The sequence below is a fragment of the Ensifer sp. ENS11 genome (genome assembly GCF_014851895.1).
Taxonomy (GTDB): Bacteria; Pseudomonadota; Alphaproteobacteria; order Rhizobiales; family Rhizobiaceae; genus Ensifer; species Ensifer canadensis.
Window position 1 is genome coordinate 1 of the sequence record NZ_JACVAN010000028.1, and the last position, 56,724, is coordinate 56,724.

50 protein-coding genes, 9 pseudogenes and 1 riboswitch (1 of these 60 only partly in view) are annotated in these 56,724 nt (G+C 57.2%); of the genes and pseudogenes, 32 read left to right on the forward strand and 27 right to left on the reverse strand.

The annotated features are described in order from the left end of the window. The 4 genes and pseudogenes from IB264_RS30920 to IB264_RS30935 all read right to left on the reverse strand — a co-directional run. Positions 1 to 562: UPF0149 family protein (locus tag IB264_RS30920; protein ID WP_192434862.1), on the reverse strand; the 562-nt coding region annotated here is incomplete at its 3' end. Beyond that, positions 559 to 2,126 (reverse strand): annotated as a pseudogene (locus IB264_RS30925) (IS66 family transposase). The pseudogene IB264_RS30925 and the gene IB264_RS30920, both read right to left, overlap by 4 nt. Positions 2,127 to 2,175: 49 nt before the next feature. Further along, positions 2,176 to 2,574: an IS66 family insertion sequence element accessory protein TnpB gene (gene tnpB, locus IB264_RS30930; protein WP_192434865.1), complete on the reverse strand. Its 399-nt coding sequence runs from the start codon at positions 2,572 to 2,574 to the stop codon at positions 2,176 to 2,178. Next, on the reverse strand, positions 2,525 to 2,995 hold the full coding sequence (locus IB264_RS30935; RefSeq protein ID WP_192434867.1) for a transposase: 471 nt from the start codon (positions 2,993 to 2,995) through the stop codon (positions 2,525 to 2,527). Before IB264_RS30935 ends, tnpB (IB264_RS30930) begins: the two co-directional genes overlap by 50 nt. Before the next feature lie 50 nt (positions 2,996 to 3,045). Between IB264_RS30935 and IB264_RS30940 the strand changes: the two are divergent. After that, a pseudogene (locus IB264_RS30940) lies at positions 3,046 to 4,150 on the forward strand (IS3 family transposase). A 159-nt stretch (positions 4,151 to 4,309) separates the two neighbouring features. Here IB264_RS30940 and IB264_RS30945 read toward each other — a convergent pair. The 3 genes from IB264_RS30945 to IB264_RS30955 form a co-directional block, all read right to left on the reverse strand. Further along, on the reverse strand, positions 4,310 to 5,152 hold the full coding sequence (locus tag IB264_RS30945) for an ABC transporter permease (protein WP_192434869.1): 843 nt from the start codon (positions 5,150 to 5,152) through the stop codon (positions 4,310 to 4,312). 196 nt (positions 5,153 to 5,348) lie between these two features. Beyond that, complete coding sequence (locus tag IB264_RS30950; RefSeq protein WP_192434871.1) at positions 5,349 to 6,020, reverse strand: cytidylyltransferase domain-containing protein; 672 nt, start codon at positions 6,018 to 6,020, stop codon at positions 5,349 to 5,351. 13 nt (positions 6,021 to 6,033) lie between these two features. After that, positions 6,034 to 8,061: a hypothetical protein gene (locus IB264_RS30955; protein ID WP_192434873.1), complete on the reverse strand. Its 2,028-nt coding sequence runs from the start codon at positions 8,059 to 8,061 to the stop codon at positions 6,034 to 6,036. 618 nt (positions 8,062 to 8,679) lie between these two features. Next, a riboswitch (TPP riboswitch) is annotated at positions 8,680 to 8,782 on the forward strand. Between the two features lie 141 nt (positions 8,783 to 8,923). Here IB264_RS30955 and IB264_RS30960 point away from each other — a divergent pair. The 14 genes and pseudogenes from IB264_RS30960 to IB264_RS31025 all read left to right on the forward strand — a co-directional run bounded on the left by IB264_RS30960 (position 8,924) and on the right by IB264_RS31025 (position 20,007). Next, the gene (locus tag IB264_RS30960) at positions 8,924 to 9,667 is read left to right on the forward strand and encodes an ABC transporter permease (protein WP_192434874.1); all 744 of its coding nucleotides are present in this window, start codon (positions 8,924 to 8,926) and stop codon (positions 9,665 to 9,667) included. A gap of 37 nt (positions 9,668 to 9,704) precedes the next feature. Continuing rightward, positions 9,705 to 10,649, forward strand: coding sequence for an ABC transporter substrate-binding protein (locus tag IB264_RS30965; RefSeq protein ID WP_192434945.1), 945 nt, complete (start codon positions 9,705 to 9,707; stop codon positions 10,647 to 10,649). After that, complete coding sequence (locus IB264_RS30970; protein ID WP_192434875.1) at positions 10,646 to 11,386, forward strand: hydroxyethylthiazole kinase; 741 nt, start codon at positions 10,646 to 10,648, stop codon at positions 11,384 to 11,386. The genes IB264_RS30965 and IB264_RS30970 overlap by 4 nt, the downstream gene beginning before the upstream one ends. Next, a complete protein-coding gene (gene thiE / locus IB264_RS30975) occupies positions 11,373 to 12,035 on the forward strand; it encodes a thiamine phosphate synthase (protein ID WP_192434876.1) in 663 nt (220 codons plus the stop codon). The genes IB264_RS30970 and thiE overlap by 14 nt, the downstream gene beginning before the upstream one ends. Further along, positions 12,032 to 12,841: a bifunctional hydroxymethylpyrimidine kinase/phosphomethylpyrimidine kinase gene (thiD, locus tag IB264_RS30980; protein WP_192434877.1), complete on the forward strand. Its 810-nt coding sequence runs from the start codon at positions 12,032 to 12,034 to the stop codon at positions 12,839 to 12,841. Before thiE ends, thiD begins: the two co-directional genes overlap by 4 nt. Further along, complete coding sequence (locus IB264_RS30985) at positions 12,831 to 14,720, forward strand: TRAP transporter large permease (protein WP_192434879.1); 1,890 nt, start codon at positions 12,831 to 12,833, stop codon at positions 14,718 to 14,720. The genes thiD and IB264_RS30985 overlap by 11 nt, the downstream gene beginning before the upstream one ends. A gap of 21 nt (positions 14,721 to 14,741) precedes the next feature. After that, positions 14,742 to 15,743 (forward strand): TRAP transporter substrate-binding protein, encoded by a 1,002-nt coding sequence (locus IB264_RS30990; protein WP_192434881.1) that lies wholly within the window; start codon positions 14,742 to 14,744, stop codon positions 15,741 to 15,743. Between the two features lie 188 nt (positions 15,744 to 15,931). Then, positions 15,932 to 16,398: pseudogene (locus IB264_RS30995) on the forward strand (transposase); the annotation flags it as partial. Between the two features lie 116 nt (positions 16,399 to 16,514). Next, positions 16,515 to 16,829, forward strand: a complete 315-nt coding sequence (locus IB264_RS31000; RefSeq protein ID WP_192434883.1) for a transposase — start codon at positions 16,515 to 16,517, stop codon at positions 16,827 to 16,829. Next, entirely contained in the window at positions 16,826 to 17,173 is a 348-nt protein-coding gene (tnpB, locus tag IB264_RS31005) for an IS66 family insertion sequence element accessory protein TnpB (protein WP_171521380.1), read from the forward strand. The genes IB264_RS31000 and tnpB (IB264_RS31005) overlap by 4 nt, the downstream gene beginning before the upstream one ends. Before the next feature lie 73 nt (positions 17,174 to 17,246). Continuing rightward, on the forward strand, positions 17,247 to 18,812 hold the full coding sequence (locus tag IB264_RS31010) for an IS66 family transposase (RefSeq protein WP_192434885.1): 1,566 nt from the start codon (positions 17,247 to 17,249) through the stop codon (positions 18,810 to 18,812). Continuing rightward, positions 18,812 to 19,117 (forward strand): hypothetical protein, encoded by a 306-nt coding sequence (locus IB264_RS34925; RefSeq protein ID WP_234908105.1) that lies wholly within the window; start codon positions 18,812 to 18,814, stop codon positions 19,115 to 19,117. Before IB264_RS31010 ends, IB264_RS34925 begins: the two co-directional genes overlap by 1 nt. A gap of 7 nt (positions 19,118 to 19,124) precedes the next feature. After that, positions 19,125 to 19,767: pseudogene (locus tag IB264_RS34930) on the forward strand (transposase); the annotation flags it as partial. Between the two features lie 36 nt (positions 19,768 to 19,803). Next, positions 19,804 to 20,007, forward strand: a complete 204-nt coding sequence (locus IB264_RS31025; RefSeq protein WP_375154990.1) for a transposase — start codon at positions 19,804 to 19,806, stop codon at positions 20,005 to 20,007. An 8-nt stretch (positions 20,008 to 20,015) separates the two neighbouring features. Here IB264_RS31025 and IB264_RS31030 read toward each other — a convergent pair whose 3' ends face one another. Both IB264_RS31030 and IB264_RS31035 read right to left on the reverse strand, forming a co-directional pair. Next, positions 20,016 to 20,663 (reverse strand): class I SAM-dependent methyltransferase, encoded by a 648-nt coding sequence (locus tag IB264_RS31030; RefSeq protein ID WP_192434889.1) that lies wholly within the window; start codon positions 20,661 to 20,663, stop codon positions 20,016 to 20,018. A gap of 75 nt (positions 20,664 to 20,738) precedes the next feature. After that, on the reverse strand, positions 20,739 to 21,791 hold the full coding sequence (locus IB264_RS31035; protein ID WP_192434891.1) for a hypothetical protein: 1,053 nt from the start codon (positions 21,789 to 21,791) through the stop codon (positions 20,739 to 20,741). 418 nt (positions 21,792 to 22,209) lie between these two features. Between IB264_RS31035 and IB264_RS31040 the strand changes: the two genes are divergently transcribed. The 3 genes and pseudogenes from IB264_RS31040 to IB264_RS31050 all read left to right on the forward strand — a co-directional run. Further along, entirely contained in the window at positions 22,210 to 22,962 is a 753-nt protein-coding gene (locus tag IB264_RS31040; protein ID WP_192434893.1) for a methyltransferase, read from the forward strand. A 606-nt stretch (positions 22,963 to 23,568) separates the two neighbouring features. Beyond that, a protein-coding gene (locus IB264_RS31045; protein WP_192434895.1) for an IS630 family transposase occupies positions 23,569 to 24,629 on the forward strand; the annotation gives its coding sequence in 2 pieces (ribosomal slippage) (positions 23,569 to 24,061 and positions 24,061 to 24,629; 1,062 coding nt in all). A 48-nt stretch (positions 24,630 to 24,677) separates the two neighbouring features. Then, positions 24,678 to 24,893 (forward strand): annotated as a pseudogene (locus IB264_RS31050) (transposase); the annotation flags it as partial. 604 nt (positions 24,894 to 25,497) lie between these two features. Here IB264_RS31050 and IB264_RS31055 read toward each other — a convergent pair. Further along, entirely contained in the window at positions 25,498 to 27,528 is a 2,031-nt protein-coding gene (locus IB264_RS31055; protein WP_246811859.1) for an HAD-IIIC family phosphatase, read from the reverse strand. A gap of 452 nt (positions 27,529 to 27,980) precedes the next feature. Here IB264_RS31055 and IB264_RS31060 point away from each other — a divergent pair. After that, positions 27,981 to 28,463 (forward strand): annotated as a pseudogene (locus tag IB264_RS31060) (transposase). After that, a pseudogene (tnpB, locus tag IB264_RS31065) lies at positions 28,460 to 28,687 on the forward strand (IS66 family insertion sequence element accessory protein TnpB); the annotation flags it as partial. The pseudogenes IB264_RS31060 and tnpB (IB264_RS31065), both read left to right, overlap by 4 nt. A 298-nt stretch (positions 28,688 to 28,985) precedes the next feature. Here the strand turns inward: tnpB (IB264_RS31065) and IB264_RS31070 are convergent. Beyond that, entirely contained in the window at positions 28,986 to 30,104 is a 1,119-nt protein-coding gene (locus IB264_RS31070) for a class I SAM-dependent methyltransferase (protein WP_192434901.1), read from the reverse strand. A 426-nt stretch (positions 30,105 to 30,530) separates the two neighbouring features. Between IB264_RS31070 and IB264_RS31075 the strand changes: the two genes are divergently transcribed. Beyond that, positions 30,531 to 31,460, forward strand: coding sequence for a nucleotidyltransferase and HEPN domain-containing protein (locus IB264_RS31075; protein WP_192434903.1), 930 nt, complete (start codon positions 30,531 to 30,533; stop codon positions 31,458 to 31,460). A 78-nt stretch (positions 31,461 to 31,538) separates the two neighbouring features. Here the strand turns inward: IB264_RS31075 and IB264_RS31080 are convergent. The 4 genes and pseudogenes from IB264_RS31080 to IB264_RS31095 all read right to left on the reverse strand — a co-directional run. Continuing rightward, positions 31,539 to 31,772: pseudogene (locus IB264_RS31080) on the reverse strand (transposase); the annotation flags it as partial. Positions 31,773 to 31,802: 30 nt separating this feature from the next. Next, on the reverse strand, positions 31,803 to 33,335 hold the full coding sequence (locus IB264_RS31085; protein WP_192434905.1) for an FAD-dependent oxidoreductase: 1,533 nt from the start codon (positions 33,333 to 33,335) through the stop codon (positions 31,803 to 31,805). 293 nt (positions 33,336 to 33,628) lie between these two features. Beyond that, complete coding sequence (locus IB264_RS31090; RefSeq protein ID WP_192434907.1) at positions 33,629 to 34,060, reverse strand: Rrf2 family transcriptional regulator; 432 nt, start codon at positions 34,058 to 34,060, stop codon at positions 33,629 to 33,631. Between the two features lie 49 nt (positions 34,061 to 34,109). Continuing rightward, the gene (locus IB264_RS31095) at positions 34,110 to 34,574 is read right to left on the reverse strand and encodes a group III truncated hemoglobin (RefSeq protein ID WP_192434909.1); all 465 of its coding nucleotides are present in this window, start codon (positions 34,572 to 34,574) and stop codon (positions 34,110 to 34,112) included. Positions 34,575 to 34,728: 154 nt separating this feature from the next. Between IB264_RS31095 and IB264_RS31100 the strand changes: the two genes are divergently transcribed. The 3 genes from IB264_RS31100 to IB264_RS31110 all read left to right on the forward strand — a co-directional run bounded on the left by IB264_RS31100 (position 34,729) and on the right by IB264_RS31110 (position 37,434). Then, on the forward strand, positions 34,729 to 35,001 hold the full coding sequence (locus IB264_RS31100) for a DUF6522 family protein (RefSeq protein ID WP_192434911.1): 273 nt from the start codon (positions 34,729 to 34,731) through the stop codon (positions 34,999 to 35,001). Positions 35,002 to 35,996: 995 nt separating this feature from the next. After that, the gene (locus IB264_RS31105) at positions 35,997 to 36,764 is read left to right on the forward strand and encodes an ABC transporter ATP-binding protein (protein WP_192434913.1); all 768 of its coding nucleotides are present in this window, start codon (positions 35,997 to 35,999) and stop codon (positions 36,762 to 36,764) included. A gap of 307 nt (positions 36,765 to 37,071) precedes the next feature. Next, the gene (locus tag IB264_RS31110) at positions 37,072 to 37,434 is read left to right on the forward strand and encodes a YcgJ family protein (RefSeq protein WP_203530028.1); all 363 of its coding nucleotides are present in this window, start codon (positions 37,072 to 37,074) and stop codon (positions 37,432 to 37,434) included. Between the two features lie 475 nt (positions 37,435 to 37,909). Here the strand turns inward: IB264_RS31110 and IB264_RS31115 are convergent, their stop codons facing one another. Both IB264_RS31115 and IB264_RS31120 read right to left on the reverse strand, forming a co-directional pair. After that, positions 37,910 to 38,320, reverse strand: coding sequence for a pseudoazurin (locus IB264_RS31115; RefSeq protein ID WP_246811861.1), 411 nt, complete (start codon positions 38,318 to 38,320; stop codon positions 37,910 to 37,912). Between the two features lie 145 nt (positions 38,321 to 38,465). Then, positions 38,466 to 39,170 carry a methyl-accepting chemotaxis protein gene (locus tag IB264_RS31120; protein WP_192434949.1) on the reverse strand — a complete coding sequence of 235 codons (705 nt, stop codon included), beginning with the start codon at positions 39,168 to 39,170 and terminating at the stop codon, positions 38,466 to 38,468. Positions 39,171 to 39,349: 179 nt separating this feature from the next. Between IB264_RS31120 and IB264_RS31125 the strand changes: the two genes are divergently transcribed. The 7 genes from IB264_RS31125 (at position 39,350) to IB264_RS31155 (ending at position 47,753) form a co-directional block, all read left to right on the forward strand. Beyond that, complete coding sequence (locus IB264_RS31125; RefSeq protein WP_192434917.1) at positions 39,350 to 39,874, forward strand: YcnI family protein; 525 nt, start codon at positions 39,350 to 39,352, stop codon at positions 39,872 to 39,874. Between the two features lie 22 nt (positions 39,875 to 39,896). Continuing rightward, positions 39,897 to 41,510 carry a copper resistance protein CopC gene (locus IB264_RS31130; protein WP_192434919.1) on the forward strand — a complete coding sequence of 538 codons (1,614 nt, stop codon included), beginning with the start codon at positions 39,897 to 39,899 and terminating at the stop codon, positions 41,508 to 41,510. 120 nt (positions 41,511 to 41,630) lie between these two features. Then, positions 41,631 to 42,170: a cytochrome c oxidase subunit 3 gene (locus IB264_RS31135; RefSeq protein ID WP_192434921.1), complete on the forward strand. Its 540-nt coding sequence runs from the start codon at positions 41,631 to 41,633 to the stop codon at positions 42,168 to 42,170. A 3-nt stretch (positions 42,171 to 42,173) separates the two neighbouring features. Continuing rightward, the gene (locus IB264_RS31140; RefSeq protein ID WP_051509235.1) at positions 42,174 to 42,458 is read left to right on the forward strand and encodes a cytochrome C oxidase subunit IV family protein; all 285 of its coding nucleotides are present in this window, start codon (positions 42,174 to 42,176) and stop codon (positions 42,456 to 42,458) included. Positions 42,459 to 43,005: 547 nt separating this feature from the next. Further along, positions 43,006 to 44,199, forward strand: a complete 1,194-nt coding sequence (locus tag IB264_RS31145) for a cytochrome P450 (protein WP_246811856.1) — start codon at positions 43,006 to 43,008, stop codon at positions 44,197 to 44,199. Between the two features lie 289 nt (positions 44,200 to 44,488). Further along, complete coding sequence (locus tag IB264_RS31150) at positions 44,489 to 45,712, forward strand: NnrS family protein (protein WP_192434923.1); 1,224 nt, start codon at positions 44,489 to 44,491, stop codon at positions 45,710 to 45,712. Between the two features lie 325 nt (positions 45,713 to 46,037). Continuing rightward, a complete protein-coding gene (locus IB264_RS31155; protein ID WP_192434925.1) occupies positions 46,038 to 47,753 on the forward strand; it encodes a GMC oxidoreductase in 1,716 nt (571 codons plus the stop codon). 433 nt (positions 47,754 to 48,186) lie between these two features. On the opposite strand, the gene IB264_RS31160 is transcribed toward IB264_RS31155, so the two are convergent. The 5 genes from IB264_RS31160 to ugpB form a co-directional block, all read right to left on the reverse strand. After that, positions 48,187 to 48,621 (reverse strand): hemerythrin domain-containing protein, encoded by a 435-nt coding sequence (locus tag IB264_RS31160; protein WP_192434927.1) that lies wholly within the window; start codon positions 48,619 to 48,621, stop codon positions 48,187 to 48,189. Positions 48,622 to 49,398: 777 nt separating this feature from the next. Further along, the gene (locus tag IB264_RS31165; RefSeq protein WP_057210625.1) at positions 49,399 to 50,451 is read right to left on the reverse strand and encodes a sn-glycerol-3-phosphate import ATP-binding protein UgpC; all 1,053 of its coding nucleotides are present in this window, start codon (positions 50,449 to 50,451) and stop codon (positions 49,399 to 49,401) included. Further along, entirely contained in the window at positions 50,451 to 51,299 is an 849-nt protein-coding gene (ugpE, locus tag IB264_RS31170) for a sn-glycerol-3-phosphate ABC transporter permease UgpE (RefSeq protein ID WP_025428914.1), read from the reverse strand. Before ugpE ends, IB264_RS31165 begins: the two co-directional genes overlap by 1 nt. 9 nt (positions 51,300 to 51,308) lie before the next feature. Beyond that, the gene (gene ugpA / locus IB264_RS31175) at positions 51,309 to 52,190 is read right to left on the reverse strand and encodes a sn-glycerol-3-phosphate ABC transporter permease UgpA (protein ID WP_057220613.1); all 882 of its coding nucleotides are present in this window, start codon (positions 52,188 to 52,190) and stop codon (positions 51,309 to 51,311) included. A gap of 72 nt (positions 52,191 to 52,262) precedes the next feature. Continuing rightward, positions 52,263 to 53,570, reverse strand: a complete 1,308-nt coding sequence (ugpB, locus tag IB264_RS31180) for a sn-glycerol-3-phosphate ABC transporter substrate-binding protein UgpB (protein ID WP_057210627.1) — start codon at positions 53,568 to 53,570, stop codon at positions 52,263 to 52,265. A 589-nt stretch (positions 53,571 to 54,159) separates the two neighbouring features. Between ugpB and repC the strand changes: the two are divergent. Then, positions 54,160 to 54,360 (forward strand): annotated as a pseudogene (gene repC, locus IB264_RS34935) (replication initiation protein RepC); the annotation flags it as partial. 41 nt (positions 54,361 to 54,401) lie between these two features. On the opposite strand, the gene IB264_RS34940 reads toward repC, so the two are convergent. From IB264_RS34940 to IB264_RS31205, 5 genes are all read right to left on the reverse strand, one after another. Next, positions 54,402 to 54,650 carry a hypothetical protein gene (locus IB264_RS34940; protein ID WP_156613018.1) on the reverse strand — a complete coding sequence of 83 codons (249 nt, stop codon included), beginning with the start codon at positions 54,648 to 54,650 and terminating at the stop codon, positions 54,402 to 54,404. Then, the gene (locus IB264_RS34945; protein ID WP_025428910.1) at positions 54,626 to 54,958 is read right to left on the reverse strand and encodes a hypothetical protein; all 333 of its coding nucleotides are present in this window, start codon (positions 54,956 to 54,958) and stop codon (positions 54,626 to 54,628) included. The genes IB264_RS34940 and IB264_RS34945 overlap by 25 nt, the downstream gene beginning before the upstream one ends. Positions 54,959 to 55,081: 123 nt before the next feature. After that, positions 55,082 to 55,351 (reverse strand): hypothetical protein, encoded by a 270-nt coding sequence (locus IB264_RS31195; protein WP_025428909.1) that lies wholly within the window; start codon positions 55,349 to 55,351, stop codon positions 55,082 to 55,084. 215 nt (positions 55,352 to 55,566) lie between these two features. Then, the gene (locus tag IB264_RS31200) at positions 55,567 to 56,184 is read right to left on the reverse strand and encodes a thiamine phosphate synthase (RefSeq protein WP_025428908.1); all 618 of its coding nucleotides are present in this window, start codon (positions 56,182 to 56,184) and stop codon (positions 55,567 to 55,569) included. Then, positions 56,181 to 56,724, reverse strand: partial view of a thiazole synthase gene (locus IB264_RS31205; protein WP_192434929.1) — the 3' portion only. The gene runs 230 nt beyond the window's last position; the window shows 544 of its 774 coding nt (coding positions 231-774); the start codon falls outside the window, past its right edge; it ends in the stop codon at positions 56,181 to 56,183. Before IB264_RS31205 ends, IB264_RS31200 begins: the two co-directional genes overlap by 4 nt.

Sequence of the window (56,724 nt, forward strand, 5' to 3'; positions counted from 1 at the left end):
GCTGGCAGTGCGCGTAAATACCCTCGACCGCGAACGGAAGCGTACGCCAGGCATCTCTGAGAATGGCCTCGGGAGGCTTGGGGAATGCTGTCGAGATCATTTGGATCAGCTCAGGCTTTGTGCAGTGAAGAAGAATAGCCATGATCGGATCGCCGGTCTGCTTTTGAGCGAATAGCGGTGCCCATTCCCCGAGATTTAAGCTGATGGCTCCGAAGAATCCGTCGGCCCAGTCGCCAGCAAGCACTTCGCCCTCGTCAGTCCGCATTAACACTGGCGCATAGCGGCCGGGCGCCGTCAGCTGGTGGGCTATGAGGTTATAATGATCGACGATCGTATCGATCACCGCCTGGATCTTGCTGCCGATGAAGGCCTTCTTTTCGTGATCGCCAATGACATGGATCATCCAGTCATTGGGCAACAGGAAGACCGGTCCAGCCGCCAGGCCGGTCAGGAAGCCATTCATCATCGAGACGTCGCGGCAAGGAGGTGCCGGCTCGACCTTTTCGAACCAGGCCTCCAGTTGCTCCAAGGTTAAAGGTTTCGCACGCCTGGGCCGCTTCACGCAGCTACCGCCATGTTCATATCGGGATGTTCTTTCTTCCATTGCCATGGAAGGCAACGCTCAAGGGAGGTCGATTTTATCTCGCCCGACACGATGCGTTCAAGCACGTCGTTGAGCCAGGTATAGGGATCGAGGCCGTTCAACTTGGCTGTCGTCAGCAAGGAGCCTAAAATGGACCAGGTTTCGGCGCCGCCATCACTGCCAGCAAACAGACTGTTGACGCGTCCAAGCGCAATACCTCTCAGCGCTCCACGGTGTTGGAATCGACCTCAAGCCTACCGTCCTCCAGGAACAGCGTTAGGCCAGACCAAAGACCCAGAGTGTACTTGATGGCAGATGCGACAGGGTCCTTGGCGGATATGTCCGTGATCGTATCCATCAGAAGCGCTTTCAGGTCAGCCATCAAGCCTTTGGTTTTCGCCTGACGAACAGACAGGCGATGCTCGGCGCTCGTGCCGCGGATTTTAGCTTCAATCGCATAGATTTCGGCCAGGCGCTCGATCACCGTTTTGGCCAGCTCCGATTTGTATTTCTTATACACATCGACGAACTTGCGGCGCGCATGGGCCAGACAATAGGCAAGTGTAATCCGTCCGGACTTACGACCGGGTCGGGTCAAACTCTTATAAGCTTTATACGCATCGACTTGCAGAAGCCCACTGTAGCTGGCCAGTTGCGACTGGATTTCTGCCTTGCCCCGACCTTGGGCAAACACATAGGCAACCGCAGGATACGCAGGACCGTTCCATGGGCGATCGTCCACCGCATGCGCCCAGAATTGACAGATCTTGGCGCGTTTCCTGCCCTTTTTCAGGACAGGCATCCGGGTCTCGTCCACAAACACCCGGCTATGGCTGTGAATGTAAGCTAAAAGCTTGTCGTAGAGTGTTTTCAGCCACCAGGCTGACCGTTTCACCCAACCGCAAAGCGTTGATGTGTCTAAACGGACGCCTTGTCCTTTCAGCATCTGGACCTGGCGGTTGAGTGGCAGGTACCAGGCATATCGCCATACGACCACATTGCTGATCATGGCCGTCGTCGCCAGGCCGCCATCGAACAACCGCGGTTTCGCTTTGGCCTGAACAACGCCGGTTTCACAAGCCCGGCAGGCATACTTCGGTCGCACCGTGCGCAGAACATAAAGCGTGGCCGGCCGTGACGCGAGGGCCTCGCTTTCTTCTTCACCAATGCGATGGAGTTGCCCCTGGCAGCAGGCACATTCCAACGATGATGGCTCAATGACCTCAACGACGCGTTCAAGATGTTCAGGGAGGGCACCGAGGTTGCGGCGAGGTTGAGATTTGGAGCTTGCTTGACGCGGCGCCTTGGCGGGCTTTGGCTCATCGGTGGTCGCATCCACCGCAACGTCAAGCTCCGCGTCCCCTAGATCGAGACGGATCTGCCCTTCGAGAACCGCAATGCACTTTTCGGACTTCTGCCCAAAAGGTTGCGCGTTGGCAGCCTTCAACATGCCCTTCAGACGCTCGATTTCAGCGTCTCTTTCCAGGACCATACCGACCAGAATGTCTGGGTCCCGAGGCAGGTGTTGGCCACGGTTGAGCATGGCAAACACTAGCCAAAAGTCGCGGAATTGTCCATGGATTACAATAAGATCACGCTATTTTTGTAGGGCGCTTCACGGGCCTTTGCTCTACTTTTGTCCAGTCCAGACCATCTAACAAAAGCGCCATTTCGCTGGCGCTGAGATGAACGGCCCCGTCACGAACGGCAGGCCAGGTAAAGTGACGATCTTCCAAAACCTTGGTCACCAACACCATGCCACTGCCGTCCCAAGCCACCATCTTCAAACGATCATTGCGCTTACTGCGGAAGATATACACGTCGCCCGAATAAGGGTTCGCGCCAAGCGTGGTTGATACCAGCGCTGCCAGACCATTTATGCCTTTCCTAAAATCGACCGGCTTGGAAGCAATCAGGATCCGTAAATCGTTCGAAGCGTGATCAAGCCGAACCCCGCAGCGCGCTGAACACCGTCCGCAACGCCTGCTCATCAACGCCGCCGTCGATAACGACACAAGCGCCGTTAATCTCAACGCGAACGGTCAGCGACCTCCCGAGACATGGTTGAGGCTGTTCGTCACCAAGTTTCACGACCGGCACGAAACGCATCTCCTGCTCATCCGATGCGCTCTCGCGGGCGCAGCGACGCCAATAGTGCAACAAGCCTTGACTGACGCCGTATTGACGCGCAACGGCAGAGATATTGGCCCCGGGCACAAAACTCGCCGCTGTGATCTTCGCCTTGTCCTCCGGGCTCCATCGACGGCGGCGATCCTCGCCGATGATGACTTCGACACGACGTGACGTCGATCGAGCCCGCTCTGCATTACCTTGCGCATAGTGCTGATGACTGTCATCAGCACTATGCGGCACAACTTGCTCGTCGCTCTCGATTGGCACCAGATCCATCATTCCCACCTCTCAATCTCGAAAGATCGGAATTATGCGCGAACTGAAATTCAATGAAATGTGGGGCGCTCGCAACGCTTACGTTCATTCTGAAGCAGGGTGATGAAGGGGTGACGGTCGCAGAGATCTGCCGCAAGGCGGGGATCAGCCAGGCGACCTACTTCAATTGGAAAAAGAAATATGCCGGTTTGTTGCCGCCGGAGATGAGGAAGCTGAAGCAGCTCGAGGACGAGAATGCGCGATTGAAGAAGATCGTTGCCGACCTGACGCTGGACCGCGAGATGCTGCAGGATGTCATTCGGCGAAAGCTTTAAGGCCTGCTCGGAAGCGGGAGGTGGTGAAGGGTATGTGCCGGGATTGGACGATCTCGATCCGGCGTGCTTGCGGTGCACTCGACTTTGATCGGTCGACCTACCATTACACCTCCCGTCGTGCCGATCAGGCCGGTCTGGAACGTCGTATTCGGGAGATTTGCGAGACGCGCGTGCGCTACGGCTACCGCCGTGTGCATGTGCTGCTGGAACGCGAAGGTTGGGGCACCAACATCAAGCGAACCTATCGCATTTACAGAGACTTGGGCTTGCAGTTGCGCAACAAGACGCCGAAGCGCAGGGTCAAGGCAAAGCTTCGGGAAGATCGGCAGATGGCGATCGGTCCGAATGACGTGTGGGCGATGGACTTCGTGCACGATCAGCTCGCGACCGGAAAGAAACAAAGAAACTGCGGGTTCTGACGGTGGTCGACACCTTCTCACGCTACGTGCCAGTGCTTGATCCGCATCACAGCTATCGCGGTGAAGACGTGGTGCAAACGCTGGAACGGGTATGCCGCCAGGTTGGCTATCCGAAGACGATCCGTGTCGATCAAGGTACGGAATTTGTGTCCCGCGATCTCGACCTTTGGGCTTATGCCAAGGGCGTGATCTTGGACTTCTCACGGCCGGGTAAACCCACGGACAATGCTTTTATCGAAGCCTTCAACGGCCGCTTCCGAGCGGAGTGCCTGAACCAGCATTGGTTCCTGACCCTTGCGGACGCCCGCGAAAAGATGGAGGATTGGCGCAGAGACTACAATGAGTTTCGGCCCCATGGTGCGATCGGCAACAAGGTACCGATCTCACTGATGAATCAGGGAAGCGCCGCCAGCCCGCTTCCCTGAGATAGGCCGGAAAACTCTACCCTCCGCTGGTCCAGAAACTTGGGGCGGTTCAATAAGTGGAAAATTCCACCTCCAAATGGTCTAACTCAACGGGAGCGCGTCAGATTCAAACGGCGCTTCCGGTACGGCGCCTCTAAGGGGCTGTTTTCGGTAGAGACATCAGTTGCTCAGCATTGTTTGCTTTAGATAGCGCTCCATCAATAGACCCACAGCCACGCTTCCGAAACCCCACATCAATAGGTACGTCTTGTCGAGGTCTTCCGCAGGATATCCCAGGTAGTAAGCACTGCGCATCCATTCGACAGCATGGAAAACGGGATTGAAGGAACAATAATACACCACCTGTTCTGGGAAACCGTGCAGGTAGATGGGGGCCCCTGAGCTGAGATACACGACAATCATCGAGAGGGCGTACCCCATCGGGAACATCGGCAACATCGCGGAAATTACACTAACCACGATCCCCACGCCGATCGACAGCACTATCGTACTCAGTAGGGCGAGAAGGGCGGTATCAGGGGACCTGGGTATCGGATCGGAACCGATAGAAAGCAGGATTACATATATGACGAACATCGAGACCATAATCCCGATGAACTCCAGAAACGACCTGGCTAAAACGATATCGAGCAGATGGACTGCTGGGAAGGATAGCATGCTTTTGTTGGCTACGACCGAAACCGACATGTACCGCGATATGTAGGTGAACGTTAGAGCCGGAAACAGACCGGTCGCGAAGAACAATGCCATATCGTCTCCGAATATGGCTTCGCGTCCTGTGACTCTGTAGATGCCTAGCAACATAGCAATGTGAGCCACTGGCAACAACGGGACGATCAGGAAACCCAATCCGTGATTAAAGTATCGGCTCCTGATATCACGCATGACTACCGCGTGCATGACGTTAAGTTGCCTTTGCAAGGCTACGTTAATGCTAACCTTCCCCACAGGTTGTGCCATCGGCCGTCGATGGCTTGTCGTCTCAACGTCGATATTTGGCATTCTTTAACCTCTCTAGGATTTGAGAAACCCTTTGGCCGGCCCCTTACATAGAACCTAGATCGTCAATCCAGGGCGGCCCCCAGAAATGGCCGTCCTCCGCCTAGCGCGCAATGAAGCGCATTTCACGCCTCCGAACGCATCAAAGATCGCTGTGGGATTTTCCGTACCGTGCTTGCTCTAGATCGGACGGAGAATATTAATCCACGCGTCGAGATTTTTCCATGATGCATTCCGCTAGGGCAAGGTCATCCATAGTATTGACGTCAAATGATATCATTCCTGAAAGTTCAAAGAAATAAGGACTGAGTCCGTAAAAGTAACTATTCTCGACCATATTCATTCGAGGTTGAACGAATATGGCGCCGTCTTGAAAGAAAATAGGTTCCAACGTGGATGCAAGTTGATGCGGTCTCTTCAACGGCTCGAAATTCAACGGTTTCTTATTTGCCGTCCAAATATGGCTTTGGAGCCGAGTAACAGACATCAACGAGTCGTACCCGTCGGCGCTAGCCGTCGCGAACGCTGACAAAGCACGAGCGTAGTCTGACGCCTCCACAAACGGGTTGGTGCAATGCGCCCAAAGCACAATGTCGCCCGAAACGCGAGATACGAGGTCTTCAATCATTTCATTCGCGGAGCAACGGGACTCATCGCAGAAATAAGGTTCGCGGTTGAGGTATTCGGCGCCGTTACGCTGCGTTATTTGACGAATATCATCGGAGTCGCTCCCAACGATGATTTGATCAATCAAGTTACAACTTGCAAGCTGCTTTATCTTTCTTTCGATGAGTGACATTCCACCCAGCATACGTAAATTCTTCGCATGCACTCGCCGGGAGACGCCTTTCGCTGGAATTATCGCGACCACGCTTTTATTTCCGTTAATCATACGAAATCCCAAGAGATTGGAGACAGAATCCGAGCAAACGGGTATCCCCATTCAAGCCAATTGCAGCCGGACACAGGACTTCCGATACCTCAAACTCAAGGATGGTGAAATTATCCTCTCCGTCAAGCTGGCCGGCCACGTCAAGATCGACAGTTTGGAAATCCTTATCAGTCCAATCTACCGTGAGCAACGCACCCGATAGCGTCCGCACGCTCACGTTCTGATGTTCGAGTAGCTTTCTGCCGGTTAAGGACAATCGCCTTACGTTTTCGCGTGCGGCCGGCAAAAGAATAGAGGCCTTGACTTTGCTCGACCAAGTTCCCGATTCATCGGCGGAATGAAATCCGTCGACAGTTGTTTTTATGCCCGAACGCCAGGGTGTGAAGTACAACGGGAAGCCATCGCTCGAAGTCAGCGCCGGTCGCTCATTTGGTTCCGACAGAGAAATGGGCCAAACAAATCTTCCCTCTCCTGCCGTACTAATCGCTCGGAGTGCGTTCATGAAGGGGTCGCGTTCGATAGAGTAACGGCTCAGCCGCTCAGAGGCCTCTTGAAAATAGGTCATCTCATCAACCCAAAAGCTACAAATCTCGGGAAGCGCTTCGGATTGAACATTCGCCAGCGTGGATTCAAAAAGTAGGAATGCCTGCGCAAGCCACCTTTCACGGTCACTCATAACGGGAATCTCTGAGCCTGACAGAAGGGAGAAGTACTCCTCCCGGGTGTGGCATGGCCGAGAAAATCCGCAGCGCGAATAAGGTGCGGCACCGGCGAGAATGCAAGGGATTCCCGCCGCTGAAGCTTCGATACCAATCGTTCCCCGGACGGTAATTATAAGATCTGACATCGAAAAACACTCCACAGCGCCTTGGCTAGCATCAGCAAAGTGTATGTTACTTACCTCAGCATATTGTTCCCGTAGCTGGTCAATTAGCCCAGTGCGGTCATAGACCTTATCAAGCGGATGTGGGCGGATTATCCAGTTCTTTGATTCATCGCACGCTGCGAAAGACAAGGTCTCCCTCAGCCACTCCGAGTGATCACGGAAAACTTGAGCGTCAGAGCATGGGATATCGGAAAAAGTATGCGCAAAGACAGATACGATTGGCTTCCCGTCACGCCAGGGGTATCTGTTCGCAAAGTAACGTTTCAAGAGAGGTCTAGCGCCAGCTGCTGATAGCGATGTCGGGATAGTGCTCCATCCTTTGGTTGGTACTGCAAGCGTTGAGTGCCCGTATGCCCACGGACTGTTTTTTAACGCTTCTTTCGACGCTTCAAAAGCCGCTGCATTCGCTCGCGCTTTTGTTGCCCCAAACGGCTCGTCGGCAGAAGGCGCTAACCGCCAGACAGAAACAGTTCGGCCAGTGAAAAAGTTGTAGATTGGGATCGCTCTCAACGTAGCATGATGACATGCAAGTCGCCATGGATTGTAATCCATGTGCCCAGCAACTACGGCAACAACATTTTCAGTATTGAAGAACGTCGATAAATACTCATCGACGTATTTGGCCTCTAGCGTAGCTTCAAAGATCTCACGGCCGAACCCTTCGCATGAAGGAATGAGACCAGCCCGTAAGGCGCTTTCATAAGCACATGTCAGGATATGCGCTCTAGATTTGTCAACGTCGTTTATGAAATGTCGGGCCTCATTATCATCTTGTAGCATGTCTTCTATGATTGTGAATGCTTTTCGAAAAGTACCGCCGAATTCTCTCTCAAAGTCGTCTTTGGAAAGATATATAACCTCGTGGACGCCGTGAGCCCTAGCAATCTCCCGAATAGCGCTGATGTTCAATTTCGGGCATGATTGCGCAACGACGGAAGTATTTAAACAAAAGCCGACAATCTTGCACTTTTTCTCAAGTTGTAAACCTTTTGCTATCAGGAGAGAATACAATAAATACTCTATCCAATCGTGAGTTAGGTCTATCAGTATGACGCCATCATTCGTTATTTCGGGAAACGCTTCCCATTGACGAGCTGTGACATCGAGAAACGTTTTATACCAAGTGGCATTCATATCTGCTATCATAAACCTACAACCGGCGTCCCGAGGCCCTCTAATATATCTCAGCGAAATCAGATCATTGCAATTCTGTGTCTTACTTAAGACTAACCGGAGATGCCGCTGATTTGGACTGATTTCATCCGAGCAGATTATGCCCGACGGGAGAGCCGCCGCGCAAGCGACCTACTGGTTGCGGAACGCAGTTAATTGCAGTTTTTCTAGCGGCGGTCGTTTGTGGACATATTTCTGTGGAAATAGGACCGTTGGGCAGAGCTCGCGCAACGCACCTAAAGAGGATAAATTCTTCGGGCGCATTACGGGTCGCTTTGCTTGGACTTCTCGGAGTAACCTTTGGCGCCGACGCGCACGTCATGGCGGTCTGAATAGCCTCCGCAGGTGTAAGGCACGTCGCTGGCGGCTGTCCGGGTCTTAAGCGTCGACGTAGCCACTCTCCACGAATTCTTGGCTGTCTTTGGAATTCGAGCTGCAGCGGTTGTCAACGTTCACCTCAATGTGTGCGCCGTTTGAGCGGGATTCGTAGTTAAGTCGGCAATTCTGGAATCTTCGCCTTTTCTAGGCAGAATCGTCGAAGTCGCGTTGACAGTCACCTGGGATTCTTTCATAAAATCAGACCATTCCGAGGGGAGCACAATGCAGTGCTGAGATGGCGGTGAGCCGGACCCTTGAACCTGATCCGGGTCATGCCGGCGTAGGAACGGGAAAAGAGCCGCTTTCGGCAAACTAATCGCGTCTTCGCTTTCACCTGGGTCTCCGTGATATTTTGTCTGGAGATCGATCGATGCTGTCTTTTGCCAAGTTGCCGCCGGATGGAGGGTTTGCATTTTGTCCGGGTTGCTGCGTCGGCTGACCGGCGATGGGCTTGGCTTTCACATTTGTTCGTAGCCTTGCTGTGCTTGCTGTCCTCTGGCAAGGGGCGGTCGTCGTCTTTGCGCCGCCGCGCTATCTGTTACCAACGCCGATCGAGGTACTGGCCGTCTTTGCGCGGCAGCCGGGATTTCTGCTTGAGCAGAGCTTGGTGACGATCGCGGAAATGCTGGCCGGGCTCGCGGTCGGCACGGCGTTCGGCGTTGCGACGGCTATCGGGCTGGCGGCTTTTCCGCGGCTTGGAAAGCTCGCCTGGCCCTTCGTGCTCGTCCTCCAGGCCTTTCCCGTTTTCGTCATCGCACCTTTGCTGGTGCTGTGGTTCGGCTTCGGCATGGCCTCGAAGATCGTGATGGCGGCGATCATCATCTTCTTTCCCGTCGTTTCCGCTTTCTCGGACGGCCTACGCCGTACCGACGCGCAGATCCTCGATGCCGTCGCGCTGACCCAGGCGAGCCACTGGCAGGCGCTAAGGCTCGTGCGACTGCCTCTGGCGTTGCCGGGGCTCGTTACCGGCCTGCGCGTTGCGGCTCCCTTGGCGCCGCTCGGCGCTGTCGTCGGCGAATGGGTTGGCGCCTCGGCCGGGCTCGGTTTTGTTATCGTCCAGGCAAATGCCCGCATGCAGACCGATGTCGTCTTCGCTGCGATGGCCATTCTTGCCGTACTTGTCGTCGCCCTCAGGCTGCTCGTCGATGAGGCAACCCGTCCATTCGCGCACTGGGCGCGGGAAACCTGAATTTCTGAGATCAATTGGGAGAGTTCATAACATCATGATCCGTAAATCTCTGCTTTCCGCCAGCCTCGCACTCGGCGTCGTCTTTTCGGCCGGCTCAGCAACTGCCGCTGAAAAGCTGACAGTGATGCTGGAGTGGTTCGTCAATCCCGACCACGCGCCGATCGTTGTCGCCAATGAACTCGGTCTGTTCGAAAATGCGGGGCTCGAGGTCCAACTCGTACCACCCGCCGACCCATCAAGTGTACCGCGACTGGTCGCAGCCGGGCAGGCGGATATCGGCGTGCACTACCAGCCGAACCTTTATCTCGATCAAGCCGCAGGCCTGCCGCTTGTTCGCATTGGCACTCTGGTCGAGACGCCGCTCAACACCGTCACCGTCCTTGACGTCGGTCCGATCCGCAGCCTTGCCGATCTGAAGGGCAAGAAGATCGGCTTTTCCGTGTCCGGTTTCGAGGATGCGATGCTCGGCCGAATGCTCGCCTCGGCCGGTCTCAAGAAAGAAGACGTCGAGCTCGTCAACGTCAACTTCGCCCTGTCTCCGTCGCTGATCGCCGGTAAGGTCGATGCAACGATCGGCGGCTTCCGGAATTTTGAACTGACGCAGATGCGGATTGAGGGACATGAGGGCCGGTCCTTCTTTCCCGAAGAGCATGGCGTGCCTGTCTATGACGAACTTGTCTTCGTCGCCGATAAGGCAAAACTTGCCGACAAGCGCTTGCGGCCCTTCCTCGCCGCAGTGGAGCGGGGTGCGATCTTCCTCACCAACCATCCGGATGAAGCCTGGAAGCTGTTCATCAGGGCCTATCCGAATCTTGACGACGAACTCAACCGTAGCGCATTCACGGACACGCTGCCGCGGTTCGCCAAAAGGCCGGCGGCGCTCGATCGTGGTCGATACGAGCGGTTTGGGGCGTTTCTCGCCGAAAGTGGCTTGATCGGTAAGGCACCTGCTGTCGACGATATCGCGGTGGAAATTCGATGACGGGCACGTCGGGCTTCGTCGAAAATGCTGCTGCATCGCTGGCGCTTGTGCGGGAGCAGCGCCCGCGGGTGCATTGCCTGATGAACACGGTGGTGCAGAAGTTTGTAGCCGATGGGTTAGCAGCGCTGGGTGCGATCCCCTCGATGACATCGACACCGGAGGAGGTCGAGGCTTTTGCCCGCCGCGCCGATGCGCTCGTCGTCAATCTCGGTACGCTTGATGAAGAGCGCCGGAGGGCGATCCGTTTGGCAGCGGCGGTTGCGCGCGATGCCGACAAGCCGTGGATCGTCGATCCCGTGCATTGCGACTATTCGCCGTCGCGGCTTGTCTTCGCCCGGGAACTCATCGCAGCTGGCCCTTCCGTTGTTCGCGGCAACGCAAGCGAGATGGATATCGTCGGTAACGCCAATGGCGCGCTGAGGATCAAGACCGGGGCAGTCGATGAACTCACACTGGATCTACATACGATCCGGGTTGAGAACGGCCACCCCCTCATGGCGCAGGTCACGGGTACCGGGTGCCTCTCCGGCGCCTTGATCGCAGCTTTCATGGCGGTCGAGCCGGAACGCCTGAAGGCCGCCACGGGTGCACTGCTGACGAGCGGCATCGCCGCCGAAATCGCTGGGGAGCGTTCGAGTGGGCCCGGTACCTTCGAAGCTCTCTTCCGTGATGCGCTCGCAGCGCTGCGCCCCGAAGATATCATTGTCAATGCCAGGATTTCCCATGCCGAAAGTTGATTATCGCCTCAATGCCCTCGTCGATGCCCGCCTTGGCGACAAGGCGAGTTTGGCTGATCTGGCACGCATCGCCGCGCTCAATGGTGCGACGCTGATCCAGTATCGCGACAAGACGAGCTCGACACGGGAAATGATCGAACAGGCGCGGGCGATCGCCGCTGCTCTTGCAGTCACCGGTGTGCCCTTCGTCGTCAATGACCGCATCGATGTGGCGCTCGCAGCCGGTGCTGATGGTGTTCATCTCGGCCGGGATGATATGGATGCGGCAACAGCGCGCTCGATCATGGGCGATACCGCGATTATCGGTTTGACGGTCAAGAACGAAGCGGACGCTGAGACGGCGATTGCCTCGCCGATCGACTATGCTTGCATCGGCGGGGTCTATGAGACGCTGTCGAAGCACAACCCCGATCCGCCTGTTGGCCTCGAAGGGTTCGCCACACTTCGTGCCGCGCTTCTGGCGGCCAAGCCGGACCTGCCGGTCGGCGCCATTGCCGGCATCAGTGCGCAGCGCGCCGCGGAAGTCATTGCCGCCGGAGCCGATGGTGTTGCAGTCATCTCCACAATCTTCGCCGCTGTGGATCCAGCGGCGGCCACGCGCGAGTTGCGCGCTTGTGTCGAGAAGGCTCTGGCGGAGTCTTCGCGATGACCGCCATTGCTGTCACCATTGCGGGCTCGGATTCCGGCGGCGGGGCTGGGATCCAGGCAGACCTGAAGACGTTTTCGGCTCTCGGCGCCTATGGCGCGAGCGTTATCACTGCGATCACGGCGCAGAACACCAGGGGTGTAACGGCAGTCGAGGATATCTCCCCGGCAATTGTGGAAGCACAGATCAATGCGGTGTTTTCGGATCTCGCCGTTGGCGCGGTAAAGATCGGCATGGTGTCCCGCGGAGAGACGATCGCGATCATTGCCGACGGACTTCGCCGATACGGAAAGATGGCAGTGCTCGATCCTGTGATGGTCGCCACATCCGGTGACCCGCTGCTACGCCCCGATGCGATTGCTACTTTGACCGAGCAGTTGGTGCCACTGGCGCTGATCGCCACGCCCAACCTGCCGGAGGCGGCATTGCTGACCGGGCGCGCGATCGCGACGGATGAGGTGGAGATGGCCCGGCAGGCGGAGATCATTCTGAAGGCCGGCGCGCGTTCGGTGCTGATCAAGGGCGGGCATGGGCATGGCCCCGAAGCGACGGATATCTTCTTCGATGGAGGAGACCCCGTTCGGCTGACGGCGCCGCGCATTGAGACGACGAATGATCACGGCACGGGATGCACGCTGTCGGCGGCGATCGCTGCCGGGCTTGCAGGCGGAATGTCACTCGCAGACGCCGTCATTGCCGCCAAGGATTATCTTCACGGTGCCATCGTTGCCGCCGGCGATCTCAAAGTCGGGCAGGGACGGGGACCAGTCCACCACTTCCATCGTTGGTGGCAGCCCGATGATCGCTAACGCTGCGCAGGCGTTTTCGCTGCAACTGGAGCGAACGCTAGAGCTTGCCGGAGCGTTTCTGCTTGCGCTCCTGCTCGTCACCATCACCTTCTCGGTTCTCCTCCGTTACGTGGCGGAAAGCGGTTTTACCGGGGCAGAGGAAGCGGCGAGCTGGTTGCTGGTGGCACTTGTCTCGATCGGGTTGCCGCTTGCCTCGACCGCTAGGGGATTGCGGATCGATCTGTTTGAGGGAGGACCGGCGTCTGGTCATGGCCACGACCATGCGCAAGTTTCACGCCGCTCGTCGCAGTTCGTTGGGGGTGGCAACACCGAACCGTGGCTCTGGCCAAGGCGCATCGCACTTCGGGATCTGCGCGCATTGTTCTCCGGCACCATCACTCTGCTTGCTTGTATCATCCTGATGTTCGGCAGCGGTAGAGCGGCGCTCGATCTTGGCGGCGTATCACCGTCACTCGGCCTGTCGGAAGGACTGCGTCCGGCGGTGCTGAGCGCCGGGGGCGTGCTGGCGATTGTTGCGATTCTGCTCCACCACCTCGCAGAGCGCCGCTTTCTCGCATTCGTTTCGATGCTGGTGGTTGCCGCCGGAGCGCATTGGGCGGTCGGCGCCGCGCCGATCTTGAGCCTGACATCGCCCAGCGTCATCCTTTGCTGTCTTGCACTTGCGGCAATTTTCGCGGGAACGCCGCTCCCTCATGCCTTTATCGCCGCGGCCTCTGTCGCTGTCGCTTTCGGCGCGCCGATGCCGGAGGAGGCGATGGCGGCGGCCACCTTGTCCGGCATGTCGCGTTATTTGCTCACCGCCATTCCATTCTTTCTGCTCGCAGGGGCGCTTTTGACCGCGTCCGGGATTGCGAGCGACCTGGTTCGGTTCGCCGCCGCCCTTGTCGGCCATCGTCGCGCCGGGCTCGGACAGACGGTGCTACTGACCGGCGTGCTTTTTTCTGGCGCTTCCGGCTCGTCGATCGCCAATGCGGCGTTCGGCACCGCCGCTTTCATGCCGCAGCTGACGAAGCGCGGCACACCGCCTGAACGCGCCGGGGCGTTGATTGCTGCCGTCTCGGTTCTCGACAACATCATCCCGCCATCGATTGCCCTTCTAATCCTTGCTGCTGCCGCGGATCTATCGACCGGCAAGCTCCTGGCCGGCGGCTTCGTCGCAGGGCTGGTCATGGCGGCAACGCTTGCTGTTGCCATCCATTTCAACGGTGCGACGACAGCGAGCGCCGACAGGGTATCGGCCGGAGAGTGTCGACGACTTGGCGTTCGGGCGCTGCCCGCCTTCGGTCTCGGCATCATCGTCGTTGCCGGCATTCGCGCAGGCGTGGTGGCGCCGACCGAGGCTGCTGCACTTGCGGCCGCCTATACCTTGGTCGCGGCCATCTTGAAGCGAACGGCGATTCAAGAGATTGGAGTTACCTTCCGGCAATCGGCGCGCGAAACCGCAGCAATCTTGTTGTTGATCGGTTCGGCCACGCCCTTCGCGTTCCTAATTGCCGTTGATGGAGTGGCCGCTCAGGTGTCGTCTGCAGCGGCTTGGCTCGGGTCCAACCCATTTCTGGTGATTGCCGCGCTCAATCTTTTGCTGCTGGGCGTTGGACTGTTCCTTGATATCGGTGCGGCGATCCTGTTGTTTGCACCGCTCACCCTGCCGGTCGCCGTCTCGGCCGGTATCGACTCCATTCATTTCGGCGTCATCCTGGTCGTCAATCTGATGATCGGTGGTTTAACGCCGCCCGTCGGCATCCTCGTCCAGACCGTCGGCAACGCTTCCGGTGTCCCTGTTGTCGCACTGTTTGCCGCGTCGCGGCCGTATCTGCTCGCGCTGCTGTCGGCGCTGGCACTTCTCAGTTTTTCTGCGGCGCTTGCCGCCTGCTTCTGAACCCCAAGGGAGGGAATGGATATGCTTCGCCTCAATCGTCGTGCGTTCAACCTGAGCCTGCTTGCAACCGGCGCCTCCGCACTGGCCGCTCCGGCATTGACGGGCCGGGCGGCCGCCGCACGCCCCGTACTCATCGCTTCGCTGCTGGGTGAAAACAAGCCGGAGACCAAGGTTTGGCTCAAGATACGCGATCTCATCGAAGCCAAGTTTCCGGGACGATTTTCTTTCAACATCGTGCCGAATGCAGCACTCGGCGGCGAGAAAGATGTCAACGAAGGTCTACGGCTGGGTGCCATTCAGGGCAGCCTTTCCACTCTTTCTGCCCTGTCCGCCTGGGCGCCTGAAAGCCAGCTCTTCGACATGCCATTCCTCTTCCGTGATGCCGATCATGTTCGCGCGACAGTCGCTTCGCAGCCTGGGGATGCGTTGAAGGCGAAGCTTGAGGGACAGGGGTTCGTCGTTGGAGATTATGTCAACTACGGCGCACGGCATCTGCTGGCGAAAGAGCCGCTGACGCGTCCCGGCGACGTGTCAGGAAAGAGATTGCGCGTCATCCAGAGCCCGCTGCATGCGACACTGTGGGAGAGCTTCGGAGCGGTTCCCGTCGGCTTGCCGATCACCGAGACCTACAACGCGCTTGCAACCGGCGTCGTTGACGCGATGGACCTGACGAAGTCGGCCTATGCCGGCTTCAGGCTCTACGAGGTCGTGCCAGATGTGATCGAGACCGGTCACATCTGGGCATCGGGCGCGATCATTTTTGCCAAACCCTTCTGGAACGGCCTGACGGCCGAAGAGCAGGACGTCTTCCGGGATGCAGCCATAGAAGGCGCACGGCATTTCAACGCGTTGATCGTCGCCGATGAGGCGGCCTCGGTCGAGGTAGCGAAAACGGCGGGTGCGCGCTTCCTTGCCGCCGAAGATCGCGAAGAATGGGTGGCGGGCGCACGAAAGGTTTGGGCTGCCTATGCCGACAAGGTTGGTGGCTTGGAGGTGGTCGAGGCTGTGCGGGCATTGGGCTAAAGGGCTAGACAGCATTAGCCGATAATGCGCTAGCGCTTCACCCTGGAGGTTTCACCATGTGGCTAGGGTCTGATGGGGTTTTCGGCTTGAGCCCATCTTTGAGGATTTTGGATAGGGGGTGCTGCGCTTCGGGCTGATGATAAACGTGGTCTCTCCAACGGCCACAAACGTCATAAGAGAAACGGAGCATGAGACATTATGCGGGTTTGGACGTCTCTCTGAAAGAGACCTCTGTATGTATTCTGGATGAAAGGGGTACGGTTCTGCGAAAGTCCCAGGCCATCCTGAAGATCTGGTGCGGATTCTGAAGGATCCTGCCGTGCCGCTGGTTCGGATCGGTCTCGAGGCTGGTCCACTTTCACAATGGCTATTCAGCGGAATGGTGGAAGCTGGGCTGCCCACCATCTGCATCGAGACGCGCCATGCCAGAGCCTTCCTGAGGGCCCAGATTAACAAAACGGACCGCAATGATGCGCGCGGCATCGCACAGATGATAGGCGTCAATTTGTTTTGTCCTGTCGATGTCAAGACGCTCCCCAGCCAGAAACGGCGGGCGTTGCTGACGGCCCGCAAGCTAGTGAAGGAAAAGGCTATTGCCATCGAGAACGATAGTGAGCGTCCGGTGAGCCGATTTTGTCGGAAGGCTCGGGTGGTGCAAGTTACGTCACAAATGAATCATCTGTGACGTAACTAGGTATGAATGGCCAAAGTTGAGATCCTAACTGGTGCCGAGCGACAGCGTCGGTGGTCCACAGAGCTGAAGCTTTCGATATGCAGGAAGCTTTCGGTGTCGACGGCAGCGTTTCGGTTGTAGCGCGGCGCCATGATATTCTTCCCCAGCAGATATACGCCTGGCGAAAGAAGTTCTCGCCGCCCAAGTTGGAAGCTTCAAAGACAGCATCGTTTATCCCGGTTTCGGTTATCGGGCCGTTGGAATGCCCCGCCGATGGTTCCAAGGGGAGCGGTGTTCGGTCGAGGTCCAAGGATGTTGAGATCGTTTTGGGGAACGGCCGCGTGCTCAGAGTTGCCGCTGACTTGGATCTTGAGCTGTTGTCATCGTTGATCGCCTGTGTGGAGGCCGCATGATCGGGCCTTCGGGAAATGTGCGGGTGTATCTGGCCTGCGGTGTGACCGATATGCGGCGTGGGATTGATGGTCTATCGACGCTGGCCGAGACGGTTATAAAGGAGGCACCAGGGTCCGGTGCCATCTTCGGCTTCCGCGGCAAACGCGCGGATCGGATCAAGCTTCTTTGGTGGGATGGCCAAGGGTTCTGCCTGTTTTACAAGGTCCTTGAGCGTGGATACTTTCCCTGGCCGACGGCGAAGGATGGCGTGGCGCACCTGACACAGGCCCAACTTTCCATGCTTGTCGAGGGTATCGATTGGCGCCGACCGGCGTGGACTTCCGCTCCCGACCGAACGGGATGAAAGCTACTGTTTTTACAAGAGAATCCGTGCAAATTGCTAGCGCTCCTGGCGCAAATCAGCTACGTTTTGGGGCATGGAAACAACGCCCTTGGACAGTCAGGACGAGCTATCTGCTTTGCGCGCGCTCGTCGCTGAACAGGCGGCGAAACTCAGCGAGCAAGAAGCCGAGGTCGGTAAACGCGACTCCATCATCAGCCTTCTGCGCGCACAGTTAGAGCTGCTCCGCCATCGGCAGCATGGCCCTTCCTCGGAAAAGATAGATCGGAAGATCGAGCAATTTGAGCTGATGCTGGAGGAGATCGAGGCCTCCCGCGCCGAGGCTGAGATGCGCTCCGGGAAAGCCCCCTTGCCGGAGTTGGATGACGCACCTGGTAAGCCGAAGCGCAAACCTCTGCCGGATGACCTGCCAACCGAAGAACTGGTCTATGCGGCGCCCTGCAGTTGTCCAGCCTGTGGTGGCACGTCTTTCCTCAAAGCGGCTGACAAGGTGGTCCAGGTGATGGAGCACGTACCGGCGTCTGTGAAGATTGTCCGACACGTCGAAAAGCGCAGGATCTGCAAGGACTGCGATACGACGGTATCCGGCGAAATGCCGACCTTGCCGATCGAGCGCGGCAAGCCCGGACCGGGATTGCTTGCGCACATCATGGTCGCCAAGTTCGACGATCATATTCCACTCTATCGCATCTCCGAGATGTACGACCGGATGGGAATAGACATCTCCCGCTCCGTCATGGCGGACTGGGTTGGCTGCGTGTCAGTTCTGCTTGCTCCCCTCATCTTGCTGATAAGGTCCCACATTGCGGCAGTCGACCGAATACATACGGACGATACCCCGGTCGATGTTCTTGACCCTGGGCGCGGGAAGACAAAAACAGGCAGGGTCTGGGTCTATGTCTTTGATGGCAGCGGGTATCAAGATCCAACTCCCAGAGCCATCGCCTATTATTATAGCCCCGACCGTAAGGGCGCTCATCCAGCCGACCATCTCGCTGCCTTCAGCGGCGTGATGCACGCCGACGGCTATGGTGGTTATAAGAAGCTTTACGGCAACCAGATCATCGAGGCGGCCTGCATGGCGCACGTGCGCCGCAAGTTCCATGATGTAATCAAGCTGAAGCCATCACCGGTCGCCGAGGAGGCGCTGTCTCGCATCGGCGCGCTCTACGATATCGAGGATCGTATCCGCGGCATGACGGCCACCGAGCGCCAAACGCTACGACAAGAGCACGCTAGGCCCATTCTGAGAGACCTGAAGGTCTGGATGGAGGATACGCTCCCGACGTTGCCGCAGAAACAGAAGCTGGCCGAAGCGATGCGATATGCCCTGTCGCGGTGGGCAGCATTGAGCGTCTACATCGATGACGGGCGCGTCGAGATCGACAACAATATAGCTGAACGAGCCATGCGCCCGCTCGGAATCGGAAGAAAAAACTGGTTATTCGCTGGCTCAGACAAGGGCGGAGAGCGCATCGCCAATATTCTGACCATCATAGAAACAGCCAAACTACATGGCCACAATCCGAAGGTCTATCTGACAGACGTCCTGACTCGGATCCAGGATCACCCCAAGGATCGCCTTGAGGAACTACTGCCGTGGCAGTGGATGCCGGCAAAAGACCTACATGAGGCTGCCTGATGGCCCGCTCGAGGACTATCTACACGCTTAAAGAGATCGCTGACATGATCGGCGAGAACCTCGAGCTGCTCGAGGAAGTCACCAGCAACTTGGACAATATCGCCGAGGGCGAAATGGTCCAAGTCCGTGACGGAAGCGAATACGGTACAAGAGGCTTGACTGGAGATGGCGTCGAGGGCCTCCAGGAGCTTCTCGCAGACATACGGACATGGGATGGTGGAATCCGCCAGTTTCTCGTCGATGAACAATGCGATCCGGATGTGGTCGAACGCGTTATGGCAGACGAGATGAAGCGCGGCCTATAATATCGGCCTCTCAACCAAGCGAAAATGCCTTCGCCGGACGCTCACGAACGATATGCGGGGAATGGTGCGCAACTTCGAACCAAAGTCGGCGTCGTTAGCGCCGCTGGCCTCGAGGGACACATCCGCGAGTTGGTCGAAGATATATCGGACCTAGTCAGCATCATGGAGCCGCTGCTGACAGTTCGGAGAAAGCTTTGTGAGGCCTTCATAACCTTGCATCGTCAGTTGGTGGCGGTTGTTCGGGACGACAAGGCGTGCCGGCGGCTGATGATTATCCCCGGCTTCAGTCCAGTGGTAGCGCTGGCCTACACCAGCACCATCGTTCCGGCCCGCTTCCGGAACTCTAAGGCCGTCGGTCCCGCGCTGGCATTGACGCCTCGTCTCCATCAATCGGGCGAAAAGGGTCGTGTCGGACGCATTTCACGCTGCGGTAACGCCATGATGGGAGCGCTGCTCCATGAAGCCGCGCAATCGCTGCTGACACGGGTACAGAAATGGTCGTGGCCAAAGCTTGGGCGATGAATGTCGCCAAACGCCGAGGCTTGCAGAGAGCCGTCGCCTTGGCGCGAAGACTATCGGTGATCATGCATCGGATGTGGACTGATGGCCCGGCGTTTCGCTGGACGAAGGAACCGGCGACGGCAGCCTAGGCATAGAATAACCAAGTTCCGTCTACTGGCGGCGAAATGTCCTTTCAGACTCTCCATTGGAGGATCCCCAACAACCCAACCAGAAAGCGCCTTCATCCCTTCGATGCAAGGGCCTATCGCAACCGCAATGTCATTGAGAGGATGTTCTGCCGTCTCAAGGACTGGCGCCGTGTCGCAACCCGGTACGACAAACTCGCCATTGTCCACATCGCCGCGATCGCCATCAGGCGGGCCGATTGAGCCGGAAGCTAGGGCTTTCTAAGAACGGAAACACAATCAAGGTCTTGAACAGCCCAAGGGTGTATTTTCTGCTCGGCAACAGTAAACCCTGCGGCTTTGGCAATGTCGGCAAACAGTTCAGCAGACATATAGTTCCGCCAATGAGGGTTAGCCTTGAAGTCTGCGTTAGGCCCCGCTGCCGTATAGTTGGAATGATGAATCAAGGCATATCCACCCGAGGTAAGCACCCGGAAGAACTCCGGAATATATGCCTTCAGGATCTTTGGGGGGAAATGGACCATGCTGTCGAAGGTGTAGAAAAAAGTGCACGATCCGTCAGCAATGTTACGTAGATCATACCCGTTGCATTCATTGATGGTCACCTTGGCATTGTCAGCGTACTTTGCTTGGCAGTATTCCACGTTGTGTTTGTTTACGTCTATCATAGTGACGTGATCAGCATGCTGCAATAAGAGGTCAGTATTCCGACCATAACCACACGCAAAATCAACAACACTGGTGTAGTCGATGGGGTGCCGGCTGACCGCTGGCGCTATGTATGTATCCCAGTGGATTTGCATGTCACGTGCTGCCACACCGTGATAATCCTCGGCAACGTCTTCACCCCAAAGAAGACTATTTCTTTTGACGAGGCTTTTCAGGCTGAAGGGAAGCATTTTGATGTAACTCCTAGTGGATGCTCATGGAACCGTTTGCAAGTGCGTATAGCATGCACGACACATTAATTGAAATCAAATACTTTTAAGTGCTCGGTGATGAGCCTTCTGGATAAAGTGGTATAGAATTAGGTCCGTTTCTAGTAGGTGCCTGGCTGTGTCTATTTCCCTGAGGATGTCCGCCAACTGGTGCACTGCCTCAAGCTGTGGTTTCATGCGCACGGAGCCTTCGGGTAGTCCAAGTAACTCCGAAATACTTCTGGAGTAATTGGTGTCATCTTGGCCAGCATCAAAAAGAGTGAACTGTGACAAAGCATCAAGCGCACCTGTCACTGCATCGAGCGGTGCGGGTTCCGAAGGATTCGAGGCAACTAGCTGCTGTGTAAAGGGTGACGCTAGTAAGCTTATGGTATCCTTGTGCGCGCCGCGAATCTTTCTGCGAACTGCCCCTTCATCGCGGAAATTGAGACCATCAAACAATTCCATGACCGGTTTAAATAACGTCTTGTCTCGGGGCGAGACGAAACCGAATCTATGTTGACCGTATCGACTGAGAATGACTATTCGCAAGGCGAGTTCATAGAAGGGGTCGCGCAAGGCAACCATGGTTATGTCTATGTTGTAATCGATGTAGATGCGGTAGTTTTTCAGCAAGACGCGGGCGGAGACATAGACAGATGGCTGGTGAAGGATCTCCAGCATCTGGCGCACTGTCTCAAATCCGTAGTGCTCCGCCCGGTGTTCAAAAAATTGGAAATAGGGCTTCAAGCACAGGTCTAATTCGCTTTGCGGTACATACGATGTTTCAAGTCGAAAGACCTTTTTGGGGATATACTGTCCGGGTACGGCGCGGCGATAAAAGATCAACCCGCTTTCGGGGTCGGAAAGTTCAACTTGGGCGGCTGTACTGATACCAGGCACGTTGTCGTCGCTCAGAATGAATGCGACATTTCCGGTTTCATGTAGGCCCTGCTTGTATGCGCCATCGACGTATAGCCAGCAGCCAACTTCGGTAGTCTGAGCTTCTCCATTGATTCGCACACACACTTTGGGTTTTGTGGCGAAGCCATCCGGCACTAGATAGCCGTGGATTTCTGTTCCGGTATCTTGGTATGTGGCGAAGTTCATCGGGCTACGTTGAATTGTGTAGGATGCCGCACTTATATGTGAAGTGTGGCAGCGCGCACAAGCACGTCAGATGCTCTGAGTGCGCTAAATGCTTCCGGTAGACGCGATCGTCCGAGCGTTGGCGTTTTTCACTGCACCGTATCGCCCTTGGAGCGGGAACGCTTCCTCCCTGCAGCGCGAACACAAACCCGCTTGTACTGATAGGCATTTAACGCTCGTCTCTTCTGACAAAGTATTGCTCGCTACGCCGCTGTCAACGTCACGTTCGCCTCTGACTGGATAACTGAAAAGTGCGAAGAACGTTGTCCCCAATGATACTTCGTTCGCATATTGGGTATGCGGGTGATCGGGTCTATCGTCCCATACTTCGATCATGTATTGAAGTCGTAGTGGAACCTTTGACCGTTTGGAGTCTCGTATGTCGTTGCTGTCTCGTATCATAGGTAAGAAACCCGAAGTTAGCTCGCCTGACGAGACAAATAGCCTGCCGCGAAAATTAAACATCGGTTGCGGATACGACAAAATGCCTGGGTATCTTAATATTGACAGCGATACCGCCTGTAGTCCGGACCTGCTGGTCATCGACAATGACTTATACGATTTGCCGCGAGACTACTTTGACGAGGTGTACGCCAAGGACGTTCTTGAGCATATTCCGCGCGCCTACATGATGAACGCCCTTTTCGATTGGTCTGCGCTCTTGAGGACGGGTGGAGAAGTATACATTCAGACGTCCTGGGTATACGGCGTCATCGACATTATGCGTGCCGGCGGTACGTTTGAGGTGATTCACAACTGGAAGGTTTGCCTCTTCGGCAATCAAGCCCATCCGGGTGATTTTCATTTCAATGGATTCACGGAGAAGACGTTGCGGGTCTACCTGCATGCCGTCGGGCTCCGCGACAGTGGTTTCAACATTGCTGATGGATGGTTAATCTCAACCCGCGCGAAGAAGGTGGAAGACTGGAACCACCTTATTTCCATGCCTCAGCATGACGACTTCCTGATTGAGGCGTATCGTCAGTTGCTCGGGCGTGAGCCTGAGGTAGGTCTCGTTGAAGCAAGCTCGAAAACGAGTGCGGGTTCGAAAGAGCGCTATCAGTATCTACGAGCGATTGTTGGCAGCGCCGAGCGTTTGTACAAGCTCGGGCGCGAGCTTGAGAATAGCTAGAGATCTACACTCATACATTGGCATAGGCCCACTTCGAGCGAGTCACGCGATCCACTGGGCGTGGCTGACCCAGGCGCTCGCGCTCCGCGCCGGTATCGGCGCCGGCGAATAACCGGATTCTATGACCATTTCTCCTTGCGAAGTTGCGCTCAGACCCAGCATGGCCGGCGGCCATTTCGGCTCAATCGCAATTCGATCACCATCGGCGGGGCAAGAGCATATCAGCTAAAGCGTTCACATCCTGCTCGGCGGACAAATCCACCGGAAGACAAAGTTTCCACCGACGCCGAAGACAGCAGCCCCTTGCTCTTCAGCTCACGGCGCCAGGTGTAGATTGCTTCCGCGTCAGATCGGGCCGCTGCGCGACTTCACTCTCCGCTGCCCCGTTGATCCCAACCGACAGGACAATGGCAAGCTTCCTCTCATCACCCCATCGGCGCCGACGTTCTGCTCCGAGAATCTCAACACGCATCGCTACTCCAGCGAAGACACGTCGCTAAACGACGTCGTTACGGACGTGTCTTATACCAATCGTCACTGAGTCTGACTCTCATGATTCCCAAAAGCCGACGAATCTGAATCGATGGCGCAAACAGGAGGTTTGCGATGGGTTCGGCGATTTCGTTGCGGTCAGAGTATGATGGGGATGGGTTGCGGCGTCTGGCTCGGCAGACACGAGATGCCGACCAAGCTCGGCGTCTTCTCGCCCTCGCATCGAACTATGATGGCGGCTCTCGCGCAAATGCTGCTCGGATCGGCAGCGTGACAGTTCAGATCGTGCGCGACTGGGTGGTTCGCTTCAACGCACGCGGTCCCGACGGGCTGGTCAACGGGAAGGCTCCGGGCAAGCCGTCACTGTTGAACGAAGATCAGCGCACAGCCCTGGCACAAGCCATCGAGCGCGGCCCCACGCCTTATCTCGACGGCGTCGTTCGCTGGCGTCTGTGTGATCTGGCCCAGTGGATTTGGGAAGAGTTCCGGGTCTCGGTGAGTGAAGAGACCTTGGGTCGCGAAGTGCGATCAATGGGCTACCGCAAGCTCTCGGCTCGCCCGAGGCATCATGCGCAGGATGCCGAGGCGGCTGAGGCATTTAAAAAAACTTCCCCACCACTGTGGCAGAAATCGCCGCCGGTCCCGCCAAGGGCAAAGTGATCGAAATCTGGTTCCAGGACGAGGCCCGTATCGGGCAGAAGAACAAGATCACCCGCCGCTGGGCCAAGCGTGGATCAAGGCCATCTGCGCCGCACGACCAGCGCACCCGCTCGGCCTATATCTTCGGCGCGATCTGCCCCCAGCACGGCAAGGCCGCCGCCCTCGTCATGCCCTGGTGCGATACTCATGCCATGAACCAGCATCTGATTGAAATCGCCAGAAACGTCACTGAGGATGGGCACGCCATTCTCATCATGGACCAGGCGGGATGGCACATGTCCAACAACCTGGCCGTCCCAGAAAACATCACCATCCTGCCTTTGCCGCCGAAATCGCCGGAACTGAATCCCGTCGAAAACATCTGGCAGTTCATGAGGGATAACTGGCTATCCAACCGCGTCTTCAAGTCCTACGAGGATATCGTCGACCACTGCTGCTACGCTTGGCGAACACTACAGGAGCGGCCATGGAAAATCATGTCAATTGGCCGACGGCAATGGGCGCAAGGGTTCTGATCAATGACGGTTGGTATTACGCCAACGCGTCGGAAACGGGCAGGCGGTGTCAAGCGGGCCGCAACTGAAGACGCCAGATCCGAGGTCGGGCGAGATTTTGCCGCCTGGATCGGCCTGACGCCCAAAGACCACTCGACTACTGGAAAAGTCAGTCTTGGTGTGAACACCCGCGCCGGCGATGAAATGTGCAATCGCTTCTTGCAACCCGCCCAACGGAGAGCAATAAGATCCGATATGGTTGCTGATCTCACCGCGGTACTGCGAAGCCTGTATGAAGCTGGTGCCGAGGACGTGCCAGCCCACGAGATCGACTGGCGGCAAGAAATGACGCCGGCGCTTATGAAGGCGCTCGATATGGGGTACATCCGCTATCGTGAGCGAGGCGGTGTAAAGCATTTCTCCCTTACAAAGTTCGGCTATGAGGCAATTGGCATCGAACCGCCGAAGTTTTCGCCGTTCAGGATAGTGCTGCAGTGGCTTTTTGGTCGTTGTTCCTGATTGGGCAGACGATGGCCTCTTCTCCCATTTTTCTGGGGTGAGGGGACCCTTGCTTTTTTAAGTGCCTGGCCACCACCTTCGTCGCGACCGCCATAAGCGGGCCCGCCAACGCCATTGCGGTTCCATATTTCGCCATTTTCCTCCGGCGCCAGCGAGCGCCATCGCAAGCATAGCCCATCTCTTGCTCCGTCACTGGAGAAACCGCAGTCCGGCGAGTTGGATTGCGGTTCCGAGTTGCCGACGTTTGAGTGGTCCTAACTATTTCAAGTAAATGGGTGGGCGGAAGTGGCGAAGCAAGGCTGGCCGCCCCTGCAGCCCTAACGGCTCGACGAACGGAGACTATGCGGTCAGCCGTTTATGGGTCTCGCCGTTAGTCCGAAACCTTGATCCACTCAGGCATTTGACAGGCTTGAGCGGCCACGAAATGACCATCGGTCTCGGAAAAACCGAGGGATTTGAACCAGCCGTGGCAGGTGAAATTCTTGCCTGTGTCGACGATCCGGCCTGTGGCCCTCTCTGCCTGGCTCAGTGCGATCTTCGTGGCGGCTGCTCCCATAGCCACTTCCGCGCCGAGGCCGAATACGCGGCAAGAGAGCACGGCTTGAACGATCTCGCCGTCTTTCACCAAAGTCGCGCCGGTGATGCCGTTGTCGCCCGTCTTGTCTCTGAGGGAGGACAACAGGCAAACACCGCCAGCCGCGAGGAAGCCCTTGAACTCGGATAGCTCCCATCTCTTGCCTGTAGTGTTGAACTGGTTGGTCTTATTGATGAGTTCGAAGCCACGATCGAACCGCGGCTTGTCATCGATGTCCATGATGAATAGCTGTTGTTCGATCTCAAGCGAGCGGAGCCAGTCCTCGCGAGACATTTGGCGCTCCATTTCGAGACGCTCGACGCGGGCTTGGACCATCTCCGTGCGCCGTGTTGACTCCTCGGTAATCCGGGCGACCCGAGTTTCCGGCGCCTGTAGAATAATCCGGCGCCAGTCATAATGATTTTCGTTGAGGAAGCGCATATTCGGGAAGCGCGCCCGCACCTCGTCGATCTCGCGCGGGTTGTCGTCGATGAATAGCGTGTTCTGTGCGAGGATGTTGGTCTCCTGCAGAATTTCGGCAATGCTCTCCGACTTTGGGTTCCAATTGATCTTTATGGACGCGAAGTCCTCAGCGGTGATGGCTCCCTGCCAGATAATCTTTAACCGCTCGAGCGTTGGGTCGCGATCATTCTTACTGGCTACGGCGAGCAATCCGCCCCGAGATTTGAAATACAAAAGTGCCTCTACGAAACCGACGGGCCAACCTTCTGTCCGCTCCCAAATCTGCCGATCTTCCTCGGCTGCAATCCCGCGCCAAAGTGTGTCGTCCAGATCGACAACAATGAGCTTAATTGGCTTTTCGGCACGCATAATCGTCAAGTCGGTCTTGATCTTGTTGAGGAATGTTTCCCCGTAAAGCCCGCGGAAAGCGTCGATCTGCCAGACCTCCGAGGGACACCGAGACGGTGCTACCCTCTCATCATCAGCTGCGCGGTGAAAGCCCTCAGCGTCGGTAATGAAGGCGTTATGCGTAGCGTGGCTTGAGATGTCATCCTGGAAATGCATGCGGCCGATGAAATTTACAATTTCATTGGTGTCAACGTAGATGAGATTGTCGTGTGATCTCATCAATTTACTCATCGTGTGGTTTAATTTCCTGACGAACTCTTTGTAAGAAACACGATCACCACCCGACAGAACTGTCCCCATATAATCGAATGAGGGTTCAAAAAAATCAGGTATGAACAGAGGCATGCTTTGGCTGATAAAAGACAGGCTCGATAGCTTGTTTGAAATGAGCTCACCACAGCTTTGGACCAAGGCGTCTAGTTCCTGATCGTTCCGGAGGCGCGCCACCGCCATGTCGGCGGCATTTAAGGGGAGGCCCGTCGCATCGGCCAGAAAGTGCCTGAGCGTCAGGAAAAATACAGCAGCGTCGAACCCGTCCGTGGCGAGATCAGGCAGCCCGTCGTAACGGTGCGAACTGGCCAACTGATGTTGCAGATGCAAGCCAAGGCTGCGCCCGGTCTGCACTAGAGGCCCAACCCCACAAGTGCCGAGCAACAGCAGCTTGGGATGGGTCGCGGAAGCGGAAAGCGACTGCGCCGGTTCCGGAAGCTTCACGCGTTGGACAAAGCCGTGACGCTGCGCAAATAGGTGCCTGAACTCGTCACTATGGGTAATGCTGTCGATCCACCAGCGGATAGTTTCCTTTCTATCCATGCTATTTTTGAAGCCGTCGTTCCCGACGGGGCGGTTTAGCAAGGCCCGAAAAAGGAACTCGATGGTGTCCGCAGGGGCAAGAAGGTCTGCAACCGGCTCGCTTTTGGTTCGATGTTTGGAAATGGAAAGAAAGCGAGAAATCATTTCGATCACGGCGGCATCTCTACTTGGGGATGTCTTCTTGGGGAAGCCTACTTGTGGATGAGTTAAATCCTACAGCACATCCGCGCTCGATAGTCCAGTGACAACTGGCGTGCGGTGTTTCGCTGAGGCGATCCGTTATAGTCCAGCTGAGGCTCTGCCCTTGTATGGCGGAGGCTCCTCTGCAGGGACTCCAGTCGCCCTCGAACCTGCGTTCTCCTAACAACTTGAGGATCGCTATGGCGCACCGCCTACGTTCGGCGTGTCATCCGGATGCGATCAGAGCCTCGACGGTTTTGAATGCGCCATCGGGCGCGGTGTGAGCAACCGGCGGAGACGCTGAGTTTCACCTTGCGCATCCGAGCGATGAGTGCGGCCATGAGCGTGACGAACGCCCCACCTTTCCTTTGCTGATTGAGGTCGCGAGACTTGCTCCTCGATAGGAGCGGAAGGGAATGGTTGGAGATCGCGCTGATGCCACGCTTGGAGTCATGGATGAAGGCATGCATGAAGCCAGGCATGAAGCCAGGCATGAAGGAAAATATGAACGGATCGAGGTGATCACGGGGCGGCGTCAGCGGCGAAACTGGAGCGACGAGAAGAAGGCGCGAATTGTTGAGGAGAGCGCAGATCCGGATGTGAACATCTCGGCTGTTGCTCGGCGCTTTGGGGTCAATCGTGGCTTGCTGAACGCCTGGCGCCGTGAGGCCGGACTGACGGGCCAAAGGGCGGCCAAAGCTTCGGTGTGAGAACCCATATTTGTGCCAGTTTCGGTCGCTGGCGAGCAGGTTCCACAACAAGCGATGGGGTTGGATATCGGAAGCGCTGGCGCCGGTCGAGTTGAGATCGAGATTGCCGGCGCGCGCATGACCGTGATCGGCTCGGTGGCGCCCGAGTTGGCGCAGGCGATGGTGGCGGCGTTGCGAGGACACCGGTGATCGGACTTTCGCCGAATGGTGTTAGGATCATGGTAGCGACGCACCCTGTCGACTTCCGGCGTGGCATGAATGGCCTTGTTGCGCTGGTGGCGTCAGCCGTTGCAGCCGGTCCATATTGTGGTGACGTGTTTCTGTCCCGCGCCAAGCGATGCGATCGCCTGCGCTGCATTTACTGGGATGGATCTGGCATGATCCTGGCGACGAAATGGCTGGAGCAGGGCAAGTAACAACCGCGACTTCGCGACGGAGAATGTAGAGAACTGCGAACTCCTGAGGGAGGAAACGATCAACGGCGCTGCGGCTTCCGTTTATCGCTATGAGCGACTGAAAGATTGCCGAGATGATCGCATCGAAATGGATTGCCAAGGCCCCGGGCCTGCCTGTGAAGGCGCACTTCAAGAAAACCACATCGGCAATAAGATCGAACTGTACCTCACAAACACTACCGCCGGCATTCCTTTCATGCCGGATGATACGCCCTAGTACGGCTATCTGGCCGATCGGCCTTCCGGCTGTCCTGACCTATTTGGCACCGAAGAACCAGCCGTAGGTCCGGTTCCAGAACGAGTTTGCAGAGCGGCCAGTCTGCAAAGATCCAACTGCAGCGGCTGGCCGCTTTCGCAAGATATAGACATCCTGGTTCCGTTGGTTCTCGGCCTCTCCAAAATAGGCTATCTCCCATTTATCTCCGAGCCAACGCTCGACCCAAGCACGGCGAAAGTAGACATTCCCGTATCCAGCAGCGCTGAGGCCTTCCGGGGACTTGCCCAAGTAGACCTCTTCGAAGACGAAGTCGCTGTTAACGAATCCCTCAAGTAGGGCTAGGATCCGACGAGGGGCGAACAACTCAATTGCGTTGTAATGGTAGATCGACGTCTCCCCATGAGCGGTAAACAAGAGCCAACCACCAGGCTCAATTACACGGTGCATTTCGTTGAACCACGCTAGCGCCTCACTCTGGCCTAGATGAGACCAGATCGAGATTGCAGTTACGCCGCGGAATTTCCCGCTCTCGTATGAGAGAGGAGGGGAGATGTTCGACACCGAGAACGTGGCGCCCTCGATGTTTTGCGACGCCCATTCGATCGAACTGGGAATCGGGTCGACACCGTGAAATGAGGCCTCTGGGGCAACTGCCTGAAGAATGCGGATGAGTGAACCCGATGAGCACCCAAAGTCCAGGTATGCGCAGCCTGGATCCAGCCCGAGGTTGCATCGGCTCAAGGTAGTTTCGACCAGGTCGGCACTGTAGATGTCACCGATGTAGTAATCACTTCTCTGCATCCGATGGATGTGGCTCGGAGGGTTCTTGATGGATGTGCCGAGCCTATTCCTCAGTTCTGGGTAGTGGAATGAGGCGAAAACGAGCATATTTTGCGCGTCAGTGTGTTCTCCCCTGGCTTCGATAGCCCGCCGAACCTGCATCAAATCATCCTCTGAGAGGCGGGACAGTATTCGTTCTGCCACAAGAGGTTCCGGGTCGCGGCCAGCAGCCGGCTTTATATGACGCTTGATAAGGCGATCGATTGTCTCCCGGTCGTCGATTAAGTCGACGACACTGCGGTATGCCCGCCCTGCGAACGGCAGCCAAACGTGCTGGTCAAAAGAGACTTCGTGATCGTAAGGATTGCGCGGATTCATTTTTTCCCTCAGAGGCTGCAGGCTCTCTGATCGCATGAAACTATGTCACGTTGCAAACGTTGATAAACAGGATCGCGAACGCGCTTCTTAACGCGCCCACCCTTGCACGTAATCTCCTCGGACCCGCGCGGAGGCAGGGGGAAATGCCAGGCAGATGAGCATTCCGCAAGAAGACCTCGATCGATGTCCCAGGACTTTCCCTCAAGTGCTAGGCAGGTACTCGATGGAGTACTTCGAAGACCGTCTACCACACGCCAAAACCTTCTCCGAAGGGGCGTGTTACGCTGATAAAGCGCTAAAGCCGAAATCTTCTGGGCAGTTTCATAACATCGCTAGGGTTCTCACTGCCTTTGCATCGGTCTACATTGCCGCGAATCATATGCCACGGGTTGACGAATGCAGGGCCCACAACGTAGCCACGCGCCGATGAAGTCGAGTATTGCTCATCTCCCTGAGCGTAAGCAGGTTGAGCTCGCGCGCGTTGTCGAGGTGCTGCATGAGGAGTTCGAGGACGCGCTGAAGGACGGTATTGCCGACTTCAAAAAACGTGGTCGAATACTGAAGATCATTCTGTTCGGTTCTTACGCACGCGGAAACTGGGTCGATGAGCCGCATACGAAGAAAGGCTATCGTTCGGACTACGATATCCTTATCGTTGTGAACAACAGCAAGCTGACGGACTTCGTACGTTATTGGGCAAAAGCGCAGGACCGATTGATGCGTCTCTCCGGAGTGGAAACACCGGTTAGCTTGATCGTCCACTCTCGTCGCGAAGTGAACACCGCTCTCTATGACGGACAATATTTCTTTGTCGACATTCGGCGAGACGGCATTGTGCTCTACGACCTCGATGATGAGCCTTTAGCAGTCGCCAGGCCTCTTTCAAAAGTGGACGCATTGCGGATCGCGACGGAGTACTTCGAAGACCGTATGCCGCATGCTCGAAAGTTCGCTAAGGGCGGCGGCTTTTACGTGTCGGAAGGGGATCTCAAGGAAGCTGCCTTCCTCCTGCACCAGTCGATTGAACAAGCCTACGCCACGCTTCTTCTGGTACTGACCAACTACAGCCCAGCCTCCCATAATCTGAACTTCCTGCGTGGTCGCGCCGAAGAGCAGCATCGCGAGCTGGCGGAGATCTGGCCGCGCGATCAGCAGCGCTTCACTGCATGGTTTAACATTGTCAACGAAGCCTATGTGAAAGCGCGTTATTCCAGGCACTTTGAAATCACCGAGGAAGCCCTGTTGTGGCTACAGAGCCGGACCGAGGCACTCATCGATCTCGTCGAAAAAGCCTGCCGCACCCACCTTGAATCGCTCAAATCAGAAGCTGGAAGCCCCCAAGAACCAAGCGAATAAAGCCCGATACCAGGTGTCTGGCGGCATCTTGATCATGCATCAGTTTCTGTGATGGGGCGCCAACGGATCCGGGTTGCACCATTGTGTGCTCGCGGCTTGCGGCGTCTCCTGGGCGAAGGCGGTAGCGATGAAGGCAGAGACGACGCGGCGGCCGCGCTTGCCGGTATGCGCCAGCACATTGCGGATGAAATGCATCCGGCGCCTTTGCCATGTCGCGCACAGAACATTGGTGACGGCCGCCTTGAGGCCTTCCTGCGCATCGGAAAAGACGAGCTTGACGCCGCGCTGAGCTGGCCTCGTCCAGGAAGAGAGGGCCGGATCTTAGATCATAATTCGTCCCGACTAGGCCTCGCCCCGCTCCATCGCCAGTTCTGCCTCGAGGCTCTCGGTGTCGCGGAAGATCGTGGCGACCGCCAGCACACGTCCGCCGCGCCTGAAGCGTAGGAGGCAGTCCCTGGCGGGAATGTCGCCCTCGACCTCGATCTCGTCCCATCCCTCGGCATGGCCGACATAGTTGATCGGAACGTCGTAATGTTGGCTCCAAAAGAACGGCACGTCCGTGAACTTCGTCCGGCGTCCGAGCATGTTGAGTGCGGCCGCAGCACCTTGCCGCTGCGCCACCACCCAGTGCTCCACCCTGATGCTCTCGCCACTACGGGGATCGGGCCACCGGGCAATATCGCCGGCCGCATATATGCCCCGCACGCTGGTCTCAAGATATGCATCGACCAGAACGCCCCGATCGGTGGCGAGCCCGGCCGCTTCGGCGAGACCGACCCGCGGGCGCACGCCGATGCCGGCAACGACCATGTCTGCGGCCAGGATGCCGCCGCTGCTCAGCTGGATCTCCGTTGCACCGATGCTCGTCACGGTATCCCCAAGGTGGAAGATGACGCCATTTCCCTCATGCAGGGCGCGGATGAAATCGCCGATCTGCGGCCCCAATATCCGTTCCATCGGCCGTTCGTCGGGCGCCACCACATGCACTTGGACGCCGCGGGTCCGAAGGGCGGCGGCAACTTCGAGGCCGATGAAGCTGGCGCCCAGGACGACGGCGCTGCGTGCGGTGCCGGCTTGCGCGATGATCTTCCGACTGTCGGCAAGCGAGCGCAGCGTGTGGACATGAGACTGGTCGGCGCCGGGGATGGTCGGGCGAACCGGTTCGGCGCCTGTTGCCAGCAACAGTCTGTCGAAGGCGACCCGAGCCCCATCGGCGAGCAAGATTTCGCTGGCGCGGACATCGATGCCGGCAACCCTGGTTCCCAGGCGCAAGTCGATGCCATTCTTGGCATAAAAGCCCTCCTTGCGCAGCGGGATCCAGTCCTCCGGCGCCTTACCGGCGAGATAGTCCTTCGAAAGGTTAGGGCGGTCGACGGGCAGCGCCTCGTCATCGCCGATCATGACGATGGCGCCCTGAAATTGTTCGCGCCGCAGCCTCTCGGCGGCGGCAAAGCCGGCGGCGCCACCACCGACAATGACGATCTTTTCGGGAACCACCCCGCCATCGCCTTCGCGTGGGGCAGGCGTCTGCTTCTTGCGCTTCTCGCCAACGATTATTTTGTCGCCGCGCTGTTCAACCGACCAGCATGCGAGCGGCGATAACGCCGGAGCACGCAGGGCCTCTCCGGTGCGCAGGTGAAAGCAGGCGTGATGCCAGGGGCAGCGGACGGTGTCGTCGGCGACGAGGCCATCGACCAGCGGCCCACCGTAATGCGAGCAGTTGGCGGCTATCGCGAATATCTCGGATCCGCGGCGCAACAGAAGCACCGGCTCGCCATCGCGATGACCGACCAGCTTGCCGCCATCGGGAAGATCGGTGAGCGCAATGCCGAGGGCGAGGTCGGGTCCGGTCGGGCCTGAATGGTTGGCGGCCATCTTCTCCTCCGTCGAAGGGCAGCTGCCGGTATCGTCACTGCGACGCTGGGCTTACCTACCCAACAGGCAACTCATCCGGGATTGTCCGCCATTCCCGCTCCCAGGCAAGTGAATTTGACCTGCAGTTGCGTGCAATTTTTGCGATATGCTCCATCGGAGCCAAGCGCGGTCGTTCCCGCGCCGGGCAGTCGCTAGAGCGTTTCCGATTTGGACGGAACCGAACAAACGTTCTATCTCTTTGTTTTTACGCATTTCCTGACGGAAAACCGCTTCGCACGTTTCCTGGAAATGCTCTAGGTGCGGGGCGTATCAATCAGGAAATCCTGGCGCGTCAGTGCGATGTCGGCAAGCGTGTAACGGTCGAGGGTGTTCTGGAACGACGACAGCGCGTCGCGCAGCATGCCGGAAAGCTTGCAGCACCGCGTGATCGTGCACTGGTTGCCGGTGGCAAAGCATTCGACCAGGGCGAAATCCGGCTCGGTCAGCCGGATCACGTCACCTATGCGGATGTCGTCCGGACGACGTCCGAGCGTCAGTCCGCCCGATCTGCCGCGAACCGCCGTCAGGTACCCGGCGCGGGTCAGCGTGTTGGCCACCTTGTTGAGATGCGCCTTCGACACGCCGAACGCGCGCGCTGTTTCCTCGATCGTAAACAGCCGGTCCCCAGCGGACGCCGCGAACATCAGCATGCGCAGCGTGTAGTCGGAAAAGTTCGTCAGCCTCATTTCGCTCCAACCTTTGCGCATGCCGATCCTGCCGGCTGCCCCCGGAAGGTCATAGGCTGTCGGCCGTGATCGGCTCGACGGACAACGTGTTTTCACCGCGATTGTAGGCCAGTGCAAGGCGGAAGGAATGCGCAATGCGCAATGCCCGTTCCATGAACAGCGCCGCAATCTCCGGCGGGCAGAGTTTTTGGACTGTAGCGCGAAACAAACCCAGCCATTGGCGGAAATGCTGTTCGCCAAGACCAGGAAGCGCCAGATGCGGCGGCAGTGGGCGGCCGTCATAGCGGCCGCTGCGAAGCATCAAAGACGACCAGAAGTCGCACATTTTCGTCAGATGCTGTGGCCAGTCATGCCGCGCGATGGCGCTGTTGAACACCGGCCCGAGCAGGGCATCCTTGCGGATCTCGTCGTAGAAGCCGTGAACCACGTCGTGGATCATCTGCTCGTCTAACTGCTCGGGTAGCACCCGGCCGTCGATAACGATGGTTGGTTTGTCATTTGCGCCTTTGCTCATGCCTGGATTCAGCCCTCAGTCAGGCCGATGCGGCCCTTTGTCGTCCAACGACGATGGGTGTGTGTTGAGAATACGCTTCACTATGTGGATCAAAACATATATCGTCAATATATCTTTTGCGGCATACCGGCGCGTACATTCGATGAGGGACGAGATGAGGCTCGAGCTTGACCATGCCGGAGATTATGTTCTGGACCCGCCATTCCTGGCGGTGCGGCTTTCGATGGAGGCGAGTGAACTTCGGCGCCGAATGCGTCTTGGCCTCGTGACCAGCATAGTAGAGCGCGGCGTCGACAGCGACGAAGGCCGCAAGCGCCTGACTGTGCGCAACGGCAACTCGGTCTGGCGGGGCATTGTCGACGCCGACAACTGCATTGTCAGCGAGGAGTCCCTTGACCTCAGGCGACCTTCGACCTTGGGAGGCTAGCTGCGTTCGTCGACCATCCTCGTCCTCCCGCAGAAAGCGCTGGGCAGTGCCCGATCAAAGTCAGTTAACCAGGAAACGAAACCAACAAATAGGCGGAATAGCAACATGAATGATCGTCAGTCGGGAAGTACACTCGTGCCCATGCTGGTCGGTGGCTTAGTGCTCGTTATTGTGGGCTACATGGTCGTTATGGTGTTCGTGTAAGCGAAGCGATTTGACTGAGCTGTTGGCGAGGTATGCCTCCAAACGATTGAGATCTTGGCCGGTGTTGTCCCTCAGTTCCACTGGAATTCTCCACCCCGAATTGACTCCGAGCATGTTCGGAAGCTCATGGGGGATAGAAGGTGTTCGAGGTATCCAGAAGCCAGAAAGAAAGTTCCGTTCGTGATGTAATCGGTGAACGTTCCTCGACGTACGCGCCAATCCGCTATGCTGTTCGATGATCGCCAGCAACAAGTAGCGGTGCAGGTCAGCCATTTCATCGGGCATTCGTCGATCGCTCAGATCGAGCGAGCCGAACACGATCGGCCATCAAATGGGCTGGAGGGCGTAAGACGATATCGTGTCTGCAAGGGCTCTCAGTTTGGTACTGATTTCGCGAGCCTGATGCTCAGTCAGTGCAAATTGGAGTGCTGATACGTCTGTGTTATCAGGATTGACGCTGAACTCGAGCCTAAGGAAGACGTCGGCTTCGTTGTTGATCAGTGTTGCGGCCTTCCAGCCGACGACCGGTGATACTCTGACGCTCCCGCGCCCGTCCTTGTTCCAACCATTCATCGTGTTGCAAACCTCCGGCTGAGGAAGTCAGATTACATCAAAACAATGACAGGTTGTCGACTGCCGCCACGATTTCACGGCAAGGCAGGCTGATGCCCTGGCCGCACCGATCAGTGCCACTTGGACGTTGTGTCGCTTACCTGCGCGGCGGCAATCAAGGTGAGATTCGTTCCCATGTTGTTTGTCGTCATTGCGCGGCGTGGCAATGGAGAGCAACAGTGACCGAGGGTCTGACTTTGACGAACGTTTGCGTAGACCACGGGCGAACCCGCACGATTGACTGCTGCTCGTTGACGCTCGCGCCTGGCCAGATCGTCGCCGTGGTTGGCCCGAACGGTGCTGGCAAATCCACCTTGCTCGGCGCCATTGCCGGGAGTGTTGCGCATTCGGGCACGATCCTATGGGAGAGCGGCCCAATCGACTGCAGAACTGTCGGCTTCATGCCGCAACATTGCTCTGTAAACGCAGATCTCTCTGTGCTGCAAACCCTTCTGCTCGCCCGCCATGAGCAGTTGGGATGGCGAATAGGCGAACCTGAGATCACGAGAGCCTTGACGATGCTTTGCGAGCTGGGACTGGAGCATCTTGCCAATCGCCGGATTAACACGCTGTCGGGCGGTCAACAGCAGTTGGTCCTGCTCGGGCAGCGGCTCATGCGCCAGCCGCGGCTGCTTATCCTCGACGAAGCGACCTGCGCACTGGATCTGCGCCATCAATTGACGGTCCTTGCTCTGTTGCGGGACTATGTTTGCCGATCGGGCGCACTCATCCTCATGGCGGTTCATGATCTCAATCTCGCGGCTCGGACCACCGACCGGCTGCTTCTGCTTCAGAAGGGCAGGGTTGCCGCTTCCGGAGAGCCAGCGGCTGTCCTAACCGCGTCGAGACTAGGCTCGGTCTACGGAGTTGATGTGGAGGTTGTCGCTGAGGGACAGGACGTTCCATTCGTCATACCGATCGCGGCGCTGCGATCCCATGCCGCCTAGGTTGCGAATTCCCGTTCAGCTCCGGCTGGGAGACGGCAACATCGTCTATGGCACAATGGGTAAGGGAGGTTGCCCAAGCAAGGTGTCGGCCATCACGTGATGATCTGGCGAGGATACTGCTATGGCACGTGGTCACGGCCGCGGCTTCGCCAGCATCCTCACCCGTTCGGCACTCGCTGCGCTCCGTTCCCGCATGCGGCCTCCGGACCCGCCCTTCCCATCTCCACCCAATCGGCACGCAAACATGTTTTCGTCCGTTTATCGTTTATTCTTTGAAGAAGAATCACCCACTAAGCGAGGTCCAACTATGAACAAACCGTACTTTTCGATCTCTCTGGCCTTGTTGTTGGCCCTGGGCGTGATGCCCGCTCACGCAAAGCAGCGGGCCACGATCCAATCGCCAGCGTCGGGCGTGCTCTGCGACCGCTACGTGTGCGCCAATGAGAAGGGAATCTCCCGCGAGCTGACGAAAAAATATCTCGGTAAAAAGGCCGGCGCGAACAAGCTGTTCACGACGAGTGATGTTGACCTGACCGAGTTCACCTTTGCCAACGGGATTTTCTGCGACACGAAGGAGCGGCTGTGCCGTGAAGATCGGTACTATGGCGCGAACGGACAGCGCAGCGGGGCCGTCTCCAAGAAATACACCAAGGCGCTGTTTGGCGAATGACCAAAACCGGTCGGTTCCGGCTAAGGGGAAATGACCCTCTCTCATCATGACCGGCACGGGTCTTCCTCGCTCTAAGCACGGGCATAAGCTGGAAGCTCGCCCAAGGTGTCTCGAGGATTTCCCATCTTGCCTGGATTTCGCGGCACGCCGATCAGGTTGCTATGTGTTATCAGAACTCCCGTGGGTCTATTTCCTCATCGAACTGGTTGGATATGCCGGCTCACATTCCACACAAAACCTGCCAGCTCTCGGACAATCGCGGTGATGACCTTCGGTTGCGGTTTGCAGTCCGCAGAGAGCCACCGGTATCGCTGGCACAGCCTTGCCCGTGCCTTCGAACCGATGGCCCTGATCTCTTCCGGAAGATGTTCGGCCCGCATCCTGTATCGAAGTTCCTCGCGTGCCGGCAGTCGATAGGACCATATGAAAACGCCCACGTTTTGGGAACGTGGGCGTTCAGATCGTCGCGGCGTTGTTACATCGCTCCTGCTGCAATGTCAGCGTCGAGACGATCCCGCGCCTTCTTCGGGAGCTTGGCGGTCTTCACGGTTTCGAGGTTGTCGGGAGCGTCGCCGACGACGACGAGAGCGACCATACCCATGCTCATGTGGGGAGCGCATTTGATGGCGTACGCGCCCTTAACATCGAAAGTGATTTTGACCGTTTCGTTCATCTTCCCTTTGAAAGGCTGCGCACCTTCCGGGATGAGGTTGGCGATTGATTCGGCATTGTGAGACTTATCGGTCGGTATGAATGTTACGGTGTCTCCCGGAGCCACTCGAGTAAGTCCCGGCTCGAATACCATCACACCGTCTTTGCCCTTGTTCAGCATGTGGACTTCGTGGTCGGCTGCCTGCGATACGGTAGCCATTACCGCCAAAGCCATTGCCGTTCCAATCGTGAGGTTTGCCAGTCGTTTCATCGCTCTTCTCCTGTTCTTGAAGCCGCTTGGCTTCGTTGATGCTGATCTACCGGAGAAGACGCCGTGAACTTTGACTAAACGCAAATAACTCGACGTTCGCGAAAATCGCTCACGCAACGCGTTGCCGTAGTCGCTCTCCTATCCTCGACAGGGGGCTTCCCTCGCGCGAAGACGCCCCTAGAGACCGCGCGTCGGACAGAGTGGCTTCTGTGCTTGCGAGCCAGAACCGTTCCACAAGCCCGTGGAGACGGGTTGCTTCTGCAGCCAAGGTCGCGCTTGCGTTATTGGTCTCCTCAACCATTGCGGCGTTCTGTTCGGTTACCTCATCCATTTGGTTGACGGCCGCGTTGACTTGCAGGAGCCCAGCGGATTGCTCATTGGTCGAGGTGGCGATGGCATCCATGTTCAGGTTAATGGCATTAACCTGGCCTTCGATACTTTTGAGGGCTTCCCCGGTGTCCTTAACGAGTTGGACGCCGGTCTCGACATCGATACGAGAGCAGTGGATGAGGTCTTTGATTTCTCGAGCAGCTCCTGCAGACCTTTGCGCGAGTTCACGCACTTCTTGCGCGACGACAGCAAAGCCCTTGCCAGCCTCGCCTGCCCGGGCCGCCTCCACCCCGGCGTTCAATGCAGGAAGATTGGTCTGAAACGCGATTTCGTCAATCACGGCAATTATGCCGGCAATCTGTTTTGATGACTGTTCAATCTTGACCATCGCTACAATCGCTTCGCCGACGATCGTGCCACTCCTGTCGGTGTTTAAGCTGGCTTGCTTGGCGGTGCTGCGCGCTTCGTCGGCCCGCTTGCCGATTGGGCGACATTTTAGACGAAGGCTGGCTCGCCTCTAAAGCTCTCTTCCTTGACGCAAATCAAAGTTGCCTGGAGCACTCAAGTCTATTTGCTTTTTTAGCGTCGCGGCTGGCGTGACGTCGAAACAATCGGACCGAGTCTCCTTGAATGACAACGGTCATAGAGTGAAGGAATTACGAGATGTCCATGCTCAAGACTTCGTTGGCCGCCATCTTACTGGCGGCCGGAACGGTCTTTCCTGCCATGGCGCACATAACCCTCGACAACGGCAGCGCAAAGGTCGGATCAACCTATAAAGCCATTCTGCGGGTCGGGCACGGTTGTGACGGCAAGGCTACGGTTGCTCTTAGGGTGCGGCTTCCGGAAGGCGTAATTTCAGTGAAGCCCATGCCCAAACCCGGTTGGAAAATCGAGAAGACGCATGGCGAATATGCGAAAGCGTACGAACTGCACGGTCAGCAACAAACAAGTGGCGTCCGCGAACTGATCTGGTCAGGTGGCAACCTGGCGGACGACGAATACGACGAGTTTGTGTTCCGGGCTTACATCACCGACGCCTTCAAGCCGGGTGCAACGGTCGCGTTTCCCGTTGTTCAGGAATGCGTAGGCGGGGCTACGACAAGGTGGATCGAGATCCCGACTGACGGGAAGAGCGCTGACGATTACGAACATCCCGCGCCGACTTTGACCATTATCGAAAAGTGACGACGCAGGCGGGGGCATAGGCATGATCCGTACTTTCCAACTTGCCCGCCCCCGCAACGCTTCTGTGTTGGTATTTCTGGTCACCCTTGCGCTCTGCCTGGTTATGCCTTGGCAGCATGCCTTTGCACACGCAGTCTTGGTCTCCTCCACTCCGGCGCAAGGAGAGCGTCTGACCTCCCGGCCGCTTCAACTGTCCCTCCGGTTTTCGGAAGCTGTGACCCGCGTCGACCTCACGCTCGTCGACCGCAATGCGAAACCAGCCAATCTGCCAGCGACGATTTCCGGCAACGACGTCGTGGTCGAGCTCGCCGAGCCGCTAGGGGAAGGCGCTTACGCTCTAAATTGGCGGATCCTTTCCGAAGATGGCCACCCCGTCGCGGCCTCCGTCGTCTTTGCTGTTGGCGCTAGCTACGACATGAGCGAGTTGAAGGATGACACAGGAGGCGCGGAGCGGGTTGGGCTGTTAACACTCGGAACGAAGTTTCTATTCTACCTGGCTTGCCTGTTCGGCATCGGCGGAAGTTTCTTCTCGTTCTGGATCGCGCATGGAGCGCCGACAAGAACCACAATCACTCTTCTATATACCGCGGCGGTATGTGCTGTGTTTCTGATCGGGCTCCTCGCAGTTGAAAACAGCGCGTCATGGGCGGCGTTGCTTGGAGCGAAGGCTTGGGCCGACGCACTGGATAGCAGCCTGGCGCGTTCGATATTCTTGGTGGGACTAGCGCTCCTACTGGCAGTTTGTGCAAGGCCGCGAGCGATAGCCGGCAAGGCGCTGGCGTTTGCATCGCTGGCTTTGATTGGCCCCGCTTTTGCCTTGACGGGACATGCGTCCGGCGCTGGAATTAAATGGCTCTCCTTTGCCGCGGTATCACTTCATGTGACGGCGGTCTGCTTCTGGGCGGGCTCGTTGCCTGGTTTGTGGCATGTTCTAGGGGCCCGCCATCAAGGGCAACGTGACAGTTTACTGAGGTTCTCGGCCGCAATTCCCTACTCGATCGCCGCCATGCTGGTCGCCGGAGGGTATCTCGCCTATGTCCAGGTTGGCTGGCTCCCCGCGATCTTGGGTTTTGATTACGGCAAGGTTCTGCTCGCGAAAGTGACATTGGTGAGCGGCGCACTTGTACTCGGCGCGTGGAATCGCTTCGTTCTAACGCCACGTGTCGCGTCGGGCTGCCTTCGTGCGGCCAAAAGCATGAAAAACCTAGTCTCGGTCGAAGTTTTCCTGGTCGTGCTGGTATTGGCAGTCACGTCATTGTGGCGGTTCACACCGCCGCCCCGTGCGCTCGCGCTAAGGCAGCCAATCGCCACATCCGTTCACCTCCAGGATGCCGAAACAATGGCAATGCTGGCGTTCGAAACGACGCCCGATCTGATCTTCAATGCAGAGATATCTGTGTCGACTGCCGAATTTGCCGGCTTGGATCCTCGTGAAGTCACACTTGAGATGTCGTCGGTTGACGGCTCGGTTTCAAAATTCAAGGTGCCTATCCGTCGAGTGTCGCCGGGTTTCTGGAGCGTGCAGCACGTCCCGGTACCCTGCGATTGCGAATGGAACGTCCGCCTCGATCTGCTCATTTCGGATTTTGATCTGGTTAGCTTGCAAAGCCGAGTCAAATTGCTTTCCGGCGGTTGAGCCTCTCCAACCATTTACGATCAGCATCGCGAAACGCGCACTCGGACCATTCTTTGTGCAAGCACAAAGAACGCCGCGGTGTTTTGTAGCACCAGTGCATAAAGTGGAGATTTCGAGTTCATGGCAGTTGAACTGGCGCAAAGCGACGAACCGAATGATGATCTGATCCTCTGGATTCTCGTTTGGAGCGAATTGTTTGCGTTCGGCGTCTTGCTTGGCGGGTTTATGGTGATGTCGTATCTTCACCCGGACAGCTTTTCGCTTGCCAAAATTCATTTGAATGGGCGGCTCGCTAGTCTCAATACGCTCGTATTGATCGCAAGTGGATGGTTGGCGGCGGAGGCGGTGCGTGCGACGACATACCAAAAGCGAAGGTTCGCCTTGGTCGCATCAGCGATGCTTGGATTTTTGTTCGCAGCGACGAAGGTCGTTGAATATCAAGGCGAGTTACGGTTCATCGGTGACGCGACATTCAATGCCTTCTTCGAACTCTACTTCATGATTACAGGTTTCCATCTCGCGCATGTCGTATTCCTGAGCCTGCTCATGTTGCTGATCGCACGAAGGATGGAGCGATCCAATGTGGTGTTGGTTACGACTGTCTGGCACGTGATTGACATCGTCTGGCTGGTAATTTTTCCCGTGATCTATCTGGGGTAGATGATGCAAGCGAACAATCCCATATGGCTGCTTGGTCGAGCGGCAAAACTACTGTTGCTTGCTATCATCGCCGCTCTTATCTCGGCTCAATGGAAGCACGAAGCTGTTCCGTTCACGGCTTTCGGCGTCATTCTGATCCTAACCGTCATCAAATCGCGCTGGGTGGTGGTCTACTTTATGGGGCTGCGTGATCTACGCCCTCGATTATCGATGGCACTCGTCGGGTGGTCCGCATTCTTCGCGGTCGCCGCAGGCACAAAGGCGCTACTCGCGACATATGGCTCCTGAGTAGGGGCCATGGACGGGTGAAAGAGGTCTACACTCACGCCGTACCACACATGCCGGGAAGGGCGATCTGGTATCAGACGCCAAGTCAAGGGCGGGCGGTTCGCGCCTGAATCCCGAGCGATATCTGGTGCATGGTCGACTATGCTGCCAAACAATTGGCTGACGATCGGGATTTGTCACGGCAGCGGGGAAGCTTCGCCAGGTTGTGCTTCGCGTTTGAATTTTTGCTGCCCAGACGACAGTCTCGAATAGTTGGCGCGGCCGGATCTCAATTCGAGGGAATATCATGGAGCGAAAGGGGTCCTCGCATCGGGCTTTCGAACTCGGGGGCGGAGACTTCAAGATCCAATTCACGCCAGCGAAGCTTGCTACCATCCGGTCTTCTCCAGCCCGGGTGGTCGGAGCCGTGATGGAGGAACTCATATCGAGCAAAAATTGGGCTTCAAAATACTTGAGCGTGAGCGTGCGCAAATTATTTGAGTGACGACAAAGAACGCGCCTGCCGCTGATGCACATATGGGCACATATTGGCGGAAAGGGCGCATGAATGGAATCGGCAGCGGGAGAGGCTTCCAACCAGCACAAGTCTTCTATGGAGACAGTCTCCGATTGGGATCCTCGCAGTCGCGAGGTTCTAGCCAATCAGATCCAGGCCTACGACCAGATGCGCGAGGCGTGCCCGGTGGCCTATAGCGACTACCTCGGATGGTCGCTTTTCCGCCATACGGATGTCTTGCAGGTACTGAACGATCACGAAACCTACAGCAACGTTGTTTCACGCCACCCGTCAGTTCCCAACGGAATGGATCCGCCTGAACATACACACTACCGGCAGATGATCGAGCCCTACTTCGCGGTGGAACGGATTGAGTCCTTCGAGCCGGCATGCCGCCGGATTGCTCGCGATCTGGTCGCCTCACTCAAGAAAGACCCGTCCAGCGAGTTCATGATGGGATTTGTTGAACCATATGCCATACGAATCCAGTGTGGCTTCTTGGGCTGGCCCCGATCATTGCACGAACCATTACGGCAATGGGTCCGGAAGAACCGCGAGGCGACGCTGGTCCGCGATGCGAATGCTCTTGCGTCCATAGCGCTCGAATTCGATGGCTATATCCGATCACAGCTGGAAATACGCCAGCAAGCCGGCGCTGCTGCACCGGACGATATCACCACCAGCTTGGTGCGGAAGGCCGTTGATGGACGGCTGCTCCGACATGCGGAGATCGTTAGTATCTTGCGCAACTGGACCGTGGGCGAACTGGGTACCATCTCCGCCTGCGTCGGTATCATTGTCCATTTCCTTGCGGAACATCCCGAAGTCCAATCACAGCTACGCCGTGACAGGGCTTTCCTTCCGCAAGCCGTGGACGAAATACTTCGTCTCCATGGACCATTGATTTCCAATCGGCGCGTTGCGTCTCGATCTGTGGCAATCGGTGAGCGGACGATCAAGGCAGGGGAAAGGATGACAGTGATTTGGGCATCTGCAAACCGTGACGGTGCAGTGTTCGAGGATGCGGACCAGTTCCGTCCCGATCGGGATCAGTCGCAAAATCTGCTCTATGGTGCGGGGATCCATATCTGCCCCGGCGCAGCATTGGCAAGGATGCAACTGAGGGTCGTCTTGGACGAACTGCTTAGCGGCATCGGGAACTTTGTCCTTCCTCTCGGTACCGAGGCTATCCGTGCGGTCTACCCTGCGGGCGGGTACGCATCATTTAACCTGCAAATCAATTGATGCTTCCGTTGCTGCAGTCTGCCCTCCGCACGAGCGAACACCATCGTGGTCGGCAGTGCAGGTTTGGGAACAGACCAAGACCGGAACAATGGCTCGGCAAGACGGCAGCTCCGATCTCGGCAAAATTGTCGGGTGCCGCGGAATTCTCGCACCGCGACGGCGTCTGCACTGCGTTCGATACCGGACGGTGCAACTCAACTGACGATCGGGTGATGCATATACATTTTGAGAACGCAGGACGGCTTGCGCGCTTTGGGGCTCAATCCAAGAGGGGCATTTGATATCAGGGGTGGTCAATTCGAAGTCTATTTGGCAGGCACCCTACCGACCGCTGTTTTTTCTCGCCGGACTTTGGGCGCTCGTCGTACCCCTTGTCTGGATACTCCCGGAAGAAATCGCGCTGGAGAGAGTCAGTTGGCATAGTAGCGAGCTTTTGTTCGGCATGGCCGGTGCTGCTGTAGGGGGCTATCTCCTTACGGTCTTGCCCGCGTGGACGAAGAGAGGTCCCGTTCCACCTGCGGTCACAATAATTGCTTCTTCCCTTTGGTGCACTGCCCGGCTCACGGCAGCATTCTCGACGCATTTCCCGCATCTCGCATCTGTCATCGGGGCATCTGCATATTTCGTGTTCTTGGCGGCTGTCCTGGCGGTTGCGTTGTTAAAGGCCGCGGCGTGGCACCGCCTGTGGGCACCACTCGGAGCAGCCGCACTTGGAATTAGCGCCGCGCTCTCCAACGTTTACGGCTTGAACTCGATAGGTTCGCCGTGGGGGATTTATAGCCTGTTGATCACCGCGATTGGTGGACGCGCCGTGCCTGCCTTCACGCGGCATTGGCTCGTCCGGACGGGGACACAGACCCCCTTTCGCGATCGGCCGGCATTTTCGTACCTGGCGATCCTGGGTATTCTGGCCGCCATTTGTCTTCGAGGCGCGATCCAAAACATATCCGGCTACCTGTTGATGCTTTCAGGCGCTGTGTTGTTGCTGCAAATGGCGAGTTGGCAAAGCCTCAAGGCCGCGCGGTATCCGGCACTGTTTATCCTGCATATCGCCTTCGCCTGGATGCCGGCGGCGCTCATCCTGAACGGCGTTGCTATTATCTTTCCCGCCCAGTTCCCACCGATCGCCGCCCTGCATGCAATGACGATGGGAGCTATGGGAACGATGATCGCCGCCTTCATGATGCGGTCGGCCTCGGTTCGTAACGGTGAGAGGCTGATCCTCAGCAGGCCCACGACTTGCGCGTTCAGGCTTCTATCTGTCTCCGCTTTGCTGCGTGTTTTTGGCGACGGCAGGAGTGCCGCGTATTTCGAACCCGTTGTTGCCGCGGCGGTCTGCTGGATGGCCGCGTGGGCTCTCTTCATGATGGTCTTTGTTCAGGCGATGAGCCGTCCTGTGCCCAGACCGGTCTTTAGTGCGGCCAGCCGCAATCAGGCTTACGGCAAGCGGGAAAGTGACGTTCGACCTTATTTGCAGAACACGGCAAACCGGTGCGCGGTGGGTCGGCCCTAAAGCGTCCTGGCGGTGATCCAGAGTTGGGCAGCCGCTTCCGCAGTGGCAAGCCCTTGTCGAAGCGGTGCAACAACCAGCACCCCTTACCTTCAGCAAGCGAACGGCTTTGATCCAACGCAATGTTCTCTCCATCCAGGGCTGTAAACTGCGCGGCAAGGAGGACGGAGGAGCCGATGCGAAAGAGCGTCCAGGATGGGGTTAGCCGCAACTGCGTAGTTACTCGCAAGCCAAAAGGGATGCGCTTTGCCGATAGGGTGCAGCGCTTCGCTCATCGATCATTGTGCACAGGTTGGACTTCCGTTTCCTCGAAGAGAACTCCCCTTAGATGAGGATAAGGCGGCTTTCGGAGTTTGACGACAACTCCATCATCATAGCGGATATCGTAATCGTGGGGGCTGGCCCTGTGGGCCTGACAATAGCCGAGGAGTGTTCCAGGGCGGGAAGGAAGGTCGTCGTCGTCGAAAGCGGGCTTGAACTCGAAAGTCCCGAGCATTCTGCGCTCAATGAAGTTGAGAACGTCGGTGAGCTTCAAACCGAGGCACAGGTCCGCAAGAGGATAGAATTTCATGGTTCGCAAGCCAAGTTCTGGTCACCTGACGTACAGCCCTATGGCGTGCGATGCCGTGGCCTTGGCGGATCCACACACGCATGGGCGGGAAAGTCGGCCCCATTTGATGCGCTAGACTTTCAGGCTCGAAGCTGGGTGCCCTATTCCGGCTGGCCAGTCGATCACGAACACATCGTGCCCTATCTGCTTCGTGCAATGAAGGTCCTCAACCTATGCCCAAAGGCACCGCCGGAACGTTTTGACAACGAAGGGCTACGTTCATTCTACTGGCAGTTTGCTCGCTCTCGCGTCGATCGCCTTGACATAATGCGCTTCGGACGAGAATTCCTGGCCCGCCGGCCGACCAATACCGATGTTCTTCTCGACGCGACAGTGAGCCGCGTGGGTGTGAACGGCGATGGATCCCAGTTTTCGCGCATCGATGTCGTAAGTGTTGGGGGCAAGCGCGCGCGCATTGAGGCCACGATTTGCGTGCTGGCTGCTGGCGGGATTGAGAATGCCCGGTTGTTGCTAGCGTCCACTGATGTCTTTTCGCAAGGAATCGGCAATCACTACGATGTCGTCGGGCGATTTCTTATGGACCACGTTGCGGCACGCGTGGGGCGGATCCCGACCGATCGAATGGCAGCGCTCACAAAGCTCTTCGGCTTCTATGGAGTTCACCACGAAAATCGTGCGCACATGTTCGCCCATGGTCTTGCTCTAACCGCTGCTGCCCAGGAACGCGAACAGATATCGAATGCCGCTGTCTTTTTCTCGACAGAACGTGCACCAGACGATCCATGGGTCGCCTTGAAAAGGCTGTTGCGTTCGCGCAGCGACAATGTCGGACGTGATGTTCTTTCCGTTGCCGCCGGTTCGGGATTCATCGCCAGGGGGATTGGTATGAAGATCCTTTCGGACCACCGCACACCCAAGGTCTTCAAGGATCTTATCGTCAACACGGCGATTATGATTTCGCCAAATCTCGTCGCCGACGAGTTCCAGTCCCGGGGTCTGCCTCACAAGTTGAATGGGTTGCGCATAGAAGCGATCTGCGAACAGGCGCCAAATCCAGCGAGCAGGGTTAGCCTCAGCGAGCGGACGGACAAGTTCGGCGTACCGCTCGCCAAGATCGATTGGCGCATTAGCGATCTCGAATACAAAACGTTGCTCAGGATTGCCGAATTATCGCATGAAGCTCTCGCCCGTGCTGAGCTCCCCACCCCGAAACTGGAACCTTGGGTCACAGAACGGCGCACACAGGATCTCGTCATCATCGATATGGCGCACACGCTTGGAACGACGCGCATGTCGACGAGCCCAAAAACTGGTGTCGTCGACCTCAATTGCAGAGTTCATGGCATCAACAACTTGTACATTGCCGGCGGCTCGGTGTTTCCAACCAGCGGTCACGCCAATCCGACGTTGACGATCCTTGCTCTTGCAATCCGGTTGGCCGATCATCTGAATTCGGAACTGGAGCGAGGCTAAGGGCAAAGAAATGCGCTCAGTCTCCGCCGCGGGCGCATATCGCTTTTAATAGCGTGACACCTATCAAGTTTACGCTTTCCCAGACGTCCCCGTTTGCCCCCGGCACCGCTCGACAGCCGTCCCGTAACCCCACCTGCGCCGCCAACATCACGGTCAGAGCAGGTCCGACCAGATGGGACGGGCGGCAGTTCGTTGGGGGGGAGGAAGTCCCGGAGTATCACCGAGGCGAGTGCCATGGCTCGGTGCTGTCGAGCACGGCGGAAACGATCTCATCCTACGGGCGTGCGCTGGTGTAAATCAGCGCTTGGCCCGCCCGCCGCGAGCCGGGGTGCCGACAAGAAGTCGGGCCACCGGAGATTACCCGACCCGCATAGTGGTGCGCCAGTACCGCGATTGATTGATCCGTTCTTGGCCATGTCGCGACAAGCGCGCGTTACTGAAAAATCTCGCGAGCTTCGGCCTTAGCCGCTAACAGCGCCTCCACTACAAGGCTCTCGGCGTGAATATGCCGGCGGAGCGCTTCCTGGAAGCCGTGCAGTAGACGGGCAATGGTGTCTGGCCCGAGATCAGACCGGCCATCGGCCAGCGCGCAAAAGAGGAGTGAGAGTTCCTCTGCCGCCAGCCGGTCGCAGCGATGATCAGCCTTCAGCCTTTCGATGGCCTTGGCGGCGAAGAGCGAACCCGCGTTGCGATCGAAATCGGGAAAGAGAGTATGCTCTTCGAGGTCATGAACCTCCTTCAAAATTGCTGGGATCGACTGCGCAAGCTCACGAACTGGTTCGCTCGCGCTCATCTCGATGTCCGCGGCAACCTCCTCGAGCCGAAGGCAAATCGTGAGCAGTTCGCGGTGGAGCGCTTCCAGGCGCATGATATCTGCAGCGCCAAGCGGGCGCGACGTTGCGTTCAACTCCACCTCCTATCACCCTAAGAATGCCACACCATCCTGGTGGCGGTCGTCGCCTCGGCCGCAAGCGTTCGAACTCCCTGGGTGCCATCCAGCACGTTGAAGTCTCATGCTCGACTACCTGTTCGGATATGACGATCTCCATTCTTCCCCATCATGCCGCTTGCGCCGACGCTTCTCATTGCGCAGGCGCAAAGACTGGGCCACTCTCGACCGTTCGACATGGTCCTTGGACACCGGAGTTACTTTTTGTTTTCGGTCGCTGGCCGTCGGAGGCGACGATCGAGAGGCCCATCGCGCATCGTGATGCCGCTACAGTCCGGCATCCCACAATCTGAAATTCCTGCGTTGCCGAAGAGCAGCATCGCGAGCTCCCGGAGTTCCTGCCGTGCAACCAGCAGCGTTCGCTGCTTGGTTTAATATATTCAAAGAAGTCTATGTAAAGGCGAGATATTCCTGGCAACTATCGCCCCAGAGACTTGATGTGGCTGGTTGGCCGCATCGATGCACTCATTGGTCTCGTGGAAAGCGTCCGCAGCACCGACCTCGAAAACCTAAGGTACAGACCGACAGCTCATTTGGCACTGTGGAATAACTAGTAATATCAGCTGATTATCCGAACCTGTTGATCTAGAAAATCATCGCCTGCGATACAAGACACGCGGAACGATCGCTCCATTCCGCCGCCGAGGCAAGGCTCATTGATTTTGGCGAGGTTGGGAAGCCGCAAAGCACGTGTTTTTAGGACACGCGCTTGCCCCTATCGTCAAACACATGCAGGTCCTTGGCCAGCGCGCCGACGGTCACATGATCGTCGATCTGCCTCACCGATCGCCCTGGGACTCGGAACACAAGATCCTGGCCATTGGCGAATTTGCCATGCACATAACTCTCCGCTCCAACGAGTTCGATGCTGTCGATGCGGACCTTGGCGGTGAAATCAAAGTCCGGAGCGGTGGGTTCACTGACAACGAGGTCTTCCGGTCGGATGCCGATCGTAAATGCGCCTGCTGGTTTGGGCACATTGGGCGAGATCGACCAGCCCTCAAGAGTTTCAGCATGTTTGAGCAGGTTCATCGACGGTGAACCGATGAACGTTGCGACAAAAGTCGTTGCCGGTTTTTCGTAGAGTTCGATCGGTGATCCGACCTGCTCGATCTGTCCGCCATTGACCACGACCAGCTTGTCGGCAAGCGTCATCGCCTCCATCTGGTCATGCGTGACGTAAACGCTGGTCGTGCCAAGAGACCGCTGCAAGCGCTTGATTTCGATCCGCATCTGCCCTCTCAACTTGGCGTCGAGATTGGACAGTGGCTCGTCGAACAAGAACGCGGCCGGTTCACGCACGATCGCCCGCCCCATGGCCACGCGCTGGCGCTGGCCACCGGACAACTGGCGTGGTTTGCGGTGGAGATACTGCTCGATCTCCAGGGTCTTGGCGGCAATCGCGATACGACGCTCGATCTCGTCCTTCGGCGTGTTGCGGTTCTTCAGCCCGTAGGCAAGGTTCTGATGCACGGTCATATGCGGGTAGAGCGCGTAGTTCTGAAACACCATCGCAATGTCCCGCTCGGCGGGTTCCAGATCATTGACTGTTCTGTTGCCGATGACGATCTCGCCGGAGCTGATGCTTTCGAGACCCGCAATCATGCGCAGAAGCGTGGACTTTCCACATCCAGATGGGCCGACGAGAACGACGAGTTCGCCATCATCGATCTGCAGCGAGACTCCCTTGATCGCCTCGATATTGCCGCCATAGACCTTGCGGACGTTGTTCAGGGTAATTTGAGCCATTACTTCTCAGTCTCCACAAGACCTTTGACGAACCAGCGCTGCATCAGCACGACGACGAGGATCGGCGGGATGATCGCGAGGATCGCGGTTACCATCACATAGTTCCAGGGCGTCGAGGCGTCGGTGAAATCGACCATGCGACGCAGGCCGATGATGATGGTGTTCATCTTCGCGTCGTTCGTTACCAGCAACGGCCAGAGATACTGGGTCCAGCCATAGATGAAGAGAATGACGAACAGCGCGGCGATGTTGGTTTTCGAAAGCGGAAGCAGGATGTCACGCATGAAGCGAAAGGGGCCGGCATTGTCGATGCGCGCCGCTTCCACCAGTTCGCCCGGGATCGTCAGAAAGAACTGCCGGAAAAGAAAGGTCGCCGTTGCCGAAGCCATCAAAGGCAGCGTCAGGCCAGCATAGGTATCGATCAACCCGAGGTCGACGATCACCTTGTAAGTGGGCAGGATGCGCACCTCGACCGGCAGCATCAGCGTAATGAAGATCATCCAGAAGAAGACCATCTTCAGCGGAAAGCGAAAGAAAACGATCGCGAAGGCCGAGAGGAACGAGATGACGATTTTGCCGACGGCGATGGCAATCGCAACGACCGTCGAATTGAACAAGAGCCGCTCAAGGCTGACGCCGACCACGCGCTCGACGCCGCCAGACATCGCCTCCGTATAGTTCTCGCTCAGTTGATCGCCGAGGGTCAAGGACATCGGCGGACGGATGATCTCGACCGACGTCCGGCTGGAGGCGACGAAGGTGTAGTAGATCGGAAAGGCGACGATAATGACGCCGATGATCAGCACGAGATGGCCGATGAAATTGGCGATGGGACGTTTTTCAATCATCGGCGCGCCTCATGAGTAGTGAACCCGCTTCTCGACGAAGCGGAATTGGAACGCCGTCAGTGCGACGACGATGACCATGAGAATGACCGATTGCGCGGCGGAACTGCCGAGGTCGAGATTGACGAAGCCATCATTGTAGACCTTGTAGACGAGGGTTTCCGTCGCCTTCGCCGGTCCGCCGCCGGTGACAGCATGGATGATGCCGAACGTGTCGAAGAAGGCGTAGACCGTGTTGACCACGAGCAGAAAGAAGGTTGTCGGTGCCAAAAGCGGGAAGACGATCGTCCAGAAACGCCGCGCTCCGCGCGCGCCGTCAATCGATGCAGCCTCGATCAGCGATTTCGGGATCGCCTGCAGACCGGCGACGAAGAAGAGGAAATTGTAGCTGATCTGCTTCCAGGCAGCCGCGACGATCACCAACGCCATGGCCTGGTCGCCGTTCAGAAGCGGATCCCAGGCAAAGCCGTTGCGCCGCAAGATATAGGCAAATGTCCCCATCGCCGGATTGAACATGAAGAGCCACAGCATACCGGCCACTGCAGGTGCAACGGCATAGGGCCAGATCAAAAGTGTGCGGTAGATGTTTCGGCCGCGAACGACCCGGTCTGCCGCCGTTGCCAACAACAGAGCGACAGCCATCGAGAGCAACGCCGTCGCCAGGCTGAAGACCACTGTGACCTTCAGCGAATGCAGGTAGTCCGGGTTTGCCAGAACGGCGCGAAAGTTGGCAAGGCCGACGAAGCCGGACTTGAGCCCGAACGGATCCTCGCGAAGCACGGATTGATAGAGCGCCTGGCTCGCAGGCCAAAAGAAGAAGATGACCGTGAGCACGATCTGCGGTGCGAGCAGGAGATAAGGCAGTATTTTATTGGGAAAGACGACAGGCTGCAAAGCGACCCCCTTCTTTGCGCGAGGAGATGGACTGCCCCGGTTCACGCCCGGGGCAGTCCTGCTATTGCATCGTTAGTTTCCGATGGCTGCCGCGATTGCGGCGTTCGCCTTCTTGGTGCCTTCGGTCAGGGCCGCTTGCGCATCCTTCTGCCCGGCGAGCATCGCCTCGAACTCTTCGTTGAGGATGTCTCTCACCTGCGGAAGATTGACGAGCCGCACACCCTTGGAGTTTTCCGTTGGCGCCTTGCCCATCATCTGCAGAATCGGCGTTTCACGGCCGGGGTTCTTTTCATAGAATCCCGACTTCTTGGTTTCCTCATAGGCGGCGAGGGTAACAGGCAGATAGCCCGAGACCTGATGCAGGCGTGCCTGGATTTCTGTCTTCGACAGGAAATTAAAGAACTCGGCGATGCCCTTGTATTCATCGTCGGATTTTCCGCCGAACACCCAGAGGCTTGCGCCGCCCGGGATCGTATTCTGCGGACCGCTGCCCTCGTAATAGGGCAACTGGCCAATACCGTATTTGATACCCGACTTGATGATGTCGCCGAGGCCACCGGATGATTCTGTCAGAATGGCGCATTCACCTGATGTGAAGAGCTGCTTTGCTTCCGAGGTGCGGCCGCCATAACGGAACGTACCGTCCTTTGCGAGATCGGCTATCGCCTGGAAATGCTTGACGAACAGCGGTGCGTCTACCTTCAGTTCGACGTCGGGGCCGGCAAGGCCGTTCTCGTTCGTTCCGTAAGGCACGTTGTTCCAGGCTGCGAAGTTTTCGGTCTGGATCCAGGTGAGCCAGGTGGAGGTGAAGCCGCAGGCCGAAGCGCCGCTCGCCTTGATCTTCTTGGCCGCGTCGAACACCTCCGGCCAGGTCTTCGGCGGGTTCTCCGCATCGAGGCCGGCCTTCGTAAACGCGTCCTTGTTGTAATACAGGATCGGCGACGACGAATTATAAGGGAAGGACAGCATCGTACCGTCCGCCTTCGAATAATAAGCGACGATGCCCGGCAGGTATTGATCCTTGTTGAATTCGTAACCGCCCTTCTGGAGCACCTCTGCCACCGGCAGGATCGCGCCTTCCGCACCCAGCATCACACCGCTGCCTGCGTCGAAGACCTGCAGGATGGCGGGCGCCTGCTTGGAGCGGAACGCGGCAATGCCGGCGTTCAACGTTTCCGGGTAGGTTCCTTTGAAGACGGGCACGACTTTGTAGGCGGTCTGGCTGTCGTTGAATTCCTTTGCCAGCTTGTCGACAACTTCGTTGTTGGCGCCGGTCATGGCGTGCCACCAGGAAAGCTCGGTAGCGGCCAATGCGTTTGAAGCAAGGCCGACTGAAAATGCGGACGCGACCACGACGGTCCAGTTCAAATGTCTGAACATGATTCCTCCCATTTCTCAAAAGCCAGGGCATTTGGCACGCCCGGCAAAATCGATCCTCCTCGATCGAAGCTTACGCAACCTTCGCTGCGAAACCAAAAAGTAGTAGAAGCGAAATGAAATGAATATGCAACGAAAATATGACAATAGAACGCGTATTCCACTTAACCATGACGTGCCGTGTTCTCTTCACCGAGGCCGGTGGAAATCCCAGCCAAATCTGCGCGATTGGGCGAGATTGTTGCCCCTCGGTTTTGGCTGCCAGGGCGTGGGCGCATGGTCGCGAAGCGTGAAATGCCTCGGGAGTGCGGAGCGGCTTGCCGGGGGTAGTCGGTCCCGGTTCCCGGCCTGCGGCCGGCGCTTGCGCTGAACCTCCGCGGCGACCCTTTTAACCGGTCAAGCCGCGCGCGAACGGGCTTTGGCCGCGATAGCGGCCGCCGCCTGGTACGCTCATCCTTTTCTGGGCGTGCAGCATGACCAGCGTGGGCACATCGCGCGCACGGAGCCAGTTTCGCAGAGATGCCCAGCCGGCAAGGCATCAGGCTCAGTACTGTTAAGCCTGCATCGGAAGCGACCTTGGACTTGTCTTTTCTATCAGGATGCTTGTGAGGCGATCGGACCGGAAAGCGTCGCCGCAACGATGGCCTGCATTCTCGAGAAGGCAGGCTACATCAACTCGGCCGGCGGTTGTCTGTGCTATTTGACGGCAAAGGCGCGGCGAGGGGAGTTTTCGCTCGGACCAGTGTTGATGGCGTTGTTGCGAGCAAATGGCGCTTCAGTCCGGGAGCCTTAGTAGCGCCCAAAGTGGCGGTCTGCGACTTGGATGGGCTCATGCTAGACTTTTGCGCCGGTCGAATGAGCGCAGATGGCTTCCAGGAGTTTGATCGTCATTGCCTGTCCCAGGCGTGGAATCTCGGAAAAGCCTTCACGGTACAAAAGTCTTGTCATGATGGTCTCCGCGAACTGCGGGTTCATCTGGCGAGCGACTTTTAGAGCCTTCTCGCATTTGTCTCCGAAGGGCGTAAGGGCCTCATTGAGATACTCGACACCGTGAGTCTTCACGACGCAGGCGATGTCGAACATGTCGCGGGGCTGCATCGTGGCCCGCGGTAAAATATTTTCTTTGCGATGATTTCGCCAGGGGTCTCAAGCAGGACGTCGCGACCGCGCACCTCCGCTTTCACCGTGGGGTTATCAGTCAGGCTGGGCGCGCAGATAAAGTCGATTTCGCCAACATTCTCGAAGACGATCTTCAATGTTCTTGATCCATCGGACTGATAGCCGTCAGGGTTGATGTCGAGCGCGTAGCCCTGTGTCTTCGGGTTCAGAAGCTGCGGATCATCGATGAAGATGTCGACATCAAAGCTCTCGCGATGATCGATCTGGAGCATCAGGGCGGTACCGCCTCTAAAAGTCCAATTGTCGATCAATGTGAGTTGGGAGCTTGCCTGATCGATAATGCAGCCAGCGTGATCAAACAGGTCCCCCCATCTGCTGGCTGGGTGTTCGACCAATTATGCCGCCCGCGCCAAAGGTAGCGGGTAACCGGCAAGTGCCGAGAACTTCCGTGCTAAGTCGGAAGCGATCGCCGGATCAACGTGCATTTCGCCAAGGAACGAGATCTGAAGGTTCTCGTCTACCTCGGAAAAAAAGGAGAACGCCGACGCATCGAAATTGACTGCGCTGGCAGGATCGGAAATCTTGGATGCCAATTGCTCAGCCGAAAGCTTCGTCCCATAAGGGGCGTTGACAGTCGACAAAACCTTTACTGCAACAATAGACATCTTCCTCGACCACAGCACCTTCAGGTTTCTATATACCTTGACGATGCTTGCGAAACAAGGATCGTCGGTGACTACGCCGTCACACGTTAGCCTCGCGGCACTCTTCTAGGCATCTATATTCGGTCGATTTTCCGTTGTGGCGGCTTTTCTGAGGGTGAGGCTCATCTGGGGACGGTGCTCGGCCGTGGTCGCCGGCTGGGAAACGAAGATCTCGTTCAAGCTGGCGCAATGCGCCATCGTGAGGTTGCAGCGATCCATCGCCTAGTTCTGTCCTCGGGATCCTGGCTACGTGTAATGTCGGTCACGACCGCGGCACAATCCGCGCCATGGGTGAGGACGCCATCAATGCGTTCAAGGTTCAGTCCACCGATCGCAACCAGTGGGGTCGGTCCGATTTTCTTCTTCCATGTGGCGAGGCGAGCAAGTCCCTGCGGCTCCCATTTCATCTTTTTGAGAACGGTCGGATAGACCGGACCCAACGCGACATAGTCGGGCGCGACTGACAGCGCCATATCGAGTTCGGCCTCGTCATGTGTGCTGATGCCGAGCTTAAGGCCGGCCCCACGGATCGCGGCCACGTCAGCTTGCGCCAGATCTTCCTGGCCGAGATGAACGAAATCGCAGCCTTCGTCGATCGCCATGCGCCAATGGTCGTTGACGACAAGTTGGCAACCGTGTCTCTCGCATATGGTTCTGGCGATGCGGATATCGCTACGGACTTCGCTATCGGGTCTTTCCTTGATGCGAAGCTGGACCAGCCTCACTCCAATTGGAACGAGGCGTTCGACCCAATTCGCGCTGTCGACAATGAGGTAGAAGGGATCGAGCTTCATGAGAAGACCGCCTTTCCGATCACCGGGGTGGAGGGGACTGCCATGTCTCTCGGTTCGAGCATGCCGGCTTCAAAAGCCAGCCGACCGGCCTCGATCGCCTTGGCAAAACCCGATGCCATCACGGCCGGATTTCCGGCACCGGCCACCGCGGTATTCAGGAGCACGGCATCGAAACCGAGCTCCATCACTGTCGTTGCATGCGAAGGGCGGCCGATGCCCGCATCGACAATCAGAGGCACGTCCGGGAAATGCGCGCGCATCGACCGCAAGGCGGACGGATTTTGCGGCCCCATGGCACTGCCGATCGGAGCGCACCAGGGCATCAACACGCGGCAGCCAGCTTCCAGCAGGCGCTCGGCGACAACCAGATCGTCGGTCGTATAGGGAAAGACCTCGAAGCCTTCGTTCGAAAGGATCCGTGCGGCTTCGACCAGCGAGAACACATCCGGCTGCAATGTGTCGTGATTGCCGATCACTTCGAGCTTGATCCAGTTCGTCTTGAAAACCTCGCGCGCCATCTTAGCAGTGAGCACCGCCTCC

Bases quoted from the DNA above. Each gene is read 5' to 3' on its own strand.
- IB264_RS31025 (WP_375154990.1), top strand. From the start codon at position 19,804: ATGTCCTTTCAGACTCTCCATTGGAGGATCCCCAACAACCCAACCAGA.
- IB264_RS31200 (WP_025428908.1), bottom strand. From the start codon at position 56,184: ATGAAGCTCGATCCCTTCTACCTCATTGTCGACAGCGCGAATTGGGTC.
- IB264_RS30945 (WP_192434869.1), bottom strand. From the start codon at position 5,152: ATGCCAAATATCGACGTTGAGACGACAAGCCATCGACGGCCGATGGCA.
- IB264_RS31010 (WP_192434885.1), top strand. From the start codon at position 17,247: ATGGAAACAACGCCCTTGGACAGTCAGGACGAGCTATCTGCTTTGCGC.
- IB264_RS34945 (WP_025428910.1), bottom strand. From the start codon at position 54,958: ATGCTCCAGATCGATCATCGCGAGAGCTTTGATGTCGACATCTTCATC.
- IB264_RS31040 (WP_192434893.1), top strand. From the start codon at position 22,210: ATGTCGTTGCTGTCTCGTATCATAGGTAAGAAACCCGAAGTTAGCTCG.
- IB264_RS31130 (WP_192434919.1), top strand. From the start codon at position 39,897: ATGATCCGTACTTTCCAACTTGCCCGCCCCCGCAACGCTTCTGTGTTG.
- IB264_RS31035 (WP_192434891.1), bottom strand. From the start codon at position 21,791: ATGAACTTCGCCACATACCAAGATACCGGAACAGAAATCCACGGCTAT.
- IB264_RS34925 (WP_234908105.1), top strand. From the start codon at position 18,812: ATGGCCCGCTCGAGGACTATCTACACGCTTAAAGAGATCGCTGACATG.
- IB264_RS31160 (WP_192434927.1), bottom strand. From the start codon at position 48,621: ATGCGCCTGGAAGCGCTCCACCGCGAACTGCTCACGATTTGCCTTCGG.
- IB264_RS31030 (WP_192434889.1), bottom strand. From the start codon at position 20,663: ATGCTTCCCTTCAGCCTGAAAAGCCTCGTCAAAAGAAATAGTCTTCTT.
- IB264_RS31070 (WP_192434901.1), bottom strand. From the start codon at position 30,104: ATGAATCCGCGCAATCCTTACGATCACGAAGTCTCTTTTGACCAGCAC.
- IB264_RS30985 (WP_192434879.1), top strand. From the start codon at position 12,831: ATGATCGCTAACGCTGCGCAGGCGTTTTCGCTGCAACTGGAGCGAACG.
- thiE (WP_192434876.1), top strand. From the start codon at position 11,373: ATGCCGAAAGTTGATTATCGCCTCAATGCCCTCGTCGATGCCCGCCTT.
- ugpE (WP_025428914.1), bottom strand. From the start codon at position 51,299: ATGATTGAAAAACGTCCCATCGCCAATTTCATCGGCCATCTCGTGCTG.
- IB264_RS30970 (WP_192434875.1), top strand. From the start codon at position 10,646: ATGACGGGCACGTCGGGCTTCGTCGAAAATGCTGCTGCATCGCTGGCG.
- IB264_RS30955 (WP_192434873.1), bottom strand. From the start codon at position 8,061: ATGAATGCCACTTGGTATAAAACGTTTCTCGATGTCACAGCTCGTCAA.
- IB264_RS31125 (WP_192434917.1), top strand. From the start codon at position 39,350: ATGTCCATGCTCAAGACTTCGTTGGCCGCCATCTTACTGGCGGCCGGA.
- tnpB (WP_192434865.1), bottom strand. From the start codon at position 2,574: ATGAGCAGGCGTTGCGGACGGTGTTCAGCGCGCTGCGGGGTTCGGCTT.
- IB264_RS31095 (WP_192434909.1), bottom strand. From the start codon at position 34,574: ATGAGCAAAGGCGCAAATGACAAACCAACCATCGTTATCGACGGCCGG.
- IB264_RS31145 (WP_246811856.1), top strand. From the start codon at position 43,006: ATGGAATCGGCAGCGGGAGAGGCTTCCAACCAGCACAAGTCTTCTATG.
- IB264_RS31135 (WP_192434921.1), top strand. From the start codon at position 41,631: ATGGCAGTTGAACTGGCGCAAAGCGACGAACCGAATGATGATCTGATC.
- IB264_RS31085 (WP_192434905.1), bottom strand. From the start codon at position 33,335: ATGGCCGCCAACCATTCAGGCCCGACCGGACCCGACCTCGCCCTCGGC.
- IB264_RS31100 (WP_192434911.1), top strand. From the start codon at position 34,729: ATGAGGCTCGAGCTTGACCATGCCGGAGATTATGTTCTGGACCCGCCA.
- IB264_RS31090 (WP_192434907.1), bottom strand. From the start codon at position 34,060: ATGAGGCTGACGAACTTTTCCGACTACACGCTGCGCATGCTGATGTTC.
- IB264_RS30935 (WP_192434867.1), bottom strand. From the start codon at position 2,995: ATGATGGATCTGGTGCCAATCGAGAGCGACGAGCAAGTTGTGCCGCAT.
- IB264_RS31165 (WP_057210625.1), bottom strand. From the start codon at position 50,451: ATGGCTCAAATTACCCTGAACAACGTCCGCAAGGTCTATGGCGGCAAT.
- IB264_RS34940 (WP_156613018.1), bottom strand. From the start codon at position 54,650: ATGTTCGACATCGCCTGCGTCGTGAAGACTCACGGTGTCGAGTATCTC.
- IB264_RS31115 (WP_246811861.1), bottom strand. From the start codon at position 38,320: ATGGCTTTGGCGGTAATGGCTACCGTATCGCAGGCAGCCGACCACGAA.
- thiD (WP_192434877.1), top strand. From the start codon at position 12,032: ATGACCGCCATTGCTGTCACCATTGCGGGCTCGGATTCCGGCGGCGGG.
- IB264_RS31195 (WP_025428909.1), bottom strand. From the start codon at position 55,351: ATGTCTATTGTTGCAGTAAAGGTTTTGTCGACTGTCAACGCCCCTTAT.
- IB264_RS31000 (WP_192434883.1), top strand. From the start codon at position 16,515: ATGCAGGAAGCTTTCGGTGTCGACGGCAGCGTTTCGGTTGTAGCGCGG.
- IB264_RS30990 (WP_192434881.1), top strand. From the start codon at position 14,742: ATGCTTCGCCTCAATCGTCGTGCGTTCAACCTGAGCCTGCTTGCAACC.
- IB264_RS31155 (WP_192434925.1), top strand. From the start codon at position 46,038: ATGAGGATAAGGCGGCTTTCGGAGTTTGACGACAACTCCATCATCATA.
- IB264_RS31110 (WP_203530028.1), top strand. From the start codon at position 37,072: ATGAACAAACCGTACTTTTCGATCTCTCTGGCCTTGTTGTTGGCCCTG.
- IB264_RS30960 (WP_192434874.1), top strand. From the start codon at position 8,924: ATGGGCTTGGCTTTCACATTTGTTCGTAGCCTTGCTGTGCTTGCTGTC.
- ugpB (WP_057210627.1), bottom strand. From the start codon at position 53,570: ATGTTCAGACATTTGAACTGGACCGTCGTGGTCGCGTCCGCATTTTCA.
- IB264_RS31075 (WP_192434903.1), top strand. From the start codon at position 30,531: ATGAAGTCGAGTATTGCTCATCTCCCTGAGCGTAAGCAGGTTGAGCTC.
- tnpB (WP_171521380.1), top strand. From the start codon at position 16,826: ATGATCGGGCCTTCGGGAAATGTGCGGGTGTATCTGGCCTGCGGTGTG.
- IB264_RS31140 (WP_051509235.1), top strand. From the start codon at position 42,174: ATGCAAGCGAACAATCCCATATGGCTGCTTGGTCGAGCGGCAAAACTA.
- IB264_RS31055 (WP_246811859.1), bottom strand. From the start codon at position 27,528: ATGATTTCTCGCTTTCTTTCCATTTCCAAACATCGAACCAAAAGCGAG.